General features: G+C 58.2%; 58 protein-coding genes and 1 pseudogene (1 of these 59 running past the window's edge). 24 read left to right on the plus strand and 35 right to left on the minus strand.

What is annotated here, in order from left to right; translation table 11 throughout:
- Positions 1-525: cysteine hydrolase family protein (locus AC1D1N_RS28820; protein WP_477352632.1), on the minus strand; the 525-nt coding region annotated here is incomplete at its 3' end.
- Between the two features lie 304 nt (positions 526-829).
- Here AC1D1N_RS28820 and AC1D1N_RS28825 point away from each other — a divergent pair.
- A complete protein-coding gene (locus AC1D1N_RS28825; protein WP_352590642.1) occupies positions 830-1,249 on the plus strand; it encodes an HD domain-containing protein in 420 nt (139 codons plus the stop codon).
- 70 nt (positions 1,250-1,319) lie between these two features.
- Here AC1D1N_RS28825 and AC1D1N_RS28830 read toward each other — a convergent pair whose 3' ends face one another.
- The 3 genes from AC1D1N_RS28830 to AC1D1N_RS28840 form a co-directional block, all read right to left on the minus strand.
- Positions 1,320-1,562 carry a hypothetical protein gene (locus AC1D1N_RS28830; RefSeq protein WP_477352634.1) on the minus strand — a complete coding sequence of 81 codons (243 nt, stop codon included), beginning with the start codon at positions 1,560-1,562 and terminating at the stop codon, positions 1,320-1,322.
- A 129-nt stretch (positions 1,563-1,691) separates the two neighbouring features.
- Positions 1,692-1,940, minus strand: coding sequence for a DUF6894 family protein (locus AC1D1N_RS28835; protein WP_436258501.1), 249 nt, complete (start codon positions 1,938-1,940; stop codon positions 1,692-1,694).
- Positions 1,941-1,948: 8 nt separating this feature from the next.
- A complete protein-coding gene (locus tag AC1D1N_RS28840) occupies positions 1,949-2,674 on the minus strand; it encodes a Crp/Fnr family transcriptional regulator (RefSeq protein ID WP_436258500.1) in 726 nt (241 codons plus the stop codon).
- Positions 2,675-3,947: 1,273 nt separating this feature from the next.
- Between AC1D1N_RS28840 and AC1D1N_RS28845 the strand changes: the two genes are divergently transcribed.
- A complete protein-coding gene (locus tag AC1D1N_RS28845; protein WP_436258498.1) occupies positions 3,948-5,438 on the plus strand; it encodes an ATPase domain-containing protein in 1,491 nt (496 codons plus the stop codon).
- Positions 5,438-6,478 (plus strand): sensor histidine kinase, encoded by a 1,041-nt coding sequence (locus tag AC1D1N_RS28850; protein ID WP_352590722.1) that lies wholly within the window; start codon positions 5,438-5,440, stop codon positions 6,476-6,478. The genes AC1D1N_RS28845 and AC1D1N_RS28850 overlap by 1 nt, the downstream gene beginning before the upstream one ends.
- A gap of 393 nt (positions 6,479-6,871) precedes the next feature.
- On the opposite strand, the gene AC1D1N_RS28855 is transcribed toward AC1D1N_RS28850, so the two are convergent.
- From AC1D1N_RS28855 to AC1D1N_RS28865, 3 genes are all read right to left on the minus strand, one after another.
- Positions 6,872-7,183: a hypothetical protein gene (locus AC1D1N_RS28855; RefSeq protein ID WP_436258497.1), complete on the minus strand. Its 312-nt coding sequence runs from the start codon at positions 7,181-7,183 to the stop codon at positions 6,872-6,874.
- Between the two features lie 249 nt (positions 7,184-7,432).
- Positions 7,433-8,326, minus strand: coding sequence for an SDR family oxidoreductase (locus AC1D1N_RS28860; RefSeq protein ID WP_477352637.1), 894 nt, complete (start codon positions 8,324-8,326; stop codon positions 7,433-7,435).
- A gap of 286 nt (positions 8,327-8,612) precedes the next feature.
- Positions 8,613-8,753 (minus strand): hypothetical protein, encoded by a 141-nt coding sequence (locus AC1D1N_RS28865; protein ID WP_352590626.1) that lies wholly within the window; start codon positions 8,751-8,753, stop codon positions 8,613-8,615.
- A gap of 360 nt (positions 8,754-9,113) precedes the next feature.
- Here AC1D1N_RS28865 and AC1D1N_RS28870 point away from each other — a divergent pair, with 360 nt between their 5' ends.
- Both AC1D1N_RS28870 and AC1D1N_RS28875 read left to right on the plus strand, forming a co-directional pair.
- Entirely contained in the window at positions 9,114-9,296 is a 183-nt protein-coding gene (locus AC1D1N_RS28870; protein ID WP_352590623.1) for a hypothetical protein, read from the plus strand.
- Between the two features lie 1,207 nt (positions 9,297-10,503).
- Positions 10,504-11,124, plus strand: coding sequence for a methyltransferase domain-containing protein (locus AC1D1N_RS28875; RefSeq protein ID WP_436258496.1), 621 nt, complete (start codon positions 10,504-10,506; stop codon positions 11,122-11,124).
- A gap of 13 nt (positions 11,125-11,137) precedes the next feature.
- Here AC1D1N_RS28875 and AC1D1N_RS28880 read toward each other — a convergent pair whose 3' ends face one another.
- Together AC1D1N_RS28880 and AC1D1N_RS28885 are read right to left on the minus strand one after the other, a co-directional pair.
- A complete protein-coding gene (locus tag AC1D1N_RS28880) occupies positions 11,138-12,334 on the minus strand; it encodes a glycosyltransferase family 4 protein (protein ID WP_477352640.1) in 1,197 nt (398 codons plus the stop codon).
- A complete protein-coding gene (locus AC1D1N_RS28885; protein ID WP_436258494.1) occupies positions 12,334-13,158 on the minus strand; it encodes an amidohydrolase family protein in 825 nt (274 codons plus the stop codon). The genes AC1D1N_RS28880 and AC1D1N_RS28885 overlap by 1 nt, the downstream gene beginning before the upstream one ends.
- Before the next feature lie 171 nt (positions 13,159-13,329).
- Between AC1D1N_RS28885 and AC1D1N_RS28890 the strand changes: the two genes are divergently transcribed.
- Genes AC1D1N_RS28890 through AC1D1N_RS28900 form a run of 3 tightly spaced genes read left to right on the plus strand, consistent with a single transcriptional unit; the run spans position 13,330 to position 17,256 of the window.
- Positions 13,330-14,499, plus strand: a complete 1,170-nt coding sequence (locus AC1D1N_RS28890; RefSeq protein WP_477352642.1) for a glycosyltransferase — start codon at positions 13,330-13,332, stop codon at positions 14,497-14,499.
- Complete coding sequence (gene glf / locus AC1D1N_RS28895) at positions 14,492-15,622, plus strand: UDP-galactopyranose mutase (protein ID WP_477352644.1); 1,131 nt, start codon at positions 14,492-14,494, stop codon at positions 15,620-15,622. The genes AC1D1N_RS28890 and glf overlap by 8 nt, the downstream gene beginning before the upstream one ends.
- A gap of 5 nt (positions 15,623-15,627) precedes the next feature.
- Positions 15,628-17,256, plus strand: coding sequence for a glycoside hydrolase family 1 protein (locus tag AC1D1N_RS28900; protein WP_436258491.1), 1,629 nt, complete (start codon positions 15,628-15,630; stop codon positions 17,254-17,256).
- A 49-nt stretch (positions 17,257-17,305) separates the two neighbouring features.
- Here AC1D1N_RS28900 and AC1D1N_RS28905 read toward each other — a convergent pair.
- Positions 17,306-17,861 (minus strand): annotated as a pseudogene (locus AC1D1N_RS28905) (Crp/Fnr family transcriptional regulator).
- Positions 17,862-18,048: 187 nt separating this feature from the next.
- Between AC1D1N_RS28905 and AC1D1N_RS28910 the strand changes: the two are divergent.
- Positions 18,049-18,306, plus strand: a complete 258-nt coding sequence (locus AC1D1N_RS28910) for a DUF6894 family protein (protein WP_436258490.1) — start codon at positions 18,049-18,051, stop codon at positions 18,304-18,306.
- 250 nt (positions 18,307-18,556) lie between these two features.
- Here AC1D1N_RS28910 and AC1D1N_RS28915 read toward each other — a convergent pair whose 3' ends face one another.
- The 7 genes from AC1D1N_RS28915 to AC1D1N_RS28945 all read right to left on the minus strand — a co-directional run bounded on the left by AC1D1N_RS28915 (position 18,557) and on the right by AC1D1N_RS28945 (position 24,092).
- On the minus strand, positions 18,557-19,561 hold the full coding sequence (locus tag AC1D1N_RS28915; RefSeq protein WP_477352646.1) for an ATP-dependent DNA ligase: 1,005 nt from the start codon (positions 19,559-19,561) through the stop codon (positions 18,557-18,559).
- Positions 19,558-20,181 (minus strand): cupin, encoded by a 624-nt coding sequence (locus tag AC1D1N_RS28920; RefSeq protein WP_477352648.1) that lies wholly within the window; start codon positions 20,179-20,181, stop codon positions 19,558-19,560. Before AC1D1N_RS28920 ends, AC1D1N_RS28915 begins: the two co-directional genes overlap by 4 nt.
- Positions 20,181-21,734 (minus strand): FAD-dependent oxidoreductase, encoded by a 1,554-nt coding sequence (locus tag AC1D1N_RS28925; RefSeq protein ID WP_477352650.1) that lies wholly within the window; start codon positions 21,732-21,734, stop codon positions 20,181-20,183. Before AC1D1N_RS28925 ends, AC1D1N_RS28920 begins: the two co-directional genes overlap by 1 nt.
- Before the next feature lie 14 nt (positions 21,735-21,748).
- A complete protein-coding gene (locus AC1D1N_RS28930; protein ID WP_352590590.1) occupies positions 21,749-22,255 on the minus strand; it encodes a YciE/YciF ferroxidase family protein in 507 nt (168 codons plus the stop codon).
- A 348-nt stretch (positions 22,256-22,603) separates the two neighbouring features.
- On the minus strand, positions 22,604-22,909 hold the full coding sequence (locus AC1D1N_RS28935; RefSeq protein ID WP_436258486.1) for a hypothetical protein: 306 nt from the start codon (positions 22,907-22,909) through the stop codon (positions 22,604-22,606).
- 204 nt (positions 22,910-23,113) lie between these two features.
- The gene (gene xth / locus AC1D1N_RS28940) at positions 23,114-23,896 is read right to left on the minus strand and encodes an exodeoxyribonuclease III (protein ID WP_477352652.1); all 783 of its coding nucleotides are present in this window, start codon (positions 23,894-23,896) and stop codon (positions 23,114-23,116) included.
- Between the two features lie 13 nt (positions 23,897-23,909).
- The gene (locus tag AC1D1N_RS28945) at positions 23,910-24,092 is read right to left on the minus strand and encodes a DUF3606 domain-containing protein (protein ID WP_352590581.1); all 183 of its coding nucleotides are present in this window, start codon (positions 24,090-24,092) and stop codon (positions 23,910-23,912) included.
- 297 nt (positions 24,093-24,389) lie between these two features.
- Between AC1D1N_RS28945 and ligD the strand changes: the two genes are divergently transcribed.
- Positions 24,390-27,035, plus strand: a complete 2,646-nt coding sequence (ligD, locus tag AC1D1N_RS28950) for a DNA ligase D (RefSeq protein ID WP_477352655.1) — start codon at positions 24,390-24,392, stop codon at positions 27,033-27,035.
- A gap of 198 nt (positions 27,036-27,233) precedes the next feature.
- Here ligD and ku (AC1D1N_RS28955) read toward each other — a convergent pair whose 3' ends face one another.
- The 5 genes from ku (AC1D1N_RS28955) to AC1D1N_RS28975 form a co-directional block, all read right to left on the minus strand.
- Positions 27,234-28,043 carry a non-homologous end joining protein Ku gene (gene ku / locus AC1D1N_RS28955; RefSeq protein ID WP_436258483.1) on the minus strand — a complete coding sequence of 270 codons (810 nt, stop codon included), beginning with the start codon at positions 28,041-28,043 and terminating at the stop codon, positions 27,234-27,236.
- A gap of 12 nt (positions 28,044-28,055) precedes the next feature.
- Positions 28,056-28,922, minus strand: coding sequence for a non-homologous end joining protein Ku (ku, locus tag AC1D1N_RS28960; RefSeq protein ID WP_477352657.1), 867 nt, complete (start codon positions 28,920-28,922; stop codon positions 28,056-28,058).
- Positions 28,923-29,411: 489 nt separating this feature from the next.
- Positions 29,412-30,104: a hypothetical protein gene (locus AC1D1N_RS28965; RefSeq protein ID WP_436258481.1), complete on the minus strand. Its 693-nt coding sequence runs from the start codon at positions 30,102-30,104 to the stop codon at positions 29,412-29,414.
- Positions 30,088-30,498 carry a phage holin family protein gene (locus AC1D1N_RS28970; RefSeq protein WP_436258480.1) on the minus strand — a complete coding sequence of 137 codons (411 nt, stop codon included), beginning with the start codon at positions 30,496-30,498 and terminating at the stop codon, positions 30,088-30,090. The genes AC1D1N_RS28965 and AC1D1N_RS28970 overlap by 17 nt, the downstream gene beginning before the upstream one ends.
- A gap of 15 nt (positions 30,499-30,513) precedes the next feature.
- On the minus strand, positions 30,514-31,080 hold the full coding sequence (locus tag AC1D1N_RS28975) for a hypothetical protein (protein WP_477352739.1): 567 nt from the start codon (positions 31,078-31,080) through the stop codon (positions 30,514-30,516).
- A gap of 717 nt (positions 31,081-31,797) precedes the next feature.
- Here AC1D1N_RS28975 and AC1D1N_RS28980 point away from each other — a divergent pair.
- Both AC1D1N_RS28980 and AC1D1N_RS28985 read left to right on the plus strand, forming a co-directional pair.
- Positions 31,798-32,001, plus strand: a complete 204-nt coding sequence (locus AC1D1N_RS28980) for a hypothetical protein (protein ID WP_436258478.1) — start codon at positions 31,798-31,800, stop codon at positions 31,999-32,001.
- Between the two features lie 155 nt (positions 32,002-32,156).
- On the plus strand, positions 32,157-33,500 hold the full coding sequence (locus AC1D1N_RS28985; RefSeq protein ID WP_436258477.1) for a phospholipase D-like domain-containing protein: 1,344 nt from the start codon (positions 32,157-32,159) through the stop codon (positions 33,498-33,500).
- A 717-nt stretch (positions 33,501-34,217) separates the two neighbouring features.
- On the opposite strand, the gene AC1D1N_RS28990 is transcribed toward AC1D1N_RS28985, so the two are convergent.
- Complete coding sequence (locus AC1D1N_RS28990) at positions 34,218-34,346, minus strand: hypothetical protein (RefSeq protein ID WP_352590556.1); 129 nt, start codon at positions 34,344-34,346, stop codon at positions 34,218-34,220.
- A 60-nt stretch (positions 34,347-34,406) separates the two neighbouring features.
- Positions 34,407-34,934, minus strand: a complete 528-nt coding sequence (locus tag AC1D1N_RS28995; protein WP_436261911.1) for a YciE/YciF ferroxidase family protein — start codon at positions 34,932-34,934, stop codon at positions 34,407-34,409.
- A 623-nt stretch (positions 34,935-35,557) separates the two neighbouring features.
- On the opposite strand from AC1D1N_RS28995, the gene AC1D1N_RS29000 reads away from it, so the two are divergent.
- The 5 genes from AC1D1N_RS29000 to AC1D1N_RS29020 all read left to right on the plus strand — a co-directional run bounded on the left by AC1D1N_RS29000 (position 35,558) and on the right by AC1D1N_RS29020 (position 40,466).
- Positions 35,558-35,761, plus strand: coding sequence for a CsbD family protein (locus AC1D1N_RS29000; protein WP_023768098.1), 204 nt, complete (start codon positions 35,558-35,560; stop codon positions 35,759-35,761).
- A 131-nt stretch (positions 35,762-35,892) separates the two neighbouring features.
- The gene (locus AC1D1N_RS29005) at positions 35,893-36,885 is read left to right on the plus strand and encodes a YihY/virulence factor BrkB family protein (protein ID WP_352590550.1); all 993 of its coding nucleotides are present in this window, start codon (positions 35,893-35,895) and stop codon (positions 36,883-36,885) included.
- A 76-nt stretch (positions 36,886-36,961) separates the two neighbouring features.
- The gene (locus tag AC1D1N_RS29010; protein ID WP_352590547.1) at positions 36,962-37,252 is read left to right on the plus strand and encodes a hypothetical protein; all 291 of its coding nucleotides are present in this window, start codon (positions 36,962-36,964) and stop codon (positions 37,250-37,252) included.
- A gap of 436 nt (positions 37,253-37,688) precedes the next feature.
- On the plus strand, positions 37,689-37,982 hold the full coding sequence (locus AC1D1N_RS29015) for a helix-turn-helix domain-containing protein (protein WP_436258475.1): 294 nt from the start codon (positions 37,689-37,691) through the stop codon (positions 37,980-37,982).
- 1,194 nt (positions 37,983-39,176) lie between these two features.
- Positions 39,177-40,466 carry an NRAMP family divalent metal transporter gene (locus AC1D1N_RS29020; RefSeq protein ID WP_436258474.1) on the plus strand — a complete coding sequence of 430 codons (1,290 nt, stop codon included), beginning with the start codon at positions 39,177-39,179 and terminating at the stop codon, positions 40,464-40,466.
- Positions 40,467-40,634: 168 nt separating this feature from the next.
- On the opposite strand, the gene AC1D1N_RS29025 is transcribed toward AC1D1N_RS29020, so the two are convergent.
- Positions 40,635-41,270 carry a hypothetical protein gene (locus AC1D1N_RS29025; protein WP_436258473.1) on the minus strand — a complete coding sequence of 212 codons (636 nt, stop codon included), beginning with the start codon at positions 41,268-41,270 and terminating at the stop codon, positions 40,635-40,637.
- Between the two features lie 190 nt (positions 41,271-41,460).
- Between AC1D1N_RS29025 and AC1D1N_RS29030 the strand changes: the two genes are divergently transcribed.
- From AC1D1N_RS29030 to AC1D1N_RS29040, 3 genes are all read left to right on the plus strand, one after another.
- Entirely contained in the window at positions 41,461-41,739 is a 279-nt protein-coding gene (locus AC1D1N_RS29030) for a hypothetical protein (protein ID WP_436258472.1), read from the plus strand.
- 833 nt (positions 41,740-42,572) lie between these two features.
- Positions 42,573-42,776 (plus strand): hypothetical protein, encoded by a 204-nt coding sequence (locus AC1D1N_RS29035; protein WP_436258471.1) that lies wholly within the window; start codon positions 42,573-42,575, stop codon positions 42,774-42,776.
- A gap of 331 nt (positions 42,777-43,107) precedes the next feature.
- The gene (locus tag AC1D1N_RS29040) at positions 43,108-43,860 is read left to right on the plus strand and encodes a PRC-barrel domain-containing protein (protein ID WP_477352663.1); all 753 of its coding nucleotides are present in this window, start codon (positions 43,108-43,110) and stop codon (positions 43,858-43,860) included.
- A gap of 50 nt (positions 43,861-43,910) precedes the next feature.
- On the opposite strand, the gene AC1D1N_RS29045 is transcribed toward AC1D1N_RS29040, so the two are convergent.
- The 3 genes from AC1D1N_RS29045 to AC1D1N_RS29055 form a co-directional block, all read right to left on the minus strand.
- Positions 43,911-44,180: a DUF6894 family protein gene (locus tag AC1D1N_RS29045; protein ID WP_436258469.1), complete on the minus strand. Its 270-nt coding sequence runs from the start codon at positions 44,178-44,180 to the stop codon at positions 43,911-43,913.
- Positions 44,181-44,201: 21 nt separating this feature from the next.
- Positions 44,202-44,951 carry a Crp/Fnr family transcriptional regulator gene (locus AC1D1N_RS29050; protein ID WP_477352666.1) on the minus strand — a complete coding sequence of 250 codons (750 nt, stop codon included), beginning with the start codon at positions 44,949-44,951 and terminating at the stop codon, positions 44,202-44,204.
- A gap of 317 nt (positions 44,952-45,268) precedes the next feature.
- On the minus strand, positions 45,269-45,409 hold the full coding sequence (locus AC1D1N_RS29055) for a hypothetical protein (protein WP_436258467.1): 141 nt from the start codon (positions 45,407-45,409) through the stop codon (positions 45,269-45,271).
- Positions 45,410-45,857: 448 nt separating this feature from the next.
- Here AC1D1N_RS29055 and AC1D1N_RS29060 point away from each other — a divergent pair, with 448 nt between their 5' ends.
- On the plus strand, positions 45,858-46,148 hold the full coding sequence (locus AC1D1N_RS29060) for a DUF982 domain-containing protein (protein ID WP_477352668.1): 291 nt from the start codon (positions 45,858-45,860) through the stop codon (positions 46,146-46,148).
- A 14-nt stretch (positions 46,149-46,162) separates the two neighbouring features.
- Here the strand turns inward: AC1D1N_RS29060 and AC1D1N_RS29065 are convergent, their stop codons facing one another.
- The 5 genes from AC1D1N_RS29065 to AC1D1N_RS29085 all read right to left on the minus strand — a co-directional run bounded on the left by AC1D1N_RS29065 (position 46,163) and on the right by AC1D1N_RS29085 (position 49,762).
- Positions 46,163-46,849: a hypothetical protein gene (locus AC1D1N_RS29065; RefSeq protein WP_436258465.1), complete on the minus strand. Its 687-nt coding sequence runs from the start codon at positions 46,847-46,849 to the stop codon at positions 46,163-46,165.
- 811 nt (positions 46,850-47,660) lie between these two features.
- Positions 47,661-47,924 carry a YMGG-like glycine zipper-containing protein gene (locus tag AC1D1N_RS29070; protein WP_436258464.1) on the minus strand — a complete coding sequence of 88 codons (264 nt, stop codon included), beginning with the start codon at positions 47,922-47,924 and terminating at the stop codon, positions 47,661-47,663.
- Positions 47,925-48,349: 425 nt separating this feature from the next.
- Complete coding sequence (locus AC1D1N_RS29075; RefSeq protein ID WP_477352671.1) at positions 48,350-48,619, minus strand: hypothetical protein; 270 nt, start codon at positions 48,617-48,619, stop codon at positions 48,350-48,352.
- Positions 48,620-48,839: 220 nt separating this feature from the next.
- Positions 48,840-48,962: a hypothetical protein gene (locus AC1D1N_RS29080; RefSeq protein ID WP_436258462.1), complete on the minus strand. Its 123-nt coding sequence runs from the start codon at positions 48,960-48,962 to the stop codon at positions 48,840-48,842.
- A 179-nt stretch (positions 48,963-49,141) separates the two neighbouring features.
- Positions 49,142-49,762 (minus strand): ATP-dependent DNA ligase, encoded by a 621-nt coding sequence (locus tag AC1D1N_RS29085; protein WP_477352673.1) that lies wholly within the window; start codon positions 49,760-49,762, stop codon positions 49,142-49,144.
- 247 nt (positions 49,763-50,009) lie between these two features.
- Between AC1D1N_RS29085 and AC1D1N_RS29090 the strand changes: the two genes are divergently transcribed.
- The 3 genes from AC1D1N_RS29090 to AC1D1N_RS29100 all read left to right on the plus strand — a co-directional run bounded on the left by AC1D1N_RS29090 (position 50,010) and on the right by AC1D1N_RS29100 (position 52,905).
- Positions 50,010-50,198, plus strand: coding sequence for a DUF3606 domain-containing protein (locus AC1D1N_RS29090; protein ID WP_436258459.1), 189 nt, complete (start codon positions 50,010-50,012; stop codon positions 50,196-50,198).
- A 433-nt stretch (positions 50,199-50,631) separates the two neighbouring features.
- A complete protein-coding gene (locus tag AC1D1N_RS29095) occupies positions 50,632-50,859 on the plus strand; it encodes a KTSC domain-containing protein (RefSeq protein WP_352590521.1) in 228 nt (75 codons plus the stop codon).
- Between the two features lie 1,878 nt (positions 50,860-52,737).
- Positions 52,738-52,905, plus strand: coding sequence for a DUF1127 domain-containing protein (locus AC1D1N_RS29100; RefSeq protein ID WP_477352675.1), 168 nt, complete (start codon positions 52,738-52,740; stop codon positions 52,903-52,905).
- Between the two features lie 428 nt (positions 52,906-53,333).
- Here AC1D1N_RS29100 and AC1D1N_RS29105 read toward each other — a convergent pair whose 3' ends face one another.
- Positions 53,334-54,050: a response regulator gene (locus tag AC1D1N_RS29105; protein WP_436258457.1), complete on the minus strand. Its 717-nt coding sequence runs from the start codon at positions 54,048-54,050 to the stop codon at positions 53,334-53,336.
- Positions 54,051-54,111: 61 nt separating this feature from the next.
- Positions 54,112-55,997 carry the 3' portion of a PAS-domain containing protein gene (locus tag AC1D1N_RS29110; RefSeq protein ID WP_477352677.1) on the minus strand. 1,804 nt of this gene lie beyond the right edge of the window, so 1,886 of the gene's 3,690 nt are visible here — the last part of the coding sequence; its start codon lies beyond the right edge, outside the window; its stop codon occupies positions 54,112-54,114.

Genomic DNA, 55,997 nt, shown 5'->3' on the forward strand with positions numbered 1-55,997 from the left:
GTCATGCGTCGCGTCGGAAGAACTGCACAGCGCGTCCGTGACGAGGACCACGCGATAACCGAAATCGATTGCTCCGAGCACCGTGGCCAGAACGCATACGTCGGTTTCGCCGCCAGTGATGACCAGCGTATCGATGTCGCGCTCCGCCAGAAAAGCCCTGAGCCGGCCCTCAAACCAGGGCGAGTAGATGTGTTTGTTGATGACTGCCGCCGGCGGGCAGTAAGCGGCCAATGCCGGCAACAGGTCGACCATTTCGTCGCCGATACTTTCGATCGTCATCGTGGCCCAATGCTCATAATAGCGCTTCCATGTGCCGACACCCTGCCCCGGCTTCTGGGCAGGCAGGAAGCGCGTGAAGACCGTCTGTTGCGCCTTCCTTTCGACCAGGCTTTCGATGCGAGGGAGCACGCGAGTGATCCAGGGAGTGGCCCACTGCGACGGCTCGGCAAACAGCCCCTGCATGTCAACACAGACATGCATGCAGCGGTCGCCCAGAGGCCCGTATGCCAAACCCCGCATCGACATCAGGAAGTCCGTACCCGGTCGGAATTTTTCATGAGCTTTTCCTCGTCGTCGAAGGCATGGATCAGAACGTCCCGTGCCGGCACTCGTTCCTTGTCGCTTCAGGAACCGACACCAGCCATCGACGTTTCCGCCTCATGGATCCGATGCCATCCGCTGATAGAGCGCATCGGTAAAGCGAAGGACGATCCGAGGAAATCGTTGAGGCAAGGAACAATGGCCACGGCAGTGACTTGGAGATGAACTCACAAGAAGTTCCTATGTCTGCAATTTATCAGCATTTCGACAAGCGGCCGGGACAGCGACGATGAGCATTTTCTATCGAGCGGCCAAGATTGCGGAAGAGGTTCACGCAGCGCAGCGCGACAAGACCGGGCGGCCCTATATCGAGCATTGCCGTCGTGTCGTCGATGCTGTCGAGACGATGGATCAGAAGGTCGTCGCCTATCTGCATGATGTCCTGGAAAAAGGCGAAGGCTGGTCACGAGCCAAGCTGGAAGCGACCGGGTTTGGACCGTCGATTGCTTCCGCGGTCGATGCCATGTCGCGCAGAGACGGCGAGGACTATTTCACGTTCGTGCGGCGGGCTGCATCGAATCCGCTGGCGCTGCCGGTAAAACGCGCTGACCTCGAAGACAACATCTGGCAGTCACGGCAAATTGGAGCCTCGACAGCCAGATACGAAGAAGCCTTGCGCATTCTCGATGAGGAATTCTCCGGGCGCTAGCAAATGCCTGCCAGAAGTCCAACGATACTATTCCCTGACATGTGGCGTGTGCCGTTTGTCCTCCACCGGGTCAATATCGATGCGCGCCTTTTTCGGATCGAAAGCGCCATGCGAAAGCGACCGGCACGCCGTGAGCAATGCATGTTTCCGCCAGCAATTCCTCCAACTCGTGGTCGGTGGCTTTGCATTTCGGCATCAACGTACGAATGGCGCGGATCGCCTGCTCGATGGATAGAAACCGGGCCTTGCCTCTGGAACGAACATAGGCTTCAGCCGCCCTCTCGACCGTGAGAGCGTGAAACGCGTGGGTCATCGAGATTCCTCCCTGAACCTGATGCGAGAATTTAGACGGGGATTCCTGCAGCCTTCAAGGCTTCGTATGATTTCGAACATTCGGCGGTGAACAGCACCGAGGGGCATTTCCATTGGTCTTCCGGGACAGTCAGGCTGATCCCAGAGACTCAGGGATCACCTCATCGAATGGCATCGCCAGGACGACTCTCCCGCTCTCGTCGGTGACCTCGAAACTGCAATCGAACCAGCTGCGGATTGTGTCCATGCGGGTGCGGAAGATCAGGTCGCTAGCTGTGGCGAGCGCGTGACCGCGCACGGCCTCCTCGTTTGGAAGTTCATCGCCTTCATAGTCGGGTATCAGCCGACCGCGGTAGCGCATGTTCATGAAGTAGCGCAAGGCCACCCTCATCCGCCCCGCTTGATCGGGAACTGGAACACGTTGGAGTATTCTTTCTCGGCAAAGCCATAGGACTGTCCAGCGAGCTGTTCCAGCTTCTCGCGATCCCTCAGCGTGATGTGACCACGCGTGGCCCTGATCGCGCCGACGCCCTCCAGCATCTGCACCGCAAGGGTCACGCCGGGGCGACGCGTGCCCAGCATAACCCCCATGAATTCGTGCGTAATGGGCATGTCGTCCCGCTCCAGTCGGTCATGCGTCATCAGCAGCCAGCGCGCCAGTCGCTCCTCGAGGGAATAGCCGGCGTTGGCATAGGCCGTCTGGCTGACCTGCACGATGAAGGTGTGCACGAAGCGCAGAAGCAGCGCGCGCAGCGTGGAACTGTGGTCCATCGCATCTTGTAGCTCGCCGGCTCCAATGCGGAATGCTTCGCCCATAGCCTGTACCAGGCAGGTATGCGGCGACCGGTCCACGCTGAGCACGATGGGGACGCCCACCAGACCCTCCGATCCGACCATGCCAACCTCGAATCGGCCTTCCCCCGTATCGGCAACGATCGAGGCGACCCCGGATTCGGGGAAGGTCACATGCGCGATCTTTTGATCGGCTTTGAACAGATGATGGCGCACCTCCAACGGCACCGCCTCCAGATGCGGCTGCACCACCGCAAAGTCATCAAGCGACAGAGACGCCAGCAGACGGTTGCGAATGATCGACTGCTGAAGCTGAGCCATGCTCCTAGCCTCCGTTTAGGGGCAAGAGCACACGCATCTCTCAGTCGCTTGCGCCCGGACAGTCAGCAAGCAATCGGCATTTATCCCCCCAAGCCCAGTCCCAGGCAATGGCGAATGTGACTTCCTTGGGTCGAATAGGGAATTGGGTACGAATTCGTACGCACCTTCGCATCGGAGCCAGTCAGCTTCCTGGAGTGCACAATTGGTCCTCGCTTTTGCGCGAAGCGCGTATGCTAAAGAAGTCCTAAAGGCGCACAGCCTTATCGAGATGCAGGTGAATGCGCTGGCTTTCCGTAAAGACCAAGGCATACCATTCTCGGGCAAAATGAGCGGGTAAGTTCCTGGTCTTCCTCAACCGCGCGGACAAACCATTCGCCGCAGCTTCGATCAATTCAATGCAGGGTGTGACCTTGCCGGTCGGCGCCATCCATTGGTACGGAATCGGACGAAACGGCGATGGGGGGAACGCGAATGCAAATCGGATGTTTTTTGACTTGTGTTGTTAACTGGGAGGTTAGCATGCAAATCCGAGTTAGGCTTGCGAAACGGGAAAGCTCATCTTGCACAATTTTTCATCGATCGCTATTGGCCGAAGACGTTAGGCCGGGGAAAGCGGAGGCTTGTGTCGTTTTGTCGATTGATACAAGCGGGATTTACCCCGACCGCTCCGCCTATAAATACGAGCTTGAGTTCACAGCCGAGAACTCCGAACGCTTATCGATGTTGCAACCGGTCACGTGCCTTCTACAGGCATTGAAATCGGCAGCAGCCGTTCCGTCACGCATACCGAGAGCGGCGAAACTGCGTCTCCAATCTTACGATGACTTCTGCTCACTTGGCACCTCCCGAGGTTGGACGCCTTACCGGTCAATCAGTGTTGTTGCACCAGTCATGACCGTGGCGCGTGAAAATGCGCACGTCGATCGGATGCCGTCGCCCTTCGCCGGCAATAGCGGCGAGCTTCGGGTTGACACGTGGTCCACGCGGACGGACTAGGAGACACCGTGTTGCGTCTTCTTCGGTAAAAGGTCGGGAGGTTCCTTTGCAAACTGGCCACTCGCAGTCGCACCTCTAGCCTGCAGTGACGAAGACTGACAGCCAAGCGCGCTAGCAGGAAGCGTTAGCGTGCGGTGAGGGCCGAGTTGCCCTTCGCATGGATACGAAGCGCAGCTGCTTGCAATCTCGTCCGCACTGTTGGGCCCCTGACGCGCGTTGACGGAACCAATGGAAAACCAAGCCGTTTTCGAGTTGCAACATTGTTGAAGAGGGCACCTTGCGTAGCGATGACGCGTCTCCAATTTCGTCCGGGGTCCAAGGGCTCGATTTTGTCCTTCGAGGAGGATACGCGAAATATCGATCTCATCTGATCGAGGGCAGACCAGGTTCCGGTAAAACCACTTTGGGGCTGCAGTTTCTAGTAGCCGGCGCGGCTGGGGGCGAAAAGTGCCTTTATATCACCCTGTCTGAGAGCAAGCGGGAACTGCTATCCGTTGCGGCGAGACATGGTATCGCGTTGGACGGGATCCATATCCTCGAGCTTGTTCCTCCCGAACTTAGCCTAGATCCAGCCCAGTTGCAGACGCTCGTGCATTCCTCTGATCTGGAGCTGGGTGAGACGGTTCAGTCCGCTCTAGCCGAAATGGAACGTTTGAAACCCGAGCGGGTGGTGTTCGACTCCCTATCGGAAATACGCTTGCTGTCGCAGGGGTCGCTGCGTTACCGCCGGCAAGTTCTAGCACTGAAGAGCTTTTTTCTGCTGAACAACGCAACTGTCCTGCTGCTTGATGACCTTACTGCCGAACATGACGACCTCAACCTGCATTCGATAAGCCACGGCGTGATCAGAATGGAGCAATTGGCTCCGACTTATGGGGGCGAGCGGCGCCGTTTGCGTGTCATAAAAATGCGCGGCGTTCAAATTCGCGGCGGTTTTCATGACTTCGTCATTAGGCCCGGTGGTGTGACGGTTTTTCCCCGCCTGGTTGCCGGCGATCATGAACCGGGTGAGCCTAGCGGCGGGCCTGCGCTGAGTGGAAGTGCTGTCGACATTCTCTTGGGTGGCGGGTTGTCGCGCGGCACCAGTACGTTGCTGATCGGGCCCTCCGGGGTTGGGAAGTCGACAATGGCGTCGACCTTTTGCCGGGCTGCACTCCTGCGTGGCGAAAGTGTGCTGGTTCTGCTGTTCGACGAGACGAAACGGATTTTTCTGACTCGTGCTGCCGGTTTGGGGCTCGAGTTGCAACCCTTCTTGGATGAGGGCCTCCTGATTGTTGAAAAGGTCGAGCCTGCAGAACTTTCGCCCGGCGAGCTGTCCTCGCGGATACAGGCGGCCGTAGACAAATCCAACGCTCGAATGGTTGTCGTCGACAGCCTGACCGGATATCTGAACGCCCTGTCCGAAGAACAGCACCTCGTGCTTCAGATGCATGAAATACTGACCTATCTGAACCAGAAAGGTGTGGTTACCATTCTTCTACTGGCCAATCATGGTCTTATCGGACAGATGTCGGTCCCGGTCGACATGACATACCTCTGCGACTGCGTCATGTTGCTGCGGTTCTTCGAAAGCGGCGGTCGTCTGCGAAGAGCAATTTCCGTGGTGAAGCGGAGGGTAGGCCCCCACGAAGACACGATTCGAGAATTCCAAATTGCTTCGTCAGGGCTGGTCGTGGGTGAACCACTGGACGGGTTTCAGGGCATCCTCACGGGCATCCCCTCGTACGTGGGTAAGCAAACCGACCTTCTTGACGATAACTCTCAGTGATGCAGCCCCCCTCGGAAGTTCTCATTCTGGCGCCGACCGGGCGTGATGCGAAGGTTGCCGCATCGATCTTGATCTCTGGCGGGATCGTGCCTGTTATCTGCTCTACGTTAACTGAGGCGATTGCCAAATTCGAGCGTGCGCAGTGTCTTATCGTTGCGGAAGAGGCGTTGCTAGCCTCTGATAGGTCTGACTTCGCGGCATGGCTTGAGAGACAGCCGGCATGGTCTGATTTCCCGATAGTGCTCCTCACCAGGCGTGGCTCGGAATTCGACAGCCGTCTTGCATTCCTTGACCGTCACACTGTTGTCTTGGAGCGACCGTTTCTGGCGTCCAGTCTCACCAACTCTGTGCGCTCAGCTTTGCGCGCTCGCGCGCGTCAACTTGAAGTGAAGACCCTGATCGAGCAAATGAAAGACGTTGCCGAGCGCCAAAGACTGTTGATCCGCGAACTCCATCATAGGGTAAAGAACACGCTCGCCAACGTGCGTGCGATGATGAATGCGACCGTCAGATCAAGCGAAAGTGTTGAGGACTTCGTTCGGGATTTTTCAGCCCGGATCGTGTCCTTGGCCGATACTCATAGCATTTTGACGGATGATTACTGGCAAACTGCCCCATTGCATAAGTTGCTCGAAGCCGAACTTCGCCACTATGACACGAAGGATGCCACACGGATCCGGTTGGATGGCCCTGATGTGGCTCTCGTTGCAGATCTTGCCATTCCGGTCGGTATGGCGTTTCACGAGCTGGCCTCGAACTCGTCGAAATATGGGGCCCTGTCCGTCCCCCAAGGAAGGCTCGAGATTCACTGGTCGATTTCTTCCGAAGGTGATTCGGCCATTGTTCATCTAGATTGGCTTGAGCACGGCGGCCCAAGTGTGCAGCCGCCGAAGCGCCGCGGTTTCGGAACGACCTTGTTGGAAAAGGTCGTCGCCGTGCAGTGCAACGCCAATCTCAAAATCGAATATCCTTCCGAAGGCTTTCATTTTGCCATGGACTTGCCCCTGCGCAACACACGTTTGGTGCCGGCGTATTCGTAGGCATTTAAGATCGTGTCGTCCAAGATATCGCGCGCTTGCCGAGGGTTGATTACCTCTATGCCCAGTCAGACTATGGGTGTGGGGTGCCGACCGGGATTGCGCTGTGATGTAATGCGCGATCGCTTTGCGATCGCTGTCAGGCAGCATGGCACTGTTTGTGACGACGTCAACCATGGATGACCCCACCCGACCGTGGTTGGACGTCACCCCGGTTGTAAGCATCGTGGCAACGTCGGTCTCAGTCCACGCGCCCAATCGTTCTTGCACGATGTTGGGCACAAACCCGGTGCCCTGGGGGTCGATGCCCCAAACGCATTTCGGCTGGAGTGGCACTCCGCGCAATGTGAAACGATCTCGACGAGGGAAGCGCCGCGATCAATCTGGGTTATGCCGTCATTCGCAGCCGACCGGCCCACCGGAGCTTCCAAGATCCCACGAACCGGCGAATTCTGAACAGTAGTGCTGGATCATGCGGCGGCGCGCGCCCAGAGACCTGGGGAGCGTCATGAGATAGGCGTAAACATCGTTGACATCAGCGACGGTCATCCCGGTGAAGAAAGACGGGTAATAGTGATTGCGTCTGGGAGAGACCCCACCGATCAGGGCAGTTGCTAGATCGGCAGCGCTCCATCTGCATATACCGTCAACAGGATTCGGCGAGATGTTGGGCGGTCGAAAGGTGCCGAATGGCGAGGCGAGCGCCAAGCCACCTCCAAGTTTCAGGCGATCGTATTGTCCGGGGGTTGCGGCAGGAGGCTCAGTCGCCGGCCGCGAATGACAGCTTGCCGCGGGTCATGTCGCCCCTCGCCTCAAATCGCGGATCGTGTTGAACGCCGCGGTTATCGACAAAGCCACCGTTGCAGCATCCCCTGCGGTCAGTAGGATTGCGACAGCAAACTGGTATGCAATGCGCCTCATAATCCTTAAGGCTCGTGCGAAGCTTGATGAATAGGGTTAGGCGACTCCCTTGCCGCCGGTGACGCCATAAACTTCGCCATTGATGAAACTAGCCTCCTGCGAGGCCAGCAGCACATAGACCGGCGCGAGCTCGACGGGCTGTCCAGGACGGCCGAAATCGCTGTCTTCGCCGAAATGCCTGACCTTCTCATCCGGTTGTCCGCCACTTGGCTGCAGGACGGTCCATACGGGTCCCGGAGCCACGGCGTTAGCCCGAACACCTCGCTTGATCAACTGCTTGGCGAGCGCCTTCGTGTAAGCGACGATGCCGGCTTTGGTCGTGGCATAGTCGAGCAGAATCGCGGAAGGCTCATAGGCTTGGAGTGACGCCGTTGTGATGATAGAGGCGCCGGCGGGCAAATGTGGCGCAGCTGCCTGAGCGATCCAGTGAAGGGCGTACAGGTTCGTCTTCATTGTCTTGTCGAAATCGTCCGTCGTCAACTCATCAAGGCCCTCACGATACTGCTGCCGCCCGGCATTGATCACAAGGATGTCCAGGCCACCGAAGGCGAAGACAGCCTTCTGCACCAATTCCTGACACCAAGCTTCCTCCATTATGTCGCCGGGCAGCGCTAGGGCCCTCCGGCCAGCGGATTCGATAAGGGCGATGACTTCCCTGGCATCCGCCTCCTCCTCGGCAAGGTAGGATATGGCCACATCGGCTCCTTCGCGCGCAAAGGCGATAGCCACCGCCCGACCTATTCCGGAATCCCCTCCCGTCACCAGCGCCTTGCGGCCCGTAAGCCTGGCGGAGCCGCGATAGCTCTCCTCACCGTGGTCTGGTACCGGATCCATCATTCCGGCAAGGCCAGGCGCGATCTGCGGCTGCTCTGGAAAGGGAGGAGCTGGGTACTGCTTACGGGGATCTCGAAGTAAGTCACGGTCTTTCACGATGATGCCTCCATAGCCTTGCTTGCCGTTGCCGCAACGCCGGGAATAACGCTTTGTTCCGTAAGCGCCGTAGGGTTGGTTAGCGAGCAAACATAAGCACCCAGATTGGGACTCATGCGGCCGCGCACAAAAACCGAAAGGATTGCCGGCCGCCTTAGCCGGGCATGGCCAAGGCCTTTACGGCGTCCTGGTGGAACAGCCCGGTTGCCGCGCGTTTGGCACGTACCATCACCGCACCCAATCTGTACCCGACCAATGCACGCCAAGGAGAGCTCGATGGGATTTTTTACAAGGAGATCAAGTCGATGGAGGATCTGAGCAGCCAGCGTGCGAGCCGTTCCTCGAGCGAGTAACCAGCATTGGCATAAGCAGTCTGACTGACTTGCACGATGAAGGTATGCACGAAGCGCAGGAAGAGCGCGCGCATTGTCGGGCTGCGCTCCATGGCGAAATCGGCGCGAAATAAAAGGTCCCGCACCCTCTATCGTGGCCCTCTCAAGGTGTGGCTGCAACAGTGCAAAATCGTCCGCCGACAGGGATGCAAGCCGACTATTGGGAAACTGCCGATTGTTGAAGCTGGGGCATGCCCTTGGCCTCAATTTGGGGGCAAGGGCATCAGCACCGCCATCTCTCAACCGCCTGCGCCCAAACAACCAGCAATGGCTAAGGGCATTTCCAGGATGAGAAACGCGCTTGGGTACGAGTCCGTACCAACATTTGTTAATGGCGGCCGTATCTGGCGACCTTAGGGTTAGCGAAGTGTCATCTACAGATAAGGACAGTTGCGATGGAACAACCCGCGAAAAATCTGCCCTGTGTTGAGTTGATCGACGCCTGCGGCGAGTGGCATGTCCGGGTGGTGGAGGAAGATCAGCAGCGGATCCGATCCTTCGAGATCGAGCGCTCCGCTTTGGCCTACGCGGAACGTCAGCGACGACGCCTGGAGCTCGCGGATTTCACCCGTATATGAGTGTTGGAGCCAGCGATTATGTCAATCGATAGCTACGATGAAGTTCGCGAGTGGGCTAGCCCAGTCTTAAGCCATACCTTGCAGCGACGGCACATTGATAAGGAGAAATTTGAGAGAGCTGATCGCGAAGCACGCAAACTGATCGAGGCGGAACGGCAAGCCAGAGAGGCCAAGACCGCGCGGCTGAGAGAATTGAGGCTAAGCGGAAGCAGAAGCCAGCCTTAGCTCAAACCGTCCGCAGCGCTCAAAAACTGATCGTATATGCGAGCAATTCTCGGCCAAGACGCAAAGGCTAACCAGGCTCCATTCGATCCTTCTTGGATGATTGCGTGTCAGCGGCGACTTCATCAATCCCCTGCCCCGGGACATTAAACAGGGCGGCTGCCATTTGGGGAAGTCAGCCACGCTGACGGAACGACGCGCGAATTAGGTGCGGTTTCTGACCTTTCAAAAGAAAAAGCTTCGCAACGAGAGTCCTTGCGGCCGAAGTAGTCTGCCGACGGGGCTCCCCTGTGGAAAGCCAAGGGTCAATTGCAAGCAACTGCTCGAGCTTCTCGTCAGTCGAAAGCAATCCGTTCTCGGCTATGCGCCGAACCTTCCTTTCGGTGAACATCACCATGCCGACGTGTCCTCACCTTGATCCTCGCCAACGTCGCTCTCTTCGGAACGTTCCACACTTTCATCCCAACAGCATGGCCAATCGCACGCAGACAACGGACAGGTCAACAGGTCGGGAAGCGCCGCCAACCGGAGATCAGGCCGTATGTGCTCCACTGACCCCGCGACGAGCAACCCTGGGCCGAAATCCTACGCACTCTTGTCAGTCGAGGGGAACAAATCGTCCGCACGCAAATTCGTATCGGACGGAGATAAACCTAGCGAGGGCAAAAAAATGGGATTCTTTGGCAAATATTTTTCAGGTCTGTTGGGGAAGAATGGACAACCGGAAACGCGTGGCGGCGACATGCGTAAGGCTACAGGCGCGGGCCCGGCCTTGGCAGCGCACTCTAAGGACGCGAAAAGCGAAGCCCCGACGGGCCAAAATGCGACGGCAGCGAGAAAGAAATCCAACGGTCAATCTCAACGACGTGGGTAACTGTTCGGCAAAGGCCGAGCCGCTAATCTCGCCGCGCGGCGGCCTTGAGGTTTGAAGCCCATGCGAGCAGTACCCTTGCCTGGTAAGGTGGTCTTCGGAGACCTTGGCGAGGTGGAACCGCTGAGCCGGAAGTTCGGTGGCGACCGCGGCACGCCACTGGATCGCTACTATATAGAAAGCTTTCTGCAGCGTCATGCAAAAGACATTAGGGGACGTGTTGCGGAGATCGGCGACAATGTCTACACCCTCCGTTATGGCGCCGAACGGGTCGAGCGGACAGACATTATCGACTCCCCGCAAAGTGCCAATCCACATGCTACAGTCCGCTTTGATCTCCAGAACCAAGACGCCGTAGAGGCCGGCCGTTTCGACTGCTTGATCGTGACCCAGACGCTGCATATGATTTACGACGTGCATAGCGCGCTGGCCACGATCCATCGCGCCTTGGCAGCGGGCGGCGTTGTGCTGGCGACGGTGCCAGGCATTACGTCGATCGACGCTTATGATGGCCCAGAGAAATGGTTCTGGGCGATGACCCAGAGTGCCGCGCGACGCTTGTTCGAGGAACGGTTCGGCACCTCAGCAGTGGAAGTGCAGCAATTCGGCAACGTACTTGCAGCCACGGCCTTCCTTCAGGGACTCGCGTTTGAGGAGATCGACCGCGCAAGCCTTGACGTCGTTGATCCCCTGTATCCTGTGATTACTGGGATCAGGGCCACCAAAGAATCATGACCCGTCACCGAGCTCAGGGAACGGAGTGGAGGCGAGCCTTGTCGGGACGGGATCCGATCAACTGCCGGAAAATCTGACTGGTCATGATCGCCGACTGGCGGATGTCGAAGCATGCTTGCGCACGCCTCACGCTCGCACCAGCCATCGACTTCAGCTTGGCCGAGTTGGACAAGAGGGCGAGCGCCGCCAAGGCCACGCCCTCCCAGTCGCCGGGATATTCCGAAACAATACCGGGCCACTCGGTGGTGCCCACAAGAATTCCGGTCTCGCCTGTGGCGACGATTTCCGGAACGCCGCCGACGCCGATCGCCACGACCGGCACACCCGACGCCATGGCCTCCAGGATGGTGAGCGGCATCGCGTCGGCGCGCGATGTATGCAACAGCAAATCAAGCGCCGGATAAATCCGATGTGGTTCGCGCGCAAGCCCAATCATATGAATGCGCGACTCCAGCCCCGCGCGTCGTATGGTAGCGACGAGATCCTTCTCCATTAAGCCGGTGCCAACCATTGCGAAATGCACGTCGGGACGCCTTTGCAGAATGTACTCGGCTGCCTTGAGGAACTTGTCGGGGCCTTTTTCCCAGGCAAGCCTGCCAACGAAACCAACCAGCAGATCGGCAGGACCGACGTCGATTGTTCGGCGGAACTCCGCCGGCTCAGCGGACATCGGATGATACGTTGCGAGGTCGACGCCGTTGGGAACAAGGCTTACGCGTTCAGGCGCCAACCCTACAGCAAGTGCCTGTGACCAAGCTTCACGGCACACCACAATGGTGTGGCTCCCGGTTGTGCGCGCCACACTGATTTCCTGCGGATGAAGGCTCATGCCATGCAACGTGGCTACGGTTGGCGTCCCGCAAAGGCGCCCGGCCATTGCCGCGACGGTATGTGCATTCATCAGGTGAGCGTGGAGCAGATCAACCCCAGTTTCGCGGACCAATGTGCAAATCAGCTCGACTGTCCGCCAAGGCGGATCGTCGCGCAGCGGGGCAATATAGACGTCTCTCCCTTCGGATCGTAACAACACGGTATAAGGGCTCTCAAATGGACACAGGAGAGAGACCTTGAACTCGTGCGATGGGAGGTTTGCAGCCAGGTTGCGCACGTAATTTTCCATGCCGCCGACTATAGCGTTTCCCAAGACCTCTAGTATGTGCGTGCGCTCATCAGTCTGGCCGCCTGGCAACACACGCGGTGTCCGGGCCATCACTTTCCTCCTTGTGCTGGGCGTAGCCTTAGCCAGTCCATTGCAGTCCCCGCCATGATCTCATTTCGGTCCTCGATCGCGACGTCTAGCTGATCGAGCACTGTCGCAACCTCGTCTATTGCCGCGCGAATATGAGCACCACTGCAGGGCAGGAAGCGATCGCTGCCGAATTGCAGGGAGCGCGGGCCGATCACGTCGATTGCCTTGCAAAATACCTCGTAGCGGTAGATCGGAGGTGGCCCGAATGAGAGGTCGAAGCGAAACTGGCTCGCGGCCGGGTCGACTCCATTTATCCGATCTATAACGCCAACTGCATTGGCTTCGTCACACCATGGCCAGCCCAGATGAGCCAAGGTCACTCGAAGGCCGGGATGATCACGAACTGCTTCGTAGAAAGAGGGGCGGCAAAACCGTCCGGATCGACCGTCAATGAAAATTCCACTGTGGAACAAGATCGGGAAATTGAGCTTTGCAGCGACCGCGTAGACACGATGAGCGCACTCGTCATAGGGGTACCAACCGGTCGGAACCATCTTCAACGCGCGAATACCGGGAAGTGCAGCTGCCTCCTCCAGATCGTGGGCGGATTGTGGATGGAGTGGATTGACAACGGCGAACCCGACCAGCCGATCGGAGTGGCCTTCGATCAGGCCTGACAGGTAGCGGTTGCCGGCGCGCAACGATTCGCGGTCATCAAGGGAATAAGGCGCTGTCAGGAACGGCGCCAGCAAGAAGGCGGCATCAACCCCCGCATCGTCAAGTGATTTGAGCACGTCCGCTGTCGTTTCGCGGCCGGACGTATGAAGGTGTGCATCGACAATCATTTGCGTCTCCCCGCCGACAACTTGCGGAGGCGATGGCCGTTCCAGACGTAAAAAGAAATCGTGGTTTCTTCGGCGTCCCGGTCCGGAAACAAAATTATGTCGTCGGCGTGGAACCCGAGCTTCAGACGGAGCTTGATCCACCATAAGCCAACCCTAATACGGATCGTTGCAATGGATCAGAGCGTATCCAACCCCCCGCTTGCGCCATTCGAGCACCCGCTTCTGCTATGCTTCTCCCACTTGCGCTGGGATTTCGTTTTTCAACGCCCCCAGCATTTGATGACGCGCGCCGCAGCCCACTACACCGTCGTCTTCTTCGAGGAGCCTGTGTTCGAGCCCGTCCAGAGACCACTGTTGCGCCGCAGGTCGGTTGCCTGCGGCTTGGAAGTCGTGACGCCCGTCCTCCAGAACCGCCAGTCCGCAATTGATACCGACAAAACCCTCGCCATCTTGTTGGACAGACTGGTTTCCGAGATCGAGCATGACCAGTTGGTAACTTGGTATTACACCCCCATGGCCCTGAAGTTCACGGCCGCGCTGCACGAGGATGTCTGCGTCTACGACTGCATGGATGAACTCTCTGCCTTTAAGAACGCACCGCCCGAACTCGAGCGGCTCGAGCAGCAACTGTTCATCAAGGCCGACGTCGTGTTCACCGGCGGCATGAGCCTTTATGAGGCCAAGCGCGGCCGGCATCCATCCGTCCATGCCTTTCCAAGCGGCATTGACACGGCGCACTTCCATCAGGCGCGCCGCCCTCAGACAGACCCTGCCGACCAGCAATCCATTGCGCATCCGCGCGTGGGCTTCTTCGGTGTCATCGACGAGAGGTTTGATATCGACCTGATGGCTCGAACCGCCGCAGCGATGCCAAACGTCGAGTTCGTCACCATTGGTCCGGTGGTGAAGATCGACCCGGCCACGCTGCCGACCGGCCCAAACATTCATTGGCTGGGCGCCAAGCGGTATGCCGAACTGCCTGAATATATGGCCGGTTGGGATGTGGGATGGATGCCTTTCGCCTTGAACGCCGCCACACGGTACATCAGTCCCACGAAGACCCCTGAGTTCCTTGCCGGGGGGCTGCCCGTGGTTTCGACAGCCATAGCCGATGTCGTGCAAACCTATGGCCGTCGCGGACTGGTGAAGATCGCTGACGCTAGCTCGATGCCATCAGCGCTCCGGACCGCTCTGCGCGAAGGGCCCGTTGGAATGACGAAGGTGGACGCATTCCTCTCGGGGATGTCGTGGGACTCGACCTGGAAAGCCATGCATGACTTCCTGACACCCGCGAAGATTTCGCGCCATGCCACGTCTAGCCGGCTGGTCGACCATGTTTGACTGGCTCGTCGTCGGCGCAGGCTTCGCAGGAAGCGTTTTGGCAGAACGCCTCGCCAGTCAGCGTGGAGATACAGTGCTGGTCGTCGATCGTCGCGCTCACATGGGCGGCAACGCTTTTGATTGGTATGATGAAGCCGGCATTCTTGTCCATCGCTATGGGCCTCACATTTTCCACACAAATGCAGAAGCCATCGTGGCCTACCTGTCTCAGTTTACCGCGTGGCGTCCTTATGAGCACCGCGTTCTGGCCCAGGTAGACGGTCAGCTTGTGCCAATCCCAATCAACCTCGACACAATCAATCGTCTCTACGGCCTAGACCTCACCTCTCAGCAAATGGAGCAGTTTCTGGCCGAACGCAGGGAGAGCGTTGAGGAGGTCCGCACCGCCGAGGACGTGGTCGTGGGCACCGTGGGACGGGAACTTTATGAGAAGTTTTTCCAAGGGTACACGCGAAAGCAATGGGGGGTCGACCCATCGCAGTTGAGCAAATCAGTAACGGCGCGCGTGCCGACACGAACCAATCGCGACGACCGCTATTTCTCCGACAAGTTCCAGAGCATGCCGGCGGGTGGATACACACGCATGTTCCAGAAGATGCTGGCTCACCCGAATATCAAGGTGATGCTGCAGTCGGACTACCGCCAAGTCCGACACGTCATCCCCCATCGGCGCCTCATCTATACCGGTCCGATCGATGAATTTTTCGATTTCAGGCTGGGGAAATTGCCGTATCGATCTTTGCGCTTCGAGCACGTCACGCTGGACCGGCCACAGTTTCAACCGGTGGCCGTCGTCAACTATCCGCAGACCGAAGCCTTCACAAGGATCACGGAATACAAGCATATGACGGGCCAGCGACATCCTCAAACCAGCCTGACCTACGAATACCCGACGAATGAGGGCGATCCATACTATCCGGTTCCACGGCCGGAGAATGAAGTGCTCTACAAGCGATATGAGGCACTAGCTGCTCAGCAGACCGATGCGATTTTCGTCGGGCGGCTGGCAACATACCGGTACTACAATATGGACCAGGTGATTGGTCAGGCGCTGACTGCGTTCAATCGTATTCAGAAAACGGGGGCCTCGGCGCTATCTCTTGCCAAAGGGGCGGCGGGATAGCCGTGGTGGAGGTCTGGGGCGGCATCGAATGCAGCGTGGTTCGTGTAGGCGACGTGATCCGCGATCAGCTCCTCGAAACCGGGCATTCAAAACGCATCGAGGATTTGGATCTCGTTGCTTCTCTTGGTATCAAAACCGTTCGATACCCAGCGCTGTGGGAACACGTCGAGACAGTGGCGGGCAAGGATGACTGGAGCTGGCTGGACCAACGGTTTCAACGCATGCGCGAACTCGGCATCAGTCCCCTGGCAGCCCTCATTCACCACGGAAGCGGGCCATCCTGGACGTCCATTCTAGCGTCGGATTTTGTCGAACGCCTCGCGGCGTTTGCCACTCGGCTCGCAGGGCGGTACCCGTGGATAACGACTTTCACGCCGATCAACGAGCCAATGGTGACCGCTCGCCTCAGCGGCCTTTATGGACTCTGGCACCCGCACCGCGCGGACGAGGCAAGTTGCTTGCGACTTGTCGTGGCCCAATGCCGCGCGATCGTCAAGACAATGTCGGCCATCCGCAAGGTCATCCCCGATGCCAGGCTTATGCAGACAGAGGATTTCGGAAAGATATTTGCGACGAAAGAGCTTGCGTACCAAGCTGATTATGAAAATGACAGGCGATGGCTCTCGCTGGATCTGCTTTGTGGGCGTGTCGGTTCCTGCCATCCTTTCCATGAACGCCTCCTAGGGGCTGGTGTCGATCACACCCACCTTGAAGAGCTGGAGGCCGCGCCCTGCCCTCCGGACCTTATTGGAGTTGATTACTACCTCACCAGCGATCGGTTCCTTGATCATCGCGTCCAGCGCCATCATCGGGAACCGGTAGGAGGCAACGGCATCGAACCCTACGTCGATATTGCCGCTTTCCGCGCCGGCCTGCCAGCGAGCGAACTCGGATTTGCCTCGCGTCTGCGTGAAGTGTGGCGGCGCTATACTCTGCCGGTGGTACTCGGTGAAGTCCACAATGGCTGCACCCGTGAGGAACAGCTGCGGTGGTTCTTGGAGGGATGGGAGGCAGCCTGCGAATGTGTGGCTGAGGGTGTTGATGTACGGGCCATCACCGCATGGTCGATGTTCGGTGCTATTGACTGGAATTCCATGATGATGCGCGAGGACGGATACTATGAATGCGGGGTGTTCGACACAAGGGCGGCTACTCCGCGTCGAACGATACTGGCTGATGCCATTTCGGCCCTGGTGAAAACCCGATCATTCGACCATCCGGTGCTTGTACAGAGCGGCTGGTGGCGAGCGCCGCGAAGGTTGGGGATATCGCCTACGATCCAACTGCAAGGGTTTGACCGGCTGCTCTCGATCCTGGGTGAGTGTTGCAGCCGCCGCCGACTTCCAGCCAGCGCGGCCGATAGGACAGCAGCATCGACAGACGCATGGGTTGAGCTCAGCGTGAAGGGCGGCAGATGCGGTTCACGACCTATCTTGTGTGCGAGATATGGCGACGGCAAAACCTTCTCGCTATTGCTTCCTGATGGTGTAAATCGGGTCGCCGCCTGCAATGCATTCCTCGACCTCGTGGTCGACGGCCTTGCCGGCGATCACGAGCTTGTTGCTGCTGACCGCGACAACCAATATCAAGTCTGCGAAGCCCCGATCGGGCATGCCGCCGCGCTAGCGCGCTAACGGTTTCACCACGCCACTTACCCTCCGGGTCTGGTGAGTCTTACGGCAGCTACCTCGGATCTCGCACCATACTGAGATAGGTCGGATCGAATTCAGCGATCTCCTGAAGGCGCGCCCAGTCATGATCGTCAACGACTGATCCGCCCAAGTGACCGCGCCGAGCTTACGAAGGTCGCCCACGATGCGGTTCATATGAACAACCGATAGTCCCAACACGTCTGCGAGTTCGGCCTGCGTTAGCGGCAAACGGAAACTTAGACCGGTCGTTCGATTCACCACCTTCAACCGGACGTACAGTTCGCAAATCAGGTGGGCCAGATGGGAGATCTTCAACCGTCGGCCCATAGCGACGATCCATTCCCTATGGATCGCCCCGTCGACAAGCGTGTCCAACCAGAGAAGCCGGGTGAGGTGAGGCGCTGTCTCCGTGATCTTTCGTAGCCGACTGTGATCGGCAAAAAGCACACCAGAAGGGTGCTATAACTCGGACGGGATCCCGCAGACACCAGATCCTGGCCAATGGCGACATCACGTCCGATTGAAATCGTTTCGGCAAGCAAAGCCCGTTCGGCGTCTGAGACAACATCGTATTGCTCTAGCTGCATGAGGTTCGAGCATCTTGTAGTCCCGAGGCTTATTGACGGAGAGGCCCCACCACCCTGGCAGCGTACGACCTCCATTTCCAAAAGGGATCGTGGTAACAATCTGATGGATTTTCTCCCAAAGCGCCAGCAGCGAAGGAACCTCGATTCGTCGAGGAGATTTACAGGTGACGTGTGCGGTGAGCTCGCAATGAACCGGTATTTCTTCGATGTTTACAACACTGACGGGCAGGTTCTGGATGAGGAAGGCCAACTTTTCGAGTCGCCGGATCGCGCGCGAGCGGAGGCCTTGCGCATCCTGCATGACGTCGCGCGCGATGAAATGCCTGACCGTGACCTGGTCAAACTTACCGTGAAGGTTAGGGGTGGCGACGGCGCCCAAATGTTTGAAGCATCGCTCATCTTAACGGCGGGTTGGAGTGCATCGTTATTCGTTCCGCCAAAGTAAGGCACTGTGGGCGCGCGAATATGGTCGGCGGTAGGCGCACGAACAGGCGAGCGGTCATCCCTCAGTGTCGTCGCTTCGTTTACCCTTCTTCTTGTGCGATTCCCACGACACCTTTCACTATGCATTGTCCGACGACCGAGAGAGGCGTCGGCGTGCTCTCATGCTTTTAGAAAACGATCGGCGGTCATGGTCATTGAAGGCCTCTTCCCGTCTTGACGGAGAGCAAAGCCAATGCTCCAACCGACGTGTCTTAGCGGAACTGGTCAAATGTGCATTGGCTGGGCGACTTGTCCGGTCGCCAGCGCAGCAGCTTTGTGCCATGCCGGAAGCGATCACCCGTTACATGATCGAAGCGCACCTCCACGACCAACTCCGGGCGCAGGGGCTCCCATTCGCCACTCCGTTCCGTGCTCCATCGGCTTGGCCCGCCCGGTGCCTTGCCAGTGAAGCCTGGCGGTTCGCGCAATGCTTCCAACCGATGGGTCAGTTCGGTGCGTTCGTCATTGGAGATCGTGGATGTAAAGCCCACATGATCGAGCCTGCCATCCTTGTCATAGAGGCCGAGCAGGAGGGATCCGGCCTCGCGCCTGTCGGCGAGATAGCGGAAGCCTCCTACGACACAGTCAGCCGTCCGCATCCGCTTGACCTTCACCATGGCGCGTTCGCCGGGAAGATACGGCCCATCCAGCCGCTTGGCGATTACGCCGTCGGTATTGCCGCCCGAGTCCTGCAGCCACTTTTTGGCCTGCATAAGATCCAAGGTCGCGGGCGAAAGTTGTATGTCCGCACTGCCTATTGACCGAACCAACCTCTCCAGCGCGGCACGTCTCCCGGAGAGCGGTCGATCGGTGAGAACTTGCCCGGTCGGATCGGCCAGCATATCGAACACCATCAGCTTGGCGGGCGTCTCGACCGCCAGTTTGCGAATGCGGCTTTCGGCCGGATGCAGACGCATCTGCAAGGCGTCAAAGGAATAGTTACCGGTGCGTTCGATCAGAATCTCACCGTCGATGACGAATTGCGCTGCCGGAAGGTTGGACAAGTGATCGACAAGCTCAGGAAAATAGCGGGCGAGCGGCTTTCCGGACTTGGCGCGAATATCTACCGCATTGCCGGCCTTGAACGACAGACACCGAAATCCATCCCACTTAGGCTCATATTGCCAGACACCCTGTTCTACGGGAATGGCGTCCGCACGTTTGGCTTCCATGGGAGCAGTGTCGATCGGCAGGAGAAATGGGGCGGAAGCGCTCATTTTGCTTCCCGCCCTTTGCGCGACTCCCTCCAGAGATGGGAAAGCGGACCGCTGCTACCGTAGACGGGATCCTGCCGCGGTTTCGCGACTTTGGGAATGGCCTTGACCGCCCGGGCATGGTCCTCCTTGCCTTTGCATTCGTCGTAGATCCCGTCCAGCGGATAGGCGCCGACCACCAGAAAGTCGTCTTCGGCATACAGACATTCGTGGCCAGTGCCTGCCGGCAGGACAGCGATGTCCCCCGCCTTCATCGTCAGCGAGCGGCCGCGCTTGCCGCCGAACTGCACCTTGGCCGATCCGCGAGCTACTCCGAGAACTTCGTGAATGCGGGAATGGTAGTGAACATAGTTGTAGATGCCATTCCGCCAGGACTTTTGCCAGCCGTTGCGTGCGAAGAGGTCCTCAAAGATTGCAGCTGGATCGTACTTGGCAGGCAGTTTCGCAACGCCATGATACACGACCAAAGGCCAGAACGGATGATTGGGGATGATGCCATCATCCTTGAAAAGGAACGTGTTCGCCTTGCGTGATCGCAGCAGGCGCTCGAGATCGTCGCTTGAGGGCCGCTGCCAGCCTGTCACCTTCTCGACGAACTCTTTTCCGCTTTCGAGTATTGGCATCACGTCTGCCCAGCCGGCGAGTCCACTGGTTGGAGGGGCGCGACCGCAGGGCCGTTGAGTACGGTCCCGTCGGGAGCGAAATGCGAACCGTGACAGGAGCAGTCCCAGCACTGCTCGGTGGAATTCCAGGCCACTTCGCATCCGGAATGCGTGCAGACGGCGGAATGAAGATGCAGCTCTTTAGCCATGTCGCGGCAGGCGGCGATTTTGCGCACGCCGGCGCGAACAATCCCGCCCTGACCAGGCGCCAGCGCATCTAGTGACTCCAAATCGCCCGGTAGCAGATAGCCTGCGAGATTTTTGACCGCCGATAGGTTTTCCCGAACATAATTGATCACGCCTGAGGGCGTCTTGCGCGAAGGATCATAGACCCCGGCCCATAGGTTCTCCTCCCCCGAAATCAGATCCTTCAAGAGCAGACCGGAGAGGGCGCCATGCGTCATGCCCTGGCCGGAGTCTCCAGTGACCACATAGACCGAAGAGCTGCCCGGATTTAAACCGATGAAGGCGCAATAGTCGATCGTGTCCAAAACCTGCCCCGACCAGCGCGTGACCTCTTTGGCCAAACTTGGCACGAGTTGGCGTATCCAGGCCTCGATCGCCTCGAAGCGGATCTCGCCGTCGTCGGCTTCGCCGGATTTGTGATCGGCCCCTCCCGCGATCAGATAATCAACCGAACCGGGGCCGGGGTTCAAACGGACATAGTGATAGGGGTCGGCCGTATCCCAGAAAAGCGCGTCCGGCAGATCGCCGCGCGGCAGGGTGAAGGCCATTGCATAGGTGCGATAAGGCGACATCTTCGTGTGGAGCTTGAAGCGGTCGTTGATGGGGGAATTGGTTGCAACGACGGCAGTCGCCGCTTCAACAGCGCCACCATTTTCGGTCGAGACGCGCACGCCACCATCAGGCAATTCCTCGACGGCAAGCACCGGACTATTCGCAAAGATACGACCGCCCTGTTCACGAATGACTCCGGCCAAACCGCGAAGATATCGCAGCGGATGGAACGTCGCCTGATTTGGATAGCGCAGGACCGGTGCGTTCTCGAAACCCTTAAGCGGCACGCCTGTCACCAGCTCGGCCGCTGCCCCTACTCTACGGGCCGCATCCAACTCTTCCTGTCGCTGATCCCGGGCATCGTTGAAGTCGACGCCCATCGCCGGAAAAAGGAATGCGTCCAGCCTGCGGAAATTGCAATCGAACCCTAACTCAGCGACGTTCTGCTCGATGCGCGCAACCGCTGCCTCTTGGCTTTCCTGGAATAGCCTTGCGGTCTCTTGGCCGCGCAGGTTGATCAGCGCGCTCAGACCGTCGTCGCAAATCGGCGCCAGATGTGCAGTCGTTCGTGATGTCATGCCGCCGGCGATCAATCCTCGATCGAGGACAATCACCTTTTGCCCGATGCTGGCAAGCTCGTAGGCGACTGACAGCCCCGCGACGCCCGATCCGATGATGACGGTGTCGCAGTTTTGCTTTCCGGTGAACCGCGGCGCATCGGGATAGACGTCGACCTTCATCCATAGCGATCGGGTTTGTTCACCAAGCGCGTTCATGCCAGCCACCGCCGTCACCTGGATGCCTTCTGGGTGACCTTTCGCTCGGCGATTGTCGTCAGCTTCTTGTCGGCCGCCTTTTCCTCGTTGAGGGTGGTATTGAGAAGCCGTGCGACGGCCTCGTTGCCGCGGTCCTGCGCCCAGGCGATCAACGTTCCGTAACGGGTGATCTCGTAGTGTTCGACGGCTTGCGCCGCAGCTATCAAGGCCGCGTCGAGTACTTTTTTCTCGGCAACTTCGCCGGCTATCTCATTTGCTTCCTTGATGATGCCGTCGATCGCAGGGCAGGTCGTTGCCTTGGGCTTTTCGCCGATCAGCTCGAAAGCCTGGTCGAGGCGTTGAACGTGTTTTTCCGTTTCCGCAAGGTGCGTTTTGAAAGTAGCTGCCAGGTCGCGATTCGTCGCTTTTTCCGCCATGTCAGGCAGTGCCCTCAAAATCCGCTTCTCCGCATAATAGATATCCTGCAAGACATGCAGGAACAGATCGTCGATGGTCTTGATGTCTTTCGTAAACAATCCCACGGCACGCTCCCGGTTTCCCATCCTTGAATTGACAACGCGCGGATTTGCCAGCTGTTCCGGTCGCTCTGGCTTCCTTGGCGGCGCTTCGGCACGGCGAAGAAGTACGGTCGCTCGCCAGCACCTCATGAATGCCGCCTTCAGGTTCGAATTGTTCCAGAACTTTCAGTCTCAGCTCATGTCAACTGCGCTGCTTGTCGCTTGTCCATTTCTCAAGCGTTTGGGAATAGACCTTCGGCGACACAGCCTCGTAGCCGCAGCGTTTTCGGCTCGCGACAAACCACACTGAAAAGAATTCAGCACAGGGTCGTATTCGCTCTTGCGGATGGATGTCGAAGGCATGTGCCAACCCTAGACGAGGGCCATCGGCATATAGCGAATGATCACCTTGTCCTGCCGAAAACGTCGTTCGAGTTCCGTGCGGCGCTCATGCCAATTCGCCAGGTCGATTTCCTCCACCATAACCTCGAAGATGACAATGTCGTCGTTATGGGATTCCGCGCCTTGCCGCCATAGACCCTCCGCGGGCGCCTGATAGTAGGCCGTAACTCCTTTGAATCGGCCTGCGAGTTCCTCCTTGACCTGATCGAAATCGTGTCGTGCGAAAGGTTGGCCGGCATTGTCGGCCCGCGGGAGAAGGATTTGGAAAAGGTGCATGTCCGCACTCGCTGAAAAAGCATTCAACGATTGATAAGCTCACGCGTTCCTTGTTGGGAGCGTGTCGCGTCTCGGCCGAGCCTACATCGGGGGTCCTTGTTTTTGCCGCCCACTAGCGGTCCCCATGCTGAGTTTGAAACGGGAAGGCGAACCCCATGGCGAGCAGCCTCTTGGCTCTAAACAGCCTTCCTCTGCCGCCTTCGGTCAATCGAGCTCTATCCAGGCCGGCGCGTGGTCGCTCGGCTTTTCCCATCCTCGAGTATCGATGTCTACGCCGGCACCTCTCAGCTGGCCGGCAAGCGATGGGCTCACCAGCAGATGATCCATGCGCAGGCCGGAGCTCCGATCGTACCCGCCCCGATAGGAGAAATTCCAATAAGTGTAGGTGCCTTTCTCAGGGTGGATGCGCCTGACGGCATCGATCCAGCCCTGCTCGAGCATCGTGGCATAAGCTTCCCGGCTTTCCGGGAAATAGACGGCATCACGTAGCCATCGGCTCGGAACAACTGCGTCAATCGGGGTCGGCACCACGTTATAGTCGCCGCAAAGCACGACGGGCGCGCCTTTTTCGAGCAGCGGCTTGGCATAGCTGATGAGGCGTTCGAACCAGCGCAGCTTGAAGTCGAACTTTGGGCCGGGCGCCGGATTACCATTGGGCAGGTAAAGGCATCCAACGATCAACCCGTTTATCTCGGCCTCGATATAGCGGCTATGCGTATCATCGATGTCCCCGGGCAGGCCGCGCCTTCGTTCCATCGGTTCGGCACCCCGCGCAAGGATGGCCACGCCGTTATAGGATTTCTCACCATGCCAAATCGCGCTGTAACCCGCTGCGCGGATTGCTTCGGCCGGAAACTTTTCGTCGGAAGTTTTCAGTTCCTGCAGGCAGACGATGTCGCAGGGGGTCTCAGCCAACCATCTCAGAAGTACGGGCAGCCGACCATTGACGCCGTTCACGTTGAAGGTGGCAATGCGAGTGGCCGGCATTGTTGGCGTGTCTCTATTTCTTGCCCAGCTTATCCTCGACCTTTTTGCGGCTGTTGCCCATCGACCTAACCGCCGACTTCACAGCATCCTTGCTGGCGTCGGTCTTGCCGGCTTCATAGCGCACCTCGTGATCCTGCCTACCGGCAACCTTGACCCGATCCTGGTTGCGCCCGCGCGTCGTGCCACTGGTGGACATCTCTTCCTCCGAGTTTGCCGCTTCAACGCTTCACAACGCGGCCGGACTCTTTAGGTTCATCCGGCAGCGACAAGAGACGTGAAGTTGGACAGAACGCTTCGCCCATTTTGGGGTCCGGAGGAGACACACAAAAGACTGGCCAAAAGATTTTGGCCTCGTCGGTTTGTTCGAGTTTCCTGCGCGACATAAGCATCCGCCGTCGGTGTGGTTCAGCGAGGGTCGGTATCTCGCTCGGCTCAAGGAACCACTTGTTAGTCCGAACCATTCTTCGAGAAGTGCCGTACGTCCGAGGAATAGATGGCGACCGACAAGCTCTCAAAGTACAAATCGAAGCGTGATTTCGAACTCACGCAGGAACCGAGCGGAAAGGAAGCGATCAGGCCGTCTAACCGGCGGCGGTTCGTCATCCAGAAACACGACGCCACCCGGCTCCACTATGATCTCAGACTTGAACTCGACGGCGTCTTCAAATCCTGGGCGGTGACCCGCGGACCTTCGCTTGATCCGCATGACAAGCGTCTTGCGGTTGAAGTCGAAGATCATCCGCTCGACTACGGGGACTTCGAAGGCACGATTCCGAAGGGGCAGTATGGCGGCGGCACTGTGATGCTCTGGGACCGGGGCTATTGGGAACCGGAGGGTAAGAAGAGCCCTGAACAGGCATTGGCGAAAGGCGACTTCAAGTTCACGTTGGAAGGAGAGCGGCTGCACGGCAGCTTCGTTCTGGTCCGGATGGCCAACGACCGGGAGCGAGGCAAGCGTCCGAACTGGCTGCTGATCAAGCATCGCGACGCGTTTTCGGTAGAGGAGGGTGGCGGCGCTATTCTGGACAAAAATGCCACCTCGGTGGCTTCCGGCCGCACCATGGAGGAGGTTGCTTCAGGAAAAGGCCGCAAGCCCAAACCTTTCATGCTGCAGGGCGGAAAGGTGGGCGCCAATGCGGTGTGGGATAGCCGTGCCGGCCTGGCCGCTCAGGAGCGCAAGGAGAAAGCTCGCGGCAAAAAAAAGGCGGATGCGACCAGACCGGTCGATCTACCAGAATTCATCGCCCCGCAGCTCTGCGACACTCTGGCGAGGCCCCCATCGGGCAGCGGATGGCTGCACGAAATCAAGTTTGACGGATATCGCATCCAGACGCGCATACTCGACAGCGACGCGACACTGAAGACGCGCAAGGGACTAGACTGGACCGCCAAGTATCCCGCGATCGCACAGGCGGCCAGCGATCTTCCGGACGCAATCATCGATGGCGAGATATGTGCGCTTGATGCGAATGGCGCTCCGGATTTCGCCGCCCTTCAGGCCGCCCTGTCCGAAGGCAAGACTGATGCGCTGGTCTATTTTGCATTTGACCTGCTCTTCGACGGCTCTGAAGACCTGCGTGCGTTGCCGCTTTCGGAACGGAAGGCTCGCTTGCAGCACTTCCTGTCCGATGCGCGAGATGATGCCCGCATACGCTTTGTCGAGCACTTTGAAACCGGCGGCGATGCGGTGCTGCGCTCGGCCTGCCGATTGTCGCTTGAGGGAATCGTGTCGAAGCGTGCCGACGCGCCCTATGTTTCAGGTCGTACCGAGACCTGGGCAAAGTCCAAATGCCGCGCCGGCCACGAGGTTGTCATCGGCGCATATGCCACCACCAACGGGAAGTTCCGATCGCTTCTGGTTGGTGTCAACCGCGGCGATAGGTTCGTCTATGTCGGGCGCGTCGGTACCGGCTACGGCGCCGCGAAGGTGAAGGACCTGTTGCCTAAGCTGAAGGCGCTCGAAACGACGAAATCCCCGTTCACGGGCATCGGCGCTCCGAAGAAAGACCGCGGTGTCGTCTGGCTCAAGCCGGAGCTCGTGGCGGAGATCGAATTCGCCGGCTGGACATCCGATGGTCTTGTTCGGCAGGCGGCATTCAAGGGGTTGCGGGCGGACAAGCCGGCCGAGGAGGTCGAGGCCGAGAAGCCGGCCTCGCCGACGACGACGGAGGTATCCCGGCCTGCGACACCGACATGGCCGAAACCTTCTCGGCGTGGCGGCAAGGTCGATGTCATGGGCGTACTGATCTCCAACCCCGAAAAGCCCTTGTGGCCCGATGCCAACGACAGCGCGCCGGTCACCAAGGAAGACCTCGCCCGCTACTACGAAGCAGTCGGCGCGTGGATGATCAAGCACATCCGCGGCCGGCCGTGCTCGATCATAAGGGCGCCGGACGGGGTCGACGGCGAGCAGTTCTTCCAGCGCCATGCGATGGCTGGCACCTCCAATCTTCTGGAATTGGTAACGGTATTCGGTGACAGAAAGCCTTATCTGCAGATCGATCGTATCGAAGGGCTCGCTGCAGTGGCCCAGATCGGTGCGGTTGAACTGCATCCCTGGAATTGCGAGCCCCAGCAGCCGGAGGTGCCAGGCCGTCTGGTCTTCGACCTCGACCCTGGTCCAGACGTTCCCTTTTCCATGGTTGTGCAAGCGGCCAGGGAAATGCGCGAGCGGCTTGACGACCTCGGGCTCGTCAGCTTCTGCAAGACGACCGGCGGAAAGGGCCTGCATGTCGTGACGCCGCTCGCTGTCACCAGCCGCACCAAGCTCACCTGGCCGGTGGCCAAGGGTTTTGCGCACGACGTCTGCCTTGCCATGGCGCATAACAACCCTGAGCTCTATCTGACCAAGATGGCGAAGAACCTGCGCCACGGGCGCATCTTCCTCGACTATCTGCGCAATGACCGCATGGCCACGGCGGTTGCGCCGCTCTCGCCGCGCGCGCGGCCCGGAGCGACGGTATCGATGCCGCTGACCTGGACGCAGGTTAGGGCCGATCTCGACCCCAACCGCTACACGCTGCGCACCGTGCCCGGGTTGCTCGCGAAGAGTAAGGCCTGGAAGGATTACGACAAAGGTCATCGTCCTCTGGAGCCGGCCATCAGACGGCTGGGAAGGACGACGAAGCAGGCTGCCTGATCAGATCTGCGTCCGCTCATGTCGAACAACGCGGCATCGGCCTTTACCTCGCGCAGTCTCTGATAGGACGCGTGCCGCAACTTTCCGTCGTTGCGGTTGCGTCGGCTCGCGTTTCCGCAAGCGGCGAGACTGAACTGTTCATTCACGGAGTGCTCGCATTGTGACTACCGGCCCACCGGTCTGGGTGATCGGCGCATCCTAGCGCTTGCCCGGACGGTTCTCCGCCTCGACGGATTTACGCAACGCGTCCATGATACTGATGACGTTGTTGGGAGTGGCCTTCGACTCAGCGCCCTTGGCCTTTGTCGGACGCTTCGTCTTCTTACGCTTGGCCTCGATGATCTCCAGCAGCTTGCCCTGAACCGGATCTGACACCAGCGTGCTATCCCAATGGCGCGTCTGCTTCTTGATGAACTGTTGGATCAGCGGCATCATCTCGGGGTCGGACATTGTGCCCTCGATGCCCTCGAAGTAGGCCTGTTCGTCGCGAACCTCGTCACCATAACGCAACGTCCACAAGACGATGCCTTTGCCGCGCGGCTCAAGCATGACGGCGCGTTCCCGACGCGAGATCACCAGTCGTGAGATGCCGACCATGTCCTCCGCTGCCATGGCATCCCGGATGACCGAGAATGCCTCCTCCCCGACCGGATCGTTTGGCGACAGGTAATATGGCGTGTCGAGCCAGATCCATTCGATGGAATCGCGCGGAGAGAAGACCTCGATATCGATGGTCCTGGTGCTGTCGAGGGCGACGTTTTCGAGCTCCTCGTCTTCGAGGATGATGTAGTCGTTCTCGCCGCGCTGATAGCCCTTAACCTCGTCTTCCTCTTTCACCTCCTTGCCGGTGACCGCATCGACGTAATGACTGACGACGCGGTTGTGCGTCTCGCGATTGAGCGTATGGAACCGGACCTTTTCGCTCTCTGAGGTCGCCGGCATCATCTGCACGGGGCAAGTTACCAATGAGAGCTTCAGATAGCCTTTCCAGTATGGGCGGACCGCCAAGACAACCTCCGATCAGGCAGCGCGCTTCGTGCTTGCGGCGCGCCCGGGCTGCGGCTTCCGATCACTGGTGGTCTTCGCTACAGTGCGTTTCGGCTTTTCACTGGCTCCCATTCCGGCGCTTTGTCGCAAGGCTTGCAGCAGGTCGTTCTTCTTCGCGGGCGGCGGCGCCTTCTTCTTGGGCAGAGCCTTGCCCTCGATCTTTGCCTTGACCAGTTCGGCGACCGCGGCTTCATAGCGATCGTCGAAGCTCTTCGCGTCGAAAGCGCCCTTCTTGGAGTTGATGATGTGCTTGGCGAGGTCCAGCATCTCCCCGTCGATCTCCATTTGGGCTATGTCGTCGAAAGCCTCCTTTGCGGAGCGGACCTCATAATCGAAATTCAGCGTCGTGCCGATCAGGCCTTTCCCATGGGGGCGGATCAGAACCGTACGCAGGCGCCGGAACAACACCGTGCGCGCAAGCGCCGCAACTTTCGCCTGTCGCATGCCGTCACGCAGCAGCCTGAAGGCATCGGCGCCCATTTTGTCGGGGATGAGGTAGTAGGGCTTATCGAAATAGACGTCATCGATCTCGTCGCACGGCACAAAGGCCTCGATCTTGAGGGTCTTGTCGCTATCGGGAACTGCAGCTGCAACCTCTTCCGGCTCAAGGACAACGTAATCGCCATTCTCGATCTCGTATCCCTTGACCTGGTCTTCCCGCTCGACCGGATCGCCTGTCTCGCTGTCGACGAACTCGCGTCGGACCCGGTTGCCGGTAGCGCGGTTGAGCGTGTTGAAGGCGATGCGCTCAGCGGATGAAACTGCCGTATAAAGCGCCACGGCGCAGGCAACTTCTCCGAACTTGACATAACCCTTCCAATTCGCACGCGCGGACACCATCGAACTCAAAACTCCGACACAACCCATACGAGTCATTAAGCGAATCTTGGCCGTGAAGGTTCCCAGTCAAAAACGAATCTAATTTCAATGGGTTGGCGATACGACCGGTGCGCAAATCTGCTTCAACGGCTTCGCTTGCGGTTCTGAAGCCGTTCGCGGGCGGCGTCGACGGGCTGCACATGAGAGCAGATTGTCACTCCTATCGTTACCCGAAGGCCAAAATATTACGTCGCAAGAACTTAGAGATCCTGCGACCAAGCTCTGAGATGGCCTCTCCTCTCGATGGGCATCTCGAAGGTGGCAGTCTGGACAAGAAGAGCCTTTACACGGTCGATTGCACCGAGAGCGCCATCAACGTCCTCGCCTCGTGCCATTTCGACAGTTACAGATTCCCCGCCCTCCCCCTCAAAAACTACTCGAATAAGAGGCCGGCCTGAGGACGCCGCGGCAGGTCCAATGTTGATTCCGACGATCTGCATGGGAAGTCCTTCAATTTTTCAGTGACGAAGGCTTTCGCCGGTTCGATCGGTGATTTCCTTGATCGTGCTCATCCGCATGGCCGAGGGAGTCGCTGGCTACGGTCAATACTGCCAGGAACGCAGCGGCGTATCTGGCAAAGCCGAAGGCCTGCGCGGCGGCCAATTTCGCACCGCGCGCATGTTCAGCGATAAACTTGTCCGCGGCATCCTGAACTTCAGCCCCAGCCTTGCCGAACAGGTCGCGCTCTTTTGCCGTAGACTTAAACGCCTTCCCGATAATGTGGCCGATCAACAGGCTTCCCGCAGATCCGGCGAGCACCCTTGCGCGCGTCAGGTTTGTAATCGCCTTGCCCGTATGGGTTTCGTAACGCATTGACGCTGCGTCCGAATGCGTGGCGCTGCCAACGAGGTCGACAGCGTCGTGACCGATGCCTGCGGGGCCGCGGGCACTCCGCCGGCCCGCGTCGAATATGACAAATGCGCCCAACGCGACCGCTGCGGCGGCGCCGCCGTTATCCTTCACAGCGTCGGACACACCGCCAAGAGCCTTAGCAACTTTCTGCTTGGCGTATCGCGTCGACGCGTCGACCAGATTTCGGGGCTGCAGCCGCCGGCTTATTTCGCTGACCGGCTCAAACAAAGCCTGACGCTCTGTTCGGCTCTGCAGCATGATTTCCCGCATCTCTTCATTGGGTTGAGCCAAAACGCATCCCCTGTTTCAGTGTTGCGATGTCAGTGCGCACCTGATTGACGGTCTCGACCGGTGTGATGGTCCATCCCGCAAGCGCTCGCTTGGCAAGATAGAGCAACAGCACTCCGCCCACCCCCAGCAAAACGCCGACGACCAAACACGCGACCATCGGATTCACGCCGAGGTGGATCATCGCGAGGATCAGGAACTGGACCATCGCGAACGCTGCGAGGACAAACAGCGCCAGTGCGGCGATGCCGCATGCGCCCGACGAGACGATCGTCGACGCCTTGACCTTCATCTCCGCCCTGAGAAGGCGAAGGTCGAGGCGCATCAGCGAAGCGAATTGGCTCAACACTTCGCTGAACACGCTTCCTAAGGATCGGCGATCGGTACCATCATCCATTTGGAGTGCTTCCTCTCAGGACCGATCAGAGCTTCGCATGATGCGGGTGAGAACCACGCCGGCCAGGATGCCGATGCCGAAGAAGGCGGCAGGCTGGCGCTGGGCGAATTTTGTAACGGAGTCCAGCAACTCACCCACGTTGCGATCCCTGATATCCGACGAAATCCGTTCCACACCTTCGGCCGCGCTGCGGACCATGCCAGCAACCTGTGGGGATTGCTTCTCGATGCCGTCGGCTGCTTCTTTGACGGAATGGGCGATATTGGCGATCGCGTCGGCGCCCGCGGTCTTGTTCGTCTCCACCGCTTCTTTGAATGCTCCAGCAGCATCCGATGCCACCGAGCCGACATAATTTTTCGCGTCAGTGGATACGGAAGCGGCAGCGCTCTTGAGGTGTGTTGCAGTTTCGGCCGCGCTGGACTTCAACTTGCCGATTGCTTCCTTGCTTTTTTCGGTCTGGCGGGTATCGGTCTTGTCCTGCCATTCATTTCCCCCAGAGGGTCCGCTGAGGTCGTTGTTTATGGGCGTGTTCACGTTTTTTCGCTCCTGTTCCTGAAATTGATCTTGTGAATTGAACTTCACCAACGGCACCCAGTTCCTGCTCAAATCGAATATTCCTGGCGCACAACGGGGCTCTTGAAATCAAGTGACAACCCTTGGTGAGTCCCTCACTCGCGGCGGTTGCTCCGCAGAAGCTGAAGGCATTTTTGAAACCCGGCGGCTTGGCCCGTTCCCGAGGCGACGATTGCGTTCGCGGGCCGAGCGCGAACTTCGAGCCGCCATCACAATCAACTTGTTCAAGGCGGGCGTCAGAAGCGTGACCTTGGCCGTCTGACGCGGCACGACGAATGGACGCTTCGTGAGCGCTCCCCTTGAACGCACAGGCGGGCGGCAGGCAAGCTCATCGTTTCGTGCCGGCAATTGCCAAGCGGCCTGTTACGCCTACACCTGGGAGTCCAGCCTACCTATCCTTCTGGGACAGACGGGAGAACGGCGAAGGCTGGCTAAAAAGCGCCGATCTTTGCGATAATGAAGGCAACCGCAAGTGCGCGGTGGCGATTGCGAGAGCTTCGAATTGAGAAGCCAAATGGGATGTGCAGATAAAGAAGACCTCACCTCGGGCAGCACTGATCGAATCAGAAAAATTCGTGAGAATTTTGCTGCCGGTCAGTGAGAGAGGCCGCCGATGAGCAGGCAAAAAACCAAATGTGGTCTTGGTCCCCTGTTGTCCAGTCTCGCTGCGGTGGAACGGGTTGTCATAACGCGCGTTGCTCCAAAAGCTTAACAGGGGAACGCAGAATGGACGAGGATCTCTGTATGAAAATCGCGCGAACCGACCTCTCTTTAACCGGTGCGAGCAGCGACATGGCTACCATCATGTCGGGGGTCGCGACTACAGTTGAGGATTTCTTCGTCGGCGCCGAAGACGGTCTGGCCCATCGGCAGAGCTATGATGGAATTTATTGTGAAACCATCAGACGGTCAGAAGCGTCGGGCGCATAGCGAAAACACCCGTCTGTCAGTCTCGTCAATCAGCGCTTGTACGCGCTTCAACAAAGGCTAGTCGATTGTCTAAGAGTTCTGCGCGAACGCTATCTTTGTCGGGATTGCTCTCAAGCGACGCGGGCAAGCTGCGCCCCTTTGTAAGTTCTTGAGAGATGGCAACCGAGCTGCCGCCTTTCGGTCGCATGGCTTCACCCACAAACGTGAAAGCGGGCAAATCCGGACGTTTGCGGAAGGGGCTCCTGTACGTCGCCGTTGCTGTGGTCGCAAGCTTGCTGACGGTGGTCACCATAAATGTAATTCCAGACCAGCGCGTTGTGCAATCGCCCGTGCCCCACCGTTTTTACGCATCGGATCCACAATTCGCCAAGACGATGAGCAGCTTCTCGCAAGGGCACATCTTCAGTTCGAACGCTGTCCAGACCCTCGTCAACGGGGACGAGATTTTTCCTTCTATGCTCCAAGCAGTCCGAGCCGCTCATTCGACGGTCGATATGGAGACCTATATCTACTGGTCTGGGGCTGTCGGCTATGAGTTCGCGACGTCTCTTGCCACGAAAGCAAAAGAGGGCGTTGAGGTCCGCGTTCTGGTCGACTGGGTCGGAAGTCTTCCGTTCGATGAAGAGCTCATCCGCATCATGACAAGTGCCGGCGTAAAGTTCGAGCGCTATCGACCCATCCATTGGTACACGCTTGATCGCGTAAACAATCGCACCCACCGCAAGTTGCTGATCGTGGACGGACGGGTCGCATTCACCGGTGGCGTAGGCATCGCTGACAATTGGAGAGGAAATGCTCGCAACCCCGATGAGTGGCGCGACACCCACTACCGAATCGAAGGACCGGCCGTATCAGCTTTTCAGGCGGCGTTCGCGGAAAACTGGATGGAGACAACCGGGGAGACGTTGCAGGGTGAGAAGTTCTATCCTCCGCTCCAACCAACGGGAACACTGGGCGCCCAGCTGATCCTGTCCTCGCAGCCGAATGGCTCGGCGGACATGGAACTGATGATGTTGGCAGCGATCGCCGCTGCTGAAGATCACTTGCGTATCGGGATGGCCTATTTCGTACCGGACGACATCGCCCTCGAGCAGATCCTGGGCGCTAGGAAACGAGGCGTATCGGTTGATGTTATCGTGCCCAGTTCCATTACCGACGTGCCACTGACCCGAAAGAGTTCGCGGTATTTCTGGGGCACATTGCTTAGAGCAGGTGTTCACATCTTCGAGTTCCAGCCCACGATGTACCATCCCAAACTCTTGATCGTTGACGACGTCTGGGCGAGCTTTGGTTCAGCCAATTTGGACGAGCGTTCCTTGCGTCTGAACGACGAAGCCACGCTGAACGTTTACGGCAAGGATTTTGCTCGGACGCAAATCGATTTGTTCAATCAAGATCTTGAGCGGTGCAGGCAGATCAGCCTAGAAGAATGGCAGACTAGGCCCCTCAGCGAAAAGGTTGCAGACTGGTTTGCCAGTTGGCTGAGGTCGCAGCTTTGACCGGTGCGTGGCCCGACTCCCCCTCGGCAAGCATCCCGCATAATGCTGCGCTTGCCCCAACCGAGCCCGAGTCGATTGCGCAAAGAAGTGCTTGTCTTACTCGTGCGACAAACCGCCGGGGGCTGCCATACCATGGGACGTTGAGCCTCGCCCATCATGTCCGCAACGAGGTTCCCAATCCCGAGTTAGTTCAGTCACAGATCAGGCTGAGGTGTTACTAGAGCTCAGCGATCGCGAGGAACCAAGACGACAGTTGGGCATTCGAAGCGACTTTTGGGCAGACGGCGCCGGTAAGAGGGTCCTGAGTAAAGTCCGGGTGGCAATGCTCCCGCGGTCACGTGTCCTTCCCCCGGTGTCAAAAGGCCCGCAGGAAGACGCAGAGATGCCGAGCCAGAAATTAGCTGGTTCGCTGCCGCCCCAGGCGTCACAATCTGCAAGGCGCGGCCTAATGGTCGCGGCGAAACAACCATCCGCGATCCCGCAGAGTTGCAGTCTTGCCGCCGGCTGGGCAAGCTCAAACCGGCTGCAGACGAATATCACGCTAGAGATCGCTTTCGCGGACCGCTCTCGTTGGTTGGAAATTTCCACGTCTCGCGAGCACGCACGGTCTCGTAACGACCCTGAACGGTATGGAGGCACCTAAAAAAGCGGGTGGCGATCCGAAAATCGCCACCCATTTCCTCGACATGAATATACCGGAACGTTTCCCCTGCGGCGCTACTTCGGCTTTTGAGATAGGACAGGCTGCATCACGCTATTTCGATAGGCGTCACCTAGGGCGCGCCGCCGAACCAAAGCGGCAGAAAATTCAAGAAACAGACTTTGCAGTTGTTTGTAGATACGCATGGCAATCTCCCCTACAATGCGCAAGGCCTCGAAGCTACTGCCCAGGCCATTGGAGAATGGTCAAGCCGCCCCCTGGCTGGCTGCGCGTTCGTTCACTCCCGCCTCGCCGAGCGCCGTGAGGGTGTCGTCAGTAGCCTTTTCCTCTTCGAGAGTCGCATCGAGCAGCTCGATCACATCCTCCTTACCTAAGGCAGCCGCCCAAGCGATCAGAGTTCCATACCTGGCGATTTCGTAGTGCTCTACCGCCTGCGCGGCCCCGACCAGACCAGCATCCAACGAGGGCGAACCCTTATATTCCTCAAGGATTTCGGACCCTTCCTCGAGGATGCCATCAATGGCGGGGCAGGTTTTGCCGCGTGCTGGAACGCCGAGAAGTGCAAAGACTTCCTCCAAGCGCTCAACCTGCCCCTCGGTCTCTGCAAGATGTTTCTGGAAGGCGGCTGAGACTTGCTCGTCATATGCTCCTCTGGCCATCTTTGGCAGAGCTTTCAGAATTTTCTTCTCGGCGTAATAGATGTCTTTTAGTCCGTCCAGGAGAAGGTCCTCCAGGTCCTTATTGTTGCCATTGGCTTTTTTTGGCGTGGCCATGTGCAGTCTCCTTTGTTCAAAAACGCCCACAATGAGCGATTCGGAAACTTCGAAAAATGCGCCGAGTTCCGTGAGGAAGGAGATTTCAAGTCGCACCTGGTCGCTCCGGGAAGCCCGACGCTTTGTGACCGCTAGAGATCGGACGGCGGCCGTGGCCCCGCCGATCACTCAGACATTGCAATTTTCGTTTTTGGGCGCGCGCCCGTGCAGCCTGAGCCACCTCAAGCCCAGCCTTCGCTTGCGCTCGGCGTCATTATGTAGTGGCGGCCAGTCGTCCTCTCGCCTTTTATCGAGAGCGTTGGAACAATTCGGGCGCAACGAATTTTAAGGCGCTGATATTTGGGAGCGCCGAAATGAGGTTCGTTGCTATCATGGACCCGACCCACCAAACACGGTGAGGTGGCGCTGCGACAGAAATGTCTGTGGCGACCGCCCGCCGAACTGCTGGTAGAGTTGCAAACCCGGCCGCGTTGCTCGATCCGCCTGCAGCAGCACAGGTTCAGAGCTGAGACAATTGTTTGCGCAAATCGCAAGCTCCGATCGGAGATGCAAGGTGCCCATTCGGAACCTCGCGCCTGAAATGGCGTTTTAGCTGCTGTGCAACAACTACGGAGGCGACGGCCATGGATTGGAACCGCGTTGAAGGAAACTGGAAGCAGGTAAAGGGTAAGGTCAAGGAACAGTGGGGCAAACTCACCGACGACGATCTCGATCGCATTGCAGGCAAGCGCGATCAGCTTGAAGGCAAGATTCAGGAGAGATATGGCATCGAGAAGGACCGGGTCCGGCGAGACGTCGACGACTGGTATTCGAGGCAAGGTTGGTAGACTCTCGCAGGGGCGCGCAGGCGCCCCTGATTTTCGTTAGCGAGCATCACCTCGCGCTACCAGCACGTGGCAGCGGGCTCGTTTTCGCCGCCCACAGCACTAGGTTCCTCTCAGGCAAAAGGGGGTTCCCAATGCGAGTGGCACGCGAAGCTTGGTCTCTTGGCAAGGATAGCATCCTCGGGTTCATCAACGATAATGCACTTAGCCACGGCGCGGCGATGGCGTTCTATGCCGTTACATCCTTGGCCCCCATTTTGTTGATCGTTGTTGCGATTGCCGGGCTTGTCTTCGGGCATGACGCAGCTCAAGTCGCCTTGTCAGCCGAAATTGCAGGCGTGATGGGTACGCAAACCGGAGATCTTCTGCGCACCACCATTGAAAGCGCTTCTCATAGAACATCGGGCACTCTTGCCACGCTGGTAGGCATCGTCACTCTCTTTGTCACAGCCTCAGGTGTTTTTGGCGAAATGCAGCTTTCGCTCAACAAGATCTGGAAGATTGATCCTCCCGCCATGTCCTTGTCGCGACTGGTCCGAGCGCGGGCCGCCAGCCTTGGCTTGGTTGCAGCGTTGGGGTTTTTACTGCTTGTCTCATTGGCGGCGAGCACTGCGATTTCCGCGCTTGGCGCTGTTATCAACGACCATCTGCCGTTCGGCACATTCATCCTCGCCTTGATAAACGGCATTGTTTCATTCGTCCTGATTTCCGCTCTGTTTGCCGCGATCTTCAAAATTCTGCCGGACCGGTCTCTCGAGTGGCGCGATGTCGGAATTGGTGCGGTGGTGACCGCTTTGCTCTTCACCGTCGGCAAGTCTCTTATCGGCTGGTACATCGGAACCAGTGCAACCGCATCCTCCTACGGGGCGGCCGGCGCGCTACTGGTCGTACTGCTCTGGGTTTACTATTCGTCGGAGATCTTCTTGCTCGGCGCCGAATTCACGCGAGCCTATTCGGTGCGTCTCGGCAGTCGGTCCGACCTTCGACCGGTAGTTGCGCAGAAAGCTTTGCCGAAGCAGGTATCAGATGTCGGAACAATTACCCAACGCGAGATACAGGCCTGGATTGTGATCACTGGCTTGCTGACCATCGTCGCGACAAGGTTATTGCGATCGCGGCGATCTTAGCTGCATTCCCCCACCAATTCTGTTTCCCTTGGAACGCAACTCGGGCATGGGCATTGCCTAGGAACAGGAGGTTCCTATGCCAAAATTTCGTTTTGAGACGACCGCGTCTGGCCAGACCACAGCTTTCGAGGAAGAACTCGCCAGCGCGGACATGGCCAGTCCGAGAGCTATCGAAAAGGCACGCGCAGCAATCGTGGAGGACCCTGGCACCGAGCAATCGGGATCAATTACCAGGGTCTATGATGAAGCCGGATATCTGGTTGCCACGGTCAATTTTTCCGATGTCTTGCCCGTCAATCCGGACGCCGCTTCAGATGGGATTAGCGATGCGCCTATCGAGGAGCCGGGCGTGATGCGATCTGGCTGACCGCGGCGCATACTAGCTTTGCAATTGGATCTCACGCGATCGCAATCTCTTGGAGGTGCGTCGAGGAGCCCTTCTGTCGATGGCGAGAAAAAATGAAACCGATCTATCGGTTGGGGTGGTCCGTAGCCAAAGCTTTGAAGAACAGTAGACATGCCAGCAGCGAAACGACGCTTCCTAGAACGTCGTCTGCGGTTAGGCCAGAAAAATAGACGAAATCGAACGCCAGTACCGCCATCGTCCCACAGCCACTAATGATTCGACCACAGCCGAATCAACCCGTGGGGGGCGCTAATGTTCCGGCCTGGACTTTCTGTCGTAGTGCGCTGCTCCAAGAGCTTGCTTTGCCTGATCCATTGTCGGTGCCTGCTCAGCGCTGACGCCTCAGATCGTCGCAAGGTCGAGGAACATATCAGCCATCTTGAATGTTTGAAGGCTTATGGACAGGAGAAACCTACTCTCAGCGGATCAATTACGAGCAGCACGATCCCTGCTGAACTGGTCGCGCGTGCGACTTGGCGCAAAGGCCAATCTTAGCGAAATGACGATCAGCGATTTTGAGAATGGCGTTAGGAAGCCGCGTCCCCATAACATAGCTGCCATGCGCCAGGCGTTTGAGGACGCTGGAATTGTCTTCACTGTCGAAGGCACTCCATCGCTGCCCCACTCTGAGAGTGACAGCGGTCTCGCCACCGACAATAGGATGTGGCGCCGACGGCAGAGAAAAGCATAAGGCAGCGGCTGCGTTGCTGAAGAAGAGCCGCGGCAGAAAGGGCTTTCGACAGCCAAGAATCGCGCCACGCCAAAACGCATACCGACGCGAGCTGAAAGCGAGCGAGGTATTATCTGTGATCAGACTGGCGCGGGAGCAATGCCGTCCAGCAAGAGGACTGCGAGACTGGCCACGAACCCGGCTGGGTACGAAGTCGAATGTCGGCGAAGGAACGGTCCGGGATTTCGAAACGGGGAGGGTCTCCCCACTCTCGACAAGCTCTTCGCAAATCGGGCGTTGGAGGTGGCAGGCGTCGCCTCGATGGGTGATGGCCAGACTGCCATGGCGTCCTGGGGTTCAGCTCACTACTCAACCAGCGCCCGGATATTTCGGATGGCGAAACCGGCATCATCGAAAACAGCGGGGAGATCAGGCCCTTGGCTTGGTTCACACATTGGTAATCGCTGCCATCTTCAAGCGTCCAGCTACGATTGACGACATTCATGGCCGCGTCTTCTTTTCCTGTCTCGTCGTGGAGCGAGGTGGGTTCTGACCGTCCGACTGGTGGGTCTTGTCATCGACGTCGTTCACAGGACGCGTCAGTCCCATCCCACCCTTCGGCTTCTGGTTGCCAGCCGCGTCTGGGAGAACGCGTCGGAAGGATCCGGACCGGTCCTGGCCGGATATTTGGTCGCTCCGGTTTCGCGATGGTTGTCGTCGTCGGGCATTTTCGATCCCTTCTTCCTTATTGAATGATAACCCCACCAGACGCCAAGGGGTTCCGCTGCTGATGGAACATTCCTTCTGGCAGGTCGCTGGCCAGCAAAGGGAGATGGCGGAAATGGGAGCGTCAAGAGTCTTAGCAAGGCAATCATCAAGGAGCCCGAAACCCCGGCGCCGAGATCAAGCGCAAAAATTCGACCGACACGGAGCTGCCCGACCCCAGCCCGAGGTGCGGGAAGTTGGGTGGGTTCGGCTTTGCCCGGGCCCCGCGGCCGTCACACTGGGCTGGCACATCGCGGCGACGGAGTGAAATTCCTATGATTGTGTGCTTACACCGATGAACAGCGAAAGGACTAGACCGCATACCTATGAGGTGCCTTCGTTCGCCCGCTCATTTTTTAGCGAATGCTACTATAAAAAGCTTTAGCTCTGGAGCTTTTGTCCAGCCGCCGCGTTAACGATCTGATTTCAGGGCGGTTTCGGGGCCATCAGTTGAGCGCGAAAACAGCGAATCCCGTTGTCGGGCCATCAAAGCCAAGGCTAATTCAGGTGCTCGGGCCTGGTCTCATTACAGGCGCATCCGATGACGATCCCAGTGGCATTGCCACCTACTCCCAGGCGGGGGCCCAATTCGGCTTCGGCCTTTCCTGGACGATGCTATTCAGTTATCCCCTAATGTCTGTCGTGCAGGAAATCAGTGCCCGCATAGGCCGAACGACGGGACGAGGCATCGCCGGCAATATGCGACAGTATTACCCGAACTGGCTGCTCCAGTCGGTCGTAGCGCTGCTCTTGATCGCTAACACCATTAACATCGGCGCTGATCTCGGCGCGATGGGCGATTCGCTGAAGCTTATCATTGGCGGTCCGACGCTGCTTTACGTCGTCTTGTTCGCGGCTATATCCATCGGGCTCCAGGTTTTTATGAAATACAAGCGCTACGTCGCGGTCCTTAAATGGCTGACGCTGTCGCTATTTGCCTATTTCGGTACGGTCATGGTCGTCCATGTCCCTTGGGGCCAAGTCGCGAAAGGCCTATTTATCCCCCAGCTGTCTCCGGACGCGTCATTCTGGACGTCGGTGGTCGCGATCTTCGGAACTACGATCAGTCCATACTTGTTCTTCTGGCAGGCATCCCAAGAGGTGGAGGACCAGAAAGCCAAGCCCAGGCGCAAGCCGCTCAAGAGAGCGCCAGAGCAGGCGGAGAATGCAATAGAGCGCATTCGTCTCGACACCTATATCGGAATGGGATTTTCCAATCTGGTCGCCCTCGCGATCATGATTACTGCCGGCGCCACGCTTCATGCCAAGGGTGTCACTGATATTCAATCCACTAGCCAGGCGGCCGATGCGCTTCGTCCGGTCGCCGGTGAATTTGCTTTCGCAATTTTCGCCCTCGGTGTTATCGGCACAGGGTTGCTTGCCATTCCGGTCTTGGCAGGTTCGGCAGGCTATGCCCTGGGTGAGGCACGGAAGTGGCCAGTGGGGCTCGAGCGTGCGCCGCTGGCCGCTAAGGCGTTCTACGCAACAATTGCAATCGCCACGCTGATTGGCGCGTCTCTCAACTTTACACCGATCAATCCTATCAAGGCACTTTACTGGAGCGCGGTGGTAAACGGCGTAGTCGCAGTACCGGTTATGGCGGTGATGATGCTCATGACAGGACGAAGCGACGTGATGGGCAAAATAACCGTGCCGCCGCTGATGCGTCTAATCGGTTGGATGGCGACAGTCATAATGGCGGCGGCGGCGGCAGTCATGATTTTCCAGGTGTTCGCCTAACCAGAGAGCAATGAAGATCCAGGGCGGTGTCGTGCCCTAAACGCCACTTGTAGATAAGGCTTAACCCTTTCGCCGTGCTCCTAGACCGCCCGGATGCCCGTTATTGCAGTGAGCCGGCACTTATCGGCCAGCCCCCTCCTTAGTCTTCGCCCGGCGCCGGGACCATTATCAGCGCAGAAGCCCAGCGATGTCGAACTCATCCCAATCGCGCAGGTCAGAACCCCTTTCCTTATCTCGGCTGCCGTCTGAATGGTCTGGTCGACGGGCTCTCTTGAGGGCGCGCTTCATGGCCGCCTGACCTGCAGCACGCCGCCTGTTTTCGGCGGCTGTCGCAATGTCCTGCTCTCGCCACAGCGAAACCAGGTCACGGTCAAGCACATCCTCAATATGCCGTGGGTCGAACACGTGAAAGGTGATCTTCCTGGCGCGGCCGCGCAATTTCACCGTCCGTGTCCCGGCACTTTCAAGGCGGCCATCCTTCAGCCAGCGGTGCCGTTCGCCGGCCTTGATCGTCAAGATGTCCTCGGCTTCGCGAGGGATCACCGGCAACTCCTCGATGTCTTTCATCGCATTCGATATGATCGCGCATGCATCGGAGACGTCAGCCTCAACACCTTCCGGTACGCGCAAGGTCAGGACCCGGGATTCGATATTCAGCAACTTTCTCGCTGCCATCGGAAGGCGTGACCGCACCTCCAGGAAAATACCCCTCGCCCGCACGGAGGACCCCAGCGTGGCGGTAGGCATCAGAGGCCACTCGCCGACCAGCTTCGCAGTTTCGTCGATTTTTCGCCGTTGAGGCATGAGCCCTTAGATAGGACCCTCATGCGAAAGTGCCATATAACCACACTGCTGGAACTCGCCCGAAAGCACACCCATCCTTCGAAGCCATCCCGAATTGGGCAACTTTGCGTTTACGAGAAACCTTTCCCTAAAACCCGCGTTGTGAAGCACGGTTTGCCACAAAGGCCGACCCTTTTAGGAGGAATTTGACATGAATCTCAAGAAAGTGGTTTTCGCTACCATCACCCTTGCAATGGTTTCCGGCGCCGCGGTCGCAGGAAGCACGTCTGCACTCGACGACCCGGCGAAGATGTCCCCCTTCTTCACGGATGCCGGCATGAAGACCATGAAGTCCGAAGCCGAAGCGAAAGCAGCGTGGGCGGCAATGTCCCAGGAAGACCGTGATGCCATCATGAAAGACTGCGCCGACGCAACTATAGCCAAGGCGCATGAAAACTTTTGCAAAATGGCAATGATGATGGGGAAATAAGCCTTCAGAAAGAAAGCTCGCTGACTTCGTCGGCGGGCTTTTCTTTCGAGAGATGTTGCCGTATTCGGCGAGATCGTCCACGGTGCGCTCGCTGATACATCTGGTGCGAGCAAGAACTTTCAGTCGTTTTCCCAAAATCAACAGCTTCGGCTGGCGAAGTTTCTCTTCGCGCGAACGCGGCTCGCGCCACCCAGATAGGCGCAGGCCCGATCAGCTCGCGGGCCGGTCGGCAGCGGGAACCCAAACGCTGCAATCACTCAACCTCGCGGTTTGGCGCAAGTTCCCTGAAAACGAAAAACCCGGTCGTCGCCTCTTACAGCAGTCGTCGTTGCAAGGGCCCGGCGGCGTATTACTTGGCCTTCGGCGTCGTGCCGGTCTCGCAGCTCGCTTCGGCGGCGGGTGCCTTGGCTGTCTCGATGCGCTTGGTTAGGTCGGCTTGAGCCGCATAGCGCGCTCGACGTCTCGGCTGGCGCTGACGATCCTCCCCTCATCGTTTCGAGATCTTTGGCGCTGCCGTCGAGGTCCGGCTCGGGAGTGTCGTACGGGTGGCGTCGGCTCCGTATCGTATCGAGACTGGGGCGACATAGGCCTCAGTCGGGCGCGGAGGTCATGCGGCCCTCGCCGCAATCGGAACCAAATGGGTGAAGCAGTGTTCCGTATGGAAGGGACAGCTACCAAGGATGCCAAGCGATGGTTGAAATCTTCAGCTTTGAATTGGCCAAGGCCCGCCCAAGGCCCGCAAAGCGTGCAGAGAGCCGACGCGTCCCTTGCCGCGCCGATGCAAAACGGCGATTGACGATGACCATAACGTGGAATGCTGAGGAGACAGCACCATGACGATGATGTTTGCACCGTTGGAAATGGGCGCCGAGAAGCGCAGCGCTCTTTACCACGCCGCCCGTTTGTCGATGCTCCACGACCGAGTGTTGAAGCGCCTCGACAAGGTCGATGACGCGGCCGACAAGGCGTTGGCAGCGGCCGAGTTGTTCGCTGCGATTGTTCGGACTGCCGAAAGTCGCGTGACGCTTGGAATGTAAGCACGCACAGGTGGAGTTGGTCATCCGCCCCGCGTCGGCCGCCGGGTGGCAGAGGCCATGGTGCGTGCCACAGGCGCCGCGTGCCTTCGCTTCTGTGCTCGGCAGCGGTTCCGATCTGGGGACTGAAGGGGTGTTTCTGCGCCGGTAGAGATCATGCACATCCTCGGAACGTAAGGCGGTTGCTTCCGTTGATCGAGATGACGTTGGCAGACACCGACCGTCAATCAACTAGGCAACAGAAGTAGTTCCACAATGATCCGGAAGATACTGGCTACAGCGGCCACAGCCGCTCTTATGTCGATCCCGTTCTACGCGCCCGGCGTCCATGCAAATGCTCCACGCGATTGTTGCTCCCGTTACGGACGGCAAACTCGTCTCGAAGATCATGGGAGCCGCGGTTTATGACAGCACCGCTGATGACGCGACGAAGATCGGCGACGTTAAGGACATCATCCTGGACAAGGACGGCAAGGCCAGAGTCGTCGTCATGGGCGTAGGCGGTTTCCTCGGCGTGGGCGAAAAGAATGTTGCCTACGATTTCGGCAAGCTCGAATGGATCAACAAAAAGGGCGACCGCTGGCTGGTGGCAAAGACTACCAAGGAAGAACTTCAAGCCCAGCCCAGTTTCGACACCGAGGCTTACGACGCGGCGGCGTCTGCCTCCACCACGGTCCAGCCTACGCCCGACGGCCAAACCGCTCCTGCGAAGACGGATAAAACCGCAACCGCTTCAATTGACAAGTCGTCGTTGGCCGAGATGCCGTCAGACAAAATCAGCGCGGCAAATCTAATTGGAACCAATGTGTATGGTGCAGATGATGCAAAGGTAGGCGATATCGGCGATGTCATTCTGACCGGCGACAAGAAGGTCGACACCATCATCGTCGATGTAGGTGGCTTTCTAGGCATTGGCGAAAAAAAGGTGGCCATCGGTATGGAGAACCTCAAGTTCATGACCGACAAGAACGGTAACCGCTGCCTCTATACGAACTTCACCAAGGAGCAGTTGACGGCTCAGCCTGCTTACGACAAGGCCACCTATGCTCAAAATCGCGACAAACAGCGCATCATCATCAACAAATGACAATCGCGAAATGCGCCCTCGTCCCATCCCGTGAGCGGGGGCGCTTTGGTTCAGACGTGTGAATCCGGAGAGCTGGTGCGGGAACGGTGCTCTGCTTCGACCTCAAAGTTTAACGAGACCTGTAAGACAAGTGCGCCGCCGTCATCACGTACCTTAATTATCAATCTGTGACGATCGCCATCCGGCAGGCTGTCTTTGATCATTTCAACGAGAGCGCGGATGGCCTCTTCTTTTACTCGGTCGAAGGTCTCACAGTCAGTGCCCTGATCATCGGGGTAGACCGTGCCGTTCTCATCGACGTCGAAATAATATAGGGTCATTCGCCCAAAAACTCACACCTATTATTTTGGTTCCCCTTGAGCGACAATCTGCGGCTGAATCTCGATTTCGCCAACCAGCCTTCTGTATTCGGCTTCCGGTTCCCCATAGCCACCGTGTGCGAGGTGAATCAGACCCTCCCGGTCGCGAATGATCACTTCACCACGCCGGGACTGTATCAGCCCGTGCCCCTCAATCACTTGCAGTGCTACCGTGACGGCAGGGCGCCTCACACCAAGCATCACGGCCAGGTATTGATGGGTGATGACAAGGCGACGCCCGACAACGCGGTCGTCACACATTAGCAGCCATCGGGCTAAGCGTTCCTCGATTTTGCACCGCGCGTTGATCAGAGCGGTGTAAGTGGCTTGAATATGAAAGGCGTGGACGTAGCGCATCAGGAACGGCCGCAGGGTGTCGCTCGTGTCTAAGGCCGTGATGAACTGCGAAGCGTCGATCACCAGCGCCTCGCTTTGGATCTGTATGAAGCAATCATGCGGGGCACGGTCATCGCCCATGACGAGAGCCGAGCCGGTCATGCCCTCAAGACCGATGACGCCGACTTCTGCGTTGGCTCCCCACTCTTTCTTTGCCACGACCGAGGCAAGACCGCTGCGAGGGAAATACACAAACTCAATCGTATGTCCGGCCTTTTCGAGCGGGGTATGTAGGTCTAGGAAGGTCTCGCGGAGGTGCGGCTTAAGACGATCCAGGTCAGCGGAATCTAAACGCCGTAGAAGTGCGCTTTTTTTTGTTTCAAGATGTAGATGCATAGCGCTCCCTCCCAACGAGACACGCAGTCCGATGCTCAGGAATAGCGGCAGTTGACAGAGTCTGTCTGCCGTCGGTACGAAACTGAACAATAAGGCTGCTACGGACCTCCCAAAAATCCAAGAGCTTCATCGCGAAGTTTCTCTTCGCCGTCAGGGTCTTTACTCGACCAACAAGCCCCGGCTTCAGCCATTCGGCCTTGTCCCTCTTGTGACCTTTTGGCACCGGGCCGCCTACCTTGCCTGCACGCGATCCCACAGCGCCTGCCGCTTGACGGCCTTGAAGGGCTACGAACGCGCCGCCCCTATAATGGCCGCTTTCAGCCATGATCACTTGCCGCTTTGCCGCGCTCGCGTTGCACCCCGATGATGTCCATCTGCTTTTCCTCGAAGCATTTGATTTTGCGCCAGGCGGTCGTTTTTCCGCTTTGATAAGCACTGCCCTTGAGCTTCGAGACCATGCCATCGCGCCCTCGTTGGTCGACCAGTGGTAAACAGCGTCACTAGTGGCGGGCATGGCTTCGCTGGATAGGATGTGCCCGCCGGTCGAAATCATTTGCTGAAGGATCTCGCGGCGGTCTTCCAGAGGCATCCTGCGCAGATCATGGCCGAGGTCTCGCCTTCGAGGATGAAGCTCGATAGCCGCGGCCTTCGAAGCCGTTCTTCGTGTAGAACCGGATGCCGTCTTCGTCCTTGATGACCTGCGTTCGATAGCCGTCAAATTTGAGCTCGTGTGTCCACCCGTCACCTACCCGCGGGCGTCGAATAGCTCAGGTTACATCGGCCGAATAAACTTGAGACGCGTGCACCCATACCCAATCAATTAGTTTTAGCTAAAATGGTTCCCAATCTGGAAACCAAAATTACCTTGCGACGTTGTGGGGCTCACAACGATCGGGAGGTCGGGCCGTGGGCAACTTTCTACCGCTGTCCATCACGCTGGTGGACGGCAAAACCATGAGTGTGTCGTCAATCTGCGAGGCCGAGGTTGCGCTTCAAGGTCAATGGCGAAACAAGGCGGCGGCACCTTACAAGGACGCGTGCCGACTAATCGCCGCAGCCAAAGACGGCAGTTGCAACCCAGCTATCGCTTTTGCGGCGTTCAAGGCCGCCGCTATCGACCAGCGTCTATCGCGGCCCGCAGCCAAGAGTGCTGCACTCAAAATGCTGGATGACGTGAGCGGAGACTTACAGACATGACGAAGCTGTCAGATCTAGGCCCGCCAATCCCCGGCAAGCGGCACGGCGCGACGCCGGCCGACGAGCGCGGCCATTTCTACAACCGCCCACACTGTGGCCAGTTGGTCGACCAGCGCGATGCTCGCCAGGTGTTCTATCATGAAGGCCCTGGGCACGAGCCGCTTGAGCCCGACCCCGAAGGAAAGGTCATCGAATTCCGGCGCCGGAAAGATTAGCCCGGACCAATGCCGGGAACCTTTGGTCCGCGTCCAAGTTCGTCGCCCATGCCGCGTTATTTTTTCGATTTCTGGGAAGATGGAAACCTGATCGCTGACGATGAGGGTACCGATGTGCCGGATTTCGAAACGGCAAAAGATGAAGCTGTCGTCGACCTTGCGGAATTGATGAAGGAGATTTTGCCGGCTGGCGGATCTCACGAGCTGAAGCTCATCTTGCGCGATGAGAACGGTGAACAGTTGCTGGAACTTGCGATAAATTACCAGGAGAAGATCTCGAAAATCATTGCCGTTGGGCCCACTGATCGCCATGGGCCAAAGTCGAACGGTGACGATCGTTTCTACGTTTGCTCTGTTTGCGGCCAAGAGGTCGACCGGCGCGACAAGCGTCAGGTGATGTGGCACGAGCAGCCGGATCACGAGCCGCTGGAATTGGATCAGTGAAATGGCCAAACCTAAGCCGAAAACCAGCAGCGGATCGCACATAGGACCGTAACCTTACGACCCTGGCTTATTCATGGAAAGGCATGGGCTGTCTAAGGATGCGGGCAGTTCCGGGAACGCACTAGGAACAGTGCAGCATTCAGATTTCGTCGGCGGCAAAAGTCTCAGGCAGGGAGCAATTTTTCGTGAGCGAGGCCCGCGCCGCTTATCGAAAGGGAGGCGCGGGCCCGACCGTCTTGCGGACCGGCCGGCAACGGAAGGAGTATGACGTCGCACCGTTGCGCTCATCTAACTTCGCGGGTTCTTTGCAGTTCCTTCAGCAAACAAAAAAGCCCGCCAGGAGGGACTAGTGGGATTCAATTTCACGCTGACGAAGGTTTGAAGTTCTCGTTCTAGAGTAAAAGCTCACATTGCGGACAAGACAAAAAAGCCCGCCGGTTTGGGCCCGGCGGGCAAGGGTCTGGGTGGACACTGGGGGATCAGTGCAGCACTAGATTCGGGATGCGTTGAGATGTTCCAGGCCGTCAATAATGTTGCATCGCATCTCGGCTCGCTTTGATGTCAGGGTCGTGGACAGCGTAGGCTCTCTTGGAACCGCGCTCGTCGCGGAGGGCGACGAATTGCGCTTCTCTATCGGGCGACCTTGGTCGCTAGGAGGACCTCGTGCCCCATGCCCTTGATGTCGTGTCGGCTTTCAGCAACCGGTATCAAGGGCGATCGAAGACACCGCCTCCGACACACCCGCGCGGGAAATCCTCCGACAGTCGTTCGACATTCTGGTCTCACGATCGTTCAGTGCCTAGCTTGTCGGCGGACCCCGATCGGCCAGCGTTTCGGATCAGGCGCTTTGCGATCAATATCCCTCTGGGCATTGGGCAATGTAGACCCGGCCGTTACGATCGCGATACCTGCATTGGCCAGCTTCGCTGGCATGACCAATTACGGCACCGGCTAAGGCCCCCGCTGCTCCGCCCACCACGGCGCCCTTGACCGGATCGCCAGCTACCGCGGCACCAACAGCAGCACCGCCCAGGCCACCAACTGCCGCGCCTTGTTCGGTGCGAGAGCAGGCTGCCAGCGGAACCAGCATCATCAACATGATTACAGCATTTTTCATTGTGCTCTCCTTCGATTTCGGCCAGCGTTCTGTAAATAGATCTCTTTCATCGCAGGCCGAAAAAACTAAGTATAGCGATCACGATTACAACCGCTCCGACCAGCCATATGATGCTGTTCATGATCCATCTCCTGGAGAATGGCGAATTATAACCTCAAGAACACAGCGTTTCCTTCGGGAGTATTGTTGGTGTTCCAACCCCTCAGCAAACGCGTCCAATTCCGTTAAGTTCCCTTATGGGACTACGGTCTTATTAGCGTAAGACGAAAGGCTGAATGCTGCCCAAAGACACACTGCCGATGCGCATCATGGAGAGAGCGAGCGCGCTTGCCGGCGTGACAAAATCGTGCTCCCTGCGAATGTGAAGGATCGTTGATGCGAGAAGCCTTGGATCGGCGTCTAGGTCAGCATTCCGGCAGCAACTTTCAGACCGTTGGCGATTGCTCATATCCGAATTTGGGTACACTCTCGACGTCGGCCGCGAGTTCTTTCGAAATCATCTGGAGCGGTTCTGCATCGCATCGACGAAACGTCGAACACGCTGCTGACTTCTTGGCTGATCTCTTCAGCTGATGCCTCTTTCCCGCCGCCTTAATAGCCTGATCGGCAGCGACTGCCGCCGGATCGTCGGTGAAGGCGATCGGCAGATGCTGCGCCATCCATTTTTCTACGAAGTCGATTCCGCGCTTGCTCATTGGAGGAACCAAAAAGCGAGCAGAACGAAAGAGACAAGGAACAGCGCCGCGGCCGCTACCAATACCCCCTTGCCCACCTCCCGCCTGGGCTGAGGGTCGGGTACAAGTGTCTTACGGTTCGGCGGTTCGTTCATGCCAGATAAAGTTGCGGCAGCAAATTAGGTTCCGCTAATCCTTTGACGGCCCGCAATGTCATCCCGCGTTCTTGGACGGCGAGTTCCTAGCGTAACCCCTGCATGATGGCTTCGAAGATCGGGCCAATTTCTTCATCGATCTCCTGGCCCGGAATGCCTTGGGTTTCCGCCTCCCGTTTCGCGTCCACTGCCATATCGATGACCAGCAAGACCGGGTCGACATCGCATCGTCAGGCAAACGGTCTGATATCCAATGGTAGAGAAAATCACTGCCGCGCTTGCTCATTCTTCCCGAAAGCCTGCACCGAGGCATGGCGCAGCTTTGGCTCGCCGCGCAGCGTCTTCACGCGCATGTTGATGCCCGGCCTGACCCATTCGACATCCGGGGTCACCACGGCCGTGGGCAAGCCCGCCGGGGGCCGGCCCCTGCCCTGCTGGACGCGCTTCCAGAGCCGTTCCTTGATCGCGTTATTTGTGCCGTCCCTTGCGAGCATCGCTTCGCTTGCTGGCCTGGCGCTGGACGCCGAGCAGTTCGAATTCGCCGATGTCCCAGCATTTGATTTTCACCCAAGCCGTCCTTGCCGCCGCTTCGGTATGGGCTACCCCGGCGCTTCGAAACAATGCCCTCGAGGCCCATTTTCTCTGCCGCCCCATAGAATGCGGCGCCGCCGCCCTCGACGTGCTGGCTGTACTGGATGATACCGTCGGCCGGCTTGACCAGTTCCCACAGGATTGCCTTGCGATCGATCACCGGCAGCGGGCGCAGATCCTGGCCGTCCCTGTGCAGGATGTCGAACGCTACGAACGCGAGCAGTTCGGCGTTCCAGGCCATGCGCGAATGGATCTCATGGAAGTTCGGCCGACCGTCCGGCTCGGGCGCGATCATCTCGCCGTCGAGGATGAGCGCCTTGGCCGGCAGCTTCTCCAGCGCGGCGACAATCGGCCAGTAGCGCCTCGACCAGTCGTGGCCGGCCTTGGTGAAGGCACGGCCGCCGGCCCAATCCAGCACCCGCTGGGTGCTAAAGCCGTTATATTTGATCTCCTGCAGCCAGGCGTCCTGATCGGGGCAACCTCGACCAGGATGGGTTCCTGCGACTTGATGAACCCCAGCCGTTCACCATCGCTTCCCATGCAAGCACCCTCCCACCCGCCGCCATTAAATAAGCAAAAGCTAAATAGTTCCGAAACCGGAAATCGGCTTTTTGGTGCAACAAACATGTCAACTGGACGTTGCGGTGAGCCAAGGAGGAATCGATATGGCCGACGATAAGAGCAAACGGGATTCCCGCGATCGGGACCGTGTTTCAGCCGACGACGATTATGAGGTTCAGTATTTCGCCAAGAAGGCCGGGATCACGCCCCAGCAGGTGAAGGACCTGATCGCCAAGCACGGGAACAATCGCGCGACGCTGGAGCGGGAAGCGAAGGCAATAGGGAAGCGATAGGTAGGCCAGCATGCCAGAGTACCAGGTGGAAGAGTGGCATGGAGAGGAGTGTGTCTCAACTCAAGCCACAAACGCGGATGATCCGATATCAGCTGTAGAGAAAGTCGCTGGGCAACGAGTGTCGCCTCGAGCTCTTCAGGAACACTGGTTTCGTGTGGTCGATGAGGATGCGAGAAGCACCCACGAATTCAGTCTTGAGGATGGCGTGCCTGGGGACTTTGCCAAATGACAAGAATTGCGGACCTGGGACCACCTAGGCCCGGCAAGCCCCACGAGCCGAAGGCAGGCCACGACCATTTTCACACATGCCCGATCTGCGGCCAGCAGGTCGACCGGCGCGACTTCCGGCAGATAATGTGGCACGAGCAGCCGGATCACGAGCCGCTTGAGTTGAACAACTAGGAGCGGGGCGGTTTGCCGAAGACCCTCAACCATGCCGTCGACCTCGATCAGCAAGTTCGACTATGACCCAAACACCAGGGTTCTCTCGGTCTGGTTTCTAGCCAGTGGGAAGCACTACGAGTTCTTGGACGTACCGGTCGAGGCCTTCGCCGCGTTCCAATCTGCGTTTGCTAAGGGCCGCTATTTCAACAACCACATCCGTAACAACTACGCATTCCGGCTCGCGGAGGGGAAGGCAGGAAGCTCATCGGGCGATTGACATAAATGGCAAGAGAAAGGCCGACCTGCTGGCTCGCGCCGCGGGCATGAAAACGGCTCGCATCCCTGCAAAAGGCCCTGCAGACCAAGCCGAAGACCATTGTAACTTGGAGGGTGAGTGGGGACTGCCCCGCTGGGGGCGATGCGGGCCCGGCCAAGGGTTAGGGCCCTCGGCCAGCTGGGTCAAAAAGCCGGCCAAGATCCTTTGAATGGCAGCCGCAGCAGCTAGATAGTGCCAGTCCGTATGATCCATTCCAGCAAGTTGGAATCTACGTCATCGCTATCGGTATAGTCTCGGATCAACAGCGCAGCCTCATCACGCCATCGGTCCTGTGGGATGTTCTTTTCGATGACGCATTTTACGAAGGCGCCGCGCAATACATTGCAGTCGGAAGCCGATATCCTTGGCTGGGTCATGATGCCAACCTCTAATCCGGGGGGCGAAAGCGCAACGAACTCCAACCCCCGATGTCCACGTAGCCGATGATCTTCGGGGATTTAATGCGCTTAGAGGTGGCTTCAAGCAGGACTCACTGTACGTCCTTAACGAATCGTTGCCGATCGTTCGGAGAGCGCAAATCGCCGGTATTTACCCCCGCCGATCAACATGCCGCGGCATGCGAAGTTCCTGCTCTCGCGAAAAAGCCCGCTGCCGGACCTTGAGGGGTTAGACGGCAGCGGGCTCCCGATCGTCCACGGATCTGCGGCCGAGGAGAAAGCCATTTCTTTCCACTGCCTCATGCGAACATTGCCGCTTGCCCTTGGTTCCCGGCTCAAGGAAAAAGCCCGCAGGCGCGAGCCAGCGGGCTTGTCTTTTGAGGTTGGCCTATTTGCCAAACTGCATAGCCATTTTGCAGAAATCTGCGTGCGACTTCGCGACGGCTTCGTCGGCACACTCCTTCACGATTGCGGCCCGGTCATCCGCCCTCATGGCCGTCCAAGCAGCTTTCTTGGGCATCTTTGGTCGCCAGCAAGGACCCGATGAAAGAACGCGCCGGGTCAGCCAAACTGTCTCATCGGAAGTCAGTTCCGGCCATCAACAAAAAAGCCCGCCGGCACGAGCTGGCGGACTTGGCATTTCTTACCGATGGAGGCTGCCCGCCTCCAAACACCTCAAGCTGGCGTCGGCGGCGGGGGGATCTGTGAGGCTGGTGGTGATGCTGTCACTGCGGAGAGCCGGTCCTTTTTGTTCAGCACCGGCTTTTCATATGCTTTCTTCATTTATACGTCCTCGCTTTTTCCCCTCATCCTCACGAATGACGTAGACCGCCCAACTTTGTCAAGGAGTTGGAAACCTCGAAGCCTGGTGAGCCTAAAACAAAAAGCCCGCCGGCCGAGCCAGCGGGCAGTTTGGTCTGGAGTAGCCGGAATCAACCGGCGCGAGTCAACGAACGTTGAAGATGTCGGTTGCAACCTCGCTCTCGTCGCTCCCGGGGGTCCAGAGAGGACGAGTTGTTGCCTGAGCCGTGCGGTACTGAAAACATCGCCGCACCATAAAAGGATGCGCGCTCACGGTAAATGAACATTAAAGCCAACGCTAAAAAAGGTTGTGCTTAAAAAGGCCCGCCCGAATGCGGAAACGGGCGGGCAAAGTCTTCTGGAGTGCACTGGGGATTACCCGACATAGCTCAACGACTGGCGGTGGGGTTGGTTTCCACTCGCCTATTCAACCCCGCTCATTTCTTCTTTTTTGGTTCGTTCCAGGCTTAGGGGCTTAGTGCCCGTCGCGGGCTCTACCGCACGGGAAGCGCTTCTCGGCGCTGAAACAAACGAAACACATCGCGTTCGGCGTGGAAAAACGCCTGAAACAGGGGTGGTTTAAATCCTATGGCACCGCTGCATCCCGCGGCGCCAATCATGGAGTGTTGCAATGTCGAGAATGCGAGCAGCTTACGACGCTTTTCGGAATTACCGGGTTCACCGTATGGCGGAACGGGCGCTTTCGGCAATGGACGATGCCCTCCTGAGGGACATCGGGATCAGCCGCTCCGAGATTGGCTCGGTGGTCCGCGGCTTGAACCGCAGCCCAGGAGACAAGGCGGGCTGAAACCATGAAGCTTTCATTCACCCTCCAGCTACTGGCCTGTGCGAGCGGGGCCGCCCTTCTGGCGGCTCCCGCCGCCAATGCCCAAGGCTCGGGTCTTCCCCACCGCCTAGCCAGGGCGGCGGCAGCGGTTGGAGACGATACGACAAGCGTCGAGCTGTTCGAAAACCTCGGTAGCCAATTCCTATCCTCTCACCACCGCCGGCTTGCTGACGCATGAATTGTAGCGGCTGCGGGACCAATCTCAGATCCCCGGTGTCGCGCAAGCAGGCTTGGCCAAGACCCGACCTTCAGCGCCGAAACATGATAGTGGAAGCTCAGCGCAACGCAGCTGAATTCAGGGTTTGAGCGGGGTTATTCCCTGGAACCACAAAGTCGCCATACGTCAGCCGCAAGGACTGAGGCGCTGGTCCAGCCAGGCGGCGGCGCGCTCAAGAGTAGAGGTAACCCATGCCGCGGATCGTCCTGATCACCTCCGGCTTGGAGGGATCAACCTCAATTTTCTTCCGCAGACGCGAAACGCGAATGTCGATGCTTCGATCGAAAGGGTCCCATCCGCGGTCATGGGCGAATTCGAGCAGTTGATCGCGGTGGAGTACTCGTCCGCGATGTTCGCTGAATACTTTCAAAAGTCGGAACTCCATCGGGGTGATCGCTATCTCGAACCCCTCGGCGTTGTACAATTTGTGTGCGCCCGGGTCGAAGCGGCACTTGCCGAACTGGACCTGGTGGCCCGGAGGGCTCGCTCCCTGCGCAGCCCTTTCGCTTGCCGACGTTCTGCGCAGCACGGCTTTCACCCGCGCCAGCAGCTCCCGCAGGTCGACCGGCTTCGCGACATAGTCATCGGCGCCAATCTCCAATCCGACAACGCGGTCGACGATTTCCGCCGATCCGGTCAGCATGATAATGGCAACGTCTGAGTGCTCTCGTAGATATCGCGCCAGCGACAGGCCATCCTCACCTGGCATTCGGATATCCAGTATGACCACATCGACGTGTTGGCTATCAACCAGTTCGCGCAGGGCAGGCCCCGCGTTGGCCGGCGTCACGGCATAGCCATGATGCTCCAGATATTCCGCCACCGTGTCGCGGATATCCGGTTCGTCATCGCAGACCACTACATGTGCGAGCGTCGTCAAATTGACCACCCGGGCAACTAGTGGATCGGAAAAAGTTGCCCCTGGAGTGACGTGCAAATCAACGGATCTGTCAAGTATTGTTGTTCACAAGTTTCGAGACAAACAAGCGAAGTTCGTTCGGCTTGATCGGTTTCTCAAGATAGGGCCGTTTCGCGGCTCGCAGGAACATCTGCGCGCCCGGACTGATCGTGTCGCCCGTCAGGAACGCCAACCTGTCGAGCGCGGCCGGATGGAGCTTGGCAATCTGGTTGAACAATCCCCGCCCATCCATGTTCGGCATTTTCAGATCGCTCAGGATCACCGCGAAAGTCCGGTTCTGGAGGTGCAGCAGCGCTTCTTCGCCGGATCTGGCAATCGCGACCTTGAAACCATCTCGTCTGAGCACCTCTGCAACCAGCTGCCCCACTTCCTCTTCGTCCTCCACCACCAGACAAGCAATGCCGGCTGAAGTTGGGAGCTCGTCGTCGGAAGTTTCGGCTCGTCCGTCGACATGGTCCGAAGCAGGCAGCGAAAGTATGAAGGTCGAGCCACCCCCTTCAGGGGATTCAACCTCGATGGTTCCTCCATGGGATTGAACGATCCGATCACAAAAGGAGAGCCCGATCCCAGTCCCTGCCCCAATCTCTTTCGTCGTGAAGAACGGCTCGAAAATGCGGGGAAGTATCTCCTTGGGAATTCCCGGACCCGTGTCGGCAATGCGGACGACTATGTTGCCGGTCTTGGGATGAAGCCGTGTTGAGACCGTGATTGCCCGACGCCCTTCCCAGCCGTGCAGCGCCTGTTCTGCATTGACGAGCAAATTGATCAGCACCTGGCTAAGCTGATCGGGATCCGCCCAGATCGAGGGAAGACCGGGTTCAAGATGAACTGAAAGCCGGATGTCGGACGATCGTATCGAATAGCTCGCCACTTCCACCGCTTCCGAAATAACGTCATCGATGGCAACGTTTGAGGTTCGCGTCGGCTGCTGTCTGGCCATAGCCAGGAAAGTCTTGACGATCCTGGCGCAGCGTTCGGCTGCCTTGCTCATCTTGTCGGCGCGTTCCACGACCTTGGCGTCCGTAGCGGTCTCCCTCAGCAGCGACGACAGGCCGAGCACCACCGAGAGCGGATTATTCAGCTCATGTGCCACCCCCGCCAGCAATCCACCGAGCGCTGCCATTTTTTCGTTCTGGTGCAGCGTTTCGCGCTGTCGCTCCAATTCTTGTTGCATCTCGAATCGGTCGGTGAGATCGTAGGTATGGGAGACAATCACCCTTTCACCACGGTAATCGATTAGTCGAGACGAGATCGAGCACCAGCAGGTTCCACCGTCCTTGCGTTTGAGCTCGGTTTCGAAATCGTCGACCAACCCGGTCGCGAGCAGCCGCTCAACGTATCGCATTCGCTCTGAAGGATCGACGTAGTAGTCAACAGCGCTGGCGACGTCGCCGAGCAGTTCAACGGTGGCGGGGCTGCGGTAGAGCAGCTTCCCGTCGTGCGCGCGGGTCATCTGGATGTTGACGGGGCAGGCTTCGAGGACTCTACGGACCAGTTCATCCGCTTCCTTGGCGGCCTCCTCGGCGCGCTTGCGCTCTGTAATGTCGACACGGGTGACCACGAAGCCGCCTTCGCGTGTCGGACAGTTCGAGACGAAAAACCAGGCCCCGTCCGTATGACGGAATTCCTGTTGCCGGAACTCCCGGCGGTCCCTTGCCCTCTCGGCAAGCCAGTCGTCGATCTTGTCCTGAGGAACCGGAAACTGGTTGCGCTCCGCGGTCGCGCGGAGGAACTCGAACCAGTTCACCCCGGGAACGAGCACATCCGCGCTTATCGCGTGCATCTGGCGGTACCTGCTGTTGGCCAGCACCAGGCAATCGTTCTTGTCGTAGAGGGCAAACCCTTCGGCCAGAGATTCGATGGCGTCGATGAGCCGCTCGTTTGCCTTGCGCGTTTCTTCCTGGGCGGTGATCATGT

This window comes from Mesorhizobium sp. P2_B5 (assembly GCF_056404775.1).

Bases quoted from the DNA above. Each gene is read 5' to 3' on its own strand.
- AC1D1N_RS28825 (WP_352590642.1), top strand. From the start codon at position 830: ATGAGCATTTTCTATCGAGCGGCCAAGATTGCGGAAGAGGTTCACGCA.
- AC1D1N_RS28830 (WP_477352634.1), bottom strand. From the start codon at position 1,562: ATGACCCACGCGTTTCACGCTCTCACGGTCGAGAGGGCGGCTGAAGCC.
- AC1D1N_RS28840 (WP_436258500.1), bottom strand. From the start codon at position 2,674: ATGGCTCAGCTTCAGCAGTCGATCATTCGCAACCGTCTGCTGGCGTCT.
- AC1D1N_RS28850 (WP_352590722.1), top strand. From the start codon at position 5,438: ATGCAGCCCCCCTCGGAAGTTCTCATTCTGGCGCCGACCGGGCGTGAT.
- AC1D1N_RS28865 (WP_352590626.1), bottom strand. From the start codon at position 8,753: ATGCGCGCGCTCTTCCTGCGCTTCGTGCATACCTTCATCGTGCAAGTC.
- AC1D1N_RS28870 (WP_352590623.1), top strand. From the start codon at position 9,114: ATGGAACAACCCGCGAAAAATCTGCCCTGTGTTGAGTTGATCGACGCC.
- AC1D1N_RS28880 (WP_477352640.1), bottom strand. From the start codon at position 12,334: ATGGCCCGGACACCGCGTGTGTTGCCAGGCGGCCAGACTGATGAGCGC.
- AC1D1N_RS28885 (WP_436258494.1), bottom strand. From the start codon at position 13,158: ATGATTGTCGATGCACACCTTCATACGTCCGGCCGCGAAACGACAGCG.
- AC1D1N_RS28890 (WP_477352642.1), top strand. From the start codon at position 13,330: ATGGATCAGAGCGTATCCAACCCCCCGCTTGCGCCATTCGAGCACCCG.
- glf (WP_477352644.1), top strand. From the start codon at position 14,492: ATGTTTGACTGGCTCGTCGTCGGCGCAGGCTTCGCAGGAAGCGTTTTG.
- AC1D1N_RS28910 (WP_436258490.1), top strand. From the start codon at position 18,049: ATGAACCGGTATTTCTTCGATGTTTACAACACTGACGGGCAGGTTCTG.
- AC1D1N_RS28915 (WP_477352646.1), bottom strand. From the start codon at position 19,561: ATGAGCGCTTCCGCCCCATTTCTCCTGCCGATCGACACTGCTCCCATG.
- AC1D1N_RS28920 (WP_477352648.1), bottom strand. From the start codon at position 20,181: ATGCCAATACTCGAAAGCGGAAAAGAGTTCGTCGAGAAGGTGACAGGC.
- AC1D1N_RS28925 (WP_477352650.1), bottom strand. From the start codon at position 21,734: ATGAACGCGCTTGGTGAACAAACCCGATCGCTATGGATGAAGGTCGAC.
- AC1D1N_RS28935 (WP_436258486.1), bottom strand. From the start codon at position 22,909: ATGCACCTTTTCCAAATCCTTCTCCCGCGGGCCGACAATGCCGGCCAA.
- xth (WP_477352652.1), bottom strand. From the start codon at position 23,896: ATGCCGGCCACTCGCATTGCCACCTTCAACGTGAACGGCGTCAATGGT.
- AC1D1N_RS28945 (WP_352590581.1), bottom strand. From the start codon at position 24,092: ATGTCCACCAGTGGCACGACGCGCGGGCGCAACCAGGATCGGGTCAAG.
- ligD (WP_477352655.1), top strand. From the start codon at position 24,390: ATGGCGACCGACAAGCTCTCAAAGTACAAATCGAAGCGTGATTTCGAA.
- ku (WP_477352657.1), bottom strand. From the start codon at position 28,922: ATGGTGTCCGCGCGTGCGAATTGGAAGGGTTATGTCAAGTTCGGAGAA.
- AC1D1N_RS28970 (WP_436258480.1), bottom strand. From the start codon at position 30,498: ATGGATGATGGTACCGATCGCCGATCCTTAGGAAGCGTGTTCAGCGAA.
- AC1D1N_RS28980 (WP_436258478.1), top strand. From the start codon at position 31,798: ATGGACGAGGATCTCTGTATGAAAATCGCGCGAACCGACCTCTCTTTA.
- AC1D1N_RS28985 (WP_436258477.1), top strand. From the start codon at position 32,157: ATGGCAACCGAGCTGCCGCCTTTCGGTCGCATGGCTTCACCCACAAAC.
- AC1D1N_RS28990 (WP_352590556.1), bottom strand. From the start codon at position 34,346: ATGCGTATCTACAAACAACTGCAAAGTCTGTTTCTTGAATTTTCTGCC.
- AC1D1N_RS28995 (WP_436261911.1), bottom strand. From the start codon at position 34,934: ATGGCCACGCCAAAAAAAGCCAATGGCAACAATAAGGACCTGGAGGAC.
- AC1D1N_RS29000 (WP_023768098.1), top strand. From the start codon at position 35,558: ATGGATTGGAACCGCGTTGAAGGAAACTGGAAGCAGGTAAAGGGTAAG.
- AC1D1N_RS29005 (WP_352590550.1), top strand. From the start codon at position 35,893: ATGCGAGTGGCACGCGAAGCTTGGTCTCTTGGCAAGGATAGCATCCTC.
- AC1D1N_RS29010 (WP_352590547.1), top strand. From the start codon at position 36,962: ATGCCAAAATTTCGTTTTGAGACGACCGCGTCTGGCCAGACCACAGCT.
- AC1D1N_RS29015 (WP_436258475.1), top strand. From the start codon at position 37,689: ATGGACAGGAGAAACCTACTCTCAGCGGATCAATTACGAGCAGCACGA.
- AC1D1N_RS29025 (WP_436258473.1), bottom strand. From the start codon at position 41,270: ATGCCTCAACGGCGAAAAATCGACGAAACTGCGAAGCTGGTCGGCGAG.
- AC1D1N_RS29030 (WP_436258472.1), top strand. From the start codon at position 41,461: ATGAATCTCAAGAAAGTGGTTTTCGCTACCATCACCCTTGCAATGGTT.
- AC1D1N_RS29035 (WP_436258471.1), top strand. From the start codon at position 42,573: ATGACGATGATGTTTGCACCGTTGGAAATGGGCGCCGAGAAGCGCAGC.
- AC1D1N_RS29040 (WP_477352663.1), top strand. From the start codon at position 43,108: ATGCTCCACGCGATTGTTGCTCCCGTTACGGACGGCAAACTCGTCTCG.
- AC1D1N_RS29045 (WP_436258469.1), bottom strand. From the start codon at position 44,180: ATGACCCTATATTATTTCGACGTCGATGAGAACGGCACGGTCTACCCC.
- AC1D1N_RS29050 (WP_477352666.1), bottom strand. From the start codon at position 44,951: ATGCATCTACATCTTGAAACAAAAAAAAGCGCACTTCTACGGCGTTTA.
- AC1D1N_RS29055 (WP_436258467.1), bottom strand. From the start codon at position 45,409: ATGGTCTCGAAGCTCAAGGGCAGTGCTTATCAAAGCGGAAAAACGACC.
- AC1D1N_RS29065 (WP_436258465.1), bottom strand. From the start codon at position 46,849: ATGTGCGATCCGCTGCTGGTTTTCGGCTTAGGTTTGGCCATTTCACTG.
- AC1D1N_RS29070 (WP_436258464.1), bottom strand. From the start codon at position 47,924: ATGAAAAATGCTGTAATCATGTTGATGATGCTGGTTCCGCTGGCAGCC.
- AC1D1N_RS29075 (WP_477352671.1), bottom strand. From the start codon at position 48,619: ATGAGCAAGCGCGGAATCGACTTCGTAGAAAAATGGATGGCGCAGCAT.
- AC1D1N_RS29090 (WP_436258459.1), top strand. From the start codon at position 50,010: ATGGCCGACGATAAGAGCAAACGGGATTCCCGCGATCGGGACCGTGTT.
- AC1D1N_RS29095 (WP_352590521.1), top strand. From the start codon at position 50,632: ATGCCGTCGACCTCGATCAGCAAGTTCGACTATGACCCAAACACCAGG.
- AC1D1N_RS29100 (WP_477352675.1), top strand. From the start codon at position 52,738: ATGCGAGCAGCTTACGACGCTTTTCGGAATTACCGGGTTCACCGTATG.